A 56,483-nucleotide genomic window follows, 5' to 3' on the forward strand; every position below is an offset into this window, starting at 1 on the left:
CCGCGATCTACACCGCGCTGATCGTGGTCGAGATCAAGCTGATGCTCAAGGCGATCCGCAAGGGGCCGGACGAACTGCTGCCGTCGCTGCAGTCGCCCCAGCCGCATGCTTCCCACATTGCCTCGGCGCCGGCCGCCGGCCAGGCCTGAGGCAGGAGAACCAAGATGGATTTCATTCTTCTGGACTACACCACGCTGCGCGTGATCTGGTGGCTGCTGCTCGGCATCCTGCTGATCGGTTTCGCCGTGATGGATGGTTTCGACCTGGGCGTGGGCACCCTGCTGCCCTTCGTCGCCCGCACTGATGCCGAGCGCCGCCGGGTGATCAACACCATCGGCCCGGTCTGGGAAGGCAACCAGGTGTGGCTGATCCTGGGTGGCGGCGCGATCTTCGCCGCCTGGCCGCCGCTGTATGCGGTCAGCTTCTCCGGGTTCTACCTGGCGATGTTCGTGATCCTGTTCGCCCTGATCCTGCGTCCGGTCGGCTTCAAGTTCCGCAGCAAGATGCCCAGCGAACGCTGGCGCAACACCTGGGACTGGGCGCTGTTCATTGGTGGCTTCATTCCCGCACTGATCATGGGCGTGGCCGTGGGCAACGTGCTTTTGGGCGTTCCGTTCCATTTCGATGACAGCATGCGCATCTTCTACACCGGCTCGTTCTTCGGCCTGCTGATGCCCTTCGCGCTGCTGGCCGGCCTGCTCAGCGTCTCGATGCTGGTCGCCCACGGTGCGGCCATGCTGGTGATCAAGACCGACGGCCCGGTGGCCGAGCGTGCGGCCCGCTTCGGCAGCATCGCGGCAATCATCGCCTTCGTGCTGTTCGCAGTGGGTGGCGCCTGGGTGGCCTTCGGCCTGCCGGGTTACCAGATCACCTCGCAGGTGGTTACCGATGGCGCCACCAATGCGCTGCTGAAGACCGCCGAACTCGGCGCCGCCGGTGGCTGGATGCGCAACTACAGCGCGATGCCGGCCACGATCCTGGCCCCGCTGCTCGGCCTGGCGGGTCTGCTGGCCAGTGCGGTGCTGCTGCGTGCCCGTCGTGGCGGCCTGGCCTTCATCGCCTCCGGTGCGGCCATCGCCGGCATCATCCTGACCGTCGGCTTCGCCATCTTCCCGTTCCTGCTGCCGTCCTCGAGCCAGCCCACCTCCAGCCTGACCGTGTGGGATGCCTCGTCCAGCCACCTGACCCTGTGGATCATGCTGCTGGCCACGGCGGTGTTCCTGCCGATCATCCTCGCCTACACCACCTGGGTGTACCGCGTGCTGAAGGGCAAGACCACCACCGAAGAGATGGGCAACAACCCCAACGCGTATTGATTGCTTGCACGTGTGCCGACCAACGGTCGGCACCTACCCGGAATGAAGGAGACTGATCATGTGGTATTTCGCCTGGATTCTCGGTGCCGGCCTCGCCTCGACGGTGGCCATCCTCAACGGCATGTGGTTCGAAGCCCGCGAGCAGAACCGCATCGAGAAAGAAAATCGTCGCTGAGCCGTAAAAAAACCTTGCCGCCCTGGCCTTCACACGGTATCTTAGGCGGCTCCTTCGGGGTGTAGCTCAGTCTGGTAGAGCGCTACGTTCGGGACGTAGAGGTCGCAGGTTCGAATCCTGTCTCCCCGACCACTCACGTGGTCGCATTGAAGCCTGGTGAAGTCATCCAGGCTTTTTTGTTCCCTGAGGTGGCACTGCTTCGGCAGTGTGAAGAAAACAGCATTCACCCCTTGCCGCCATCGGGGTGAATCGCTAGAATAGGCGGCTCCCTTCGGGGTGTAGCTCAGTCTGGTAGAGCGCTACGTTCGGGACGTAGAGGTCGCAGGTTCGAATCCTGTCTCCCCGACCACTACCGTGGTCGCATTGAAGCCTGGTGAAGTCATCCAGGCTTTTTTGTTCCCTGAGGTGGCACTGCTTCGGCAGTGTGAAGAAAACAGCATTCACCCCTTGCCGCCATCGGGGTGAATCGCTAGAATAGGCGGCTCCCTTCGGGGTGTAGCTCAGTCTGGTAGAGCGCTACGTTCGGGACGTAGAGGTCGCAGGTTCGAATCCTGTCTCCCCGACCACTTCGGTGGTCACCAAGAAGCCTGGAAGACATCACTGTCCTCCGGGTTTTTTTGTACCCGGCGCCAGGCCGCCCGCATGACGGGACCTTGCCGGAGCGCACACGTACAATGGCCGCGCTGCCGGCCCACCTGCAGCCACCACTCCCCCACCTGCCGCTTCGGCGTAGACCGATGCCGGCGCTGCATGCCGTTGCTGCGGCGTGCGACACCTGCAAGGACCATCGATGAGTTCCTCCACTTCCGATTCGCCGTCGCTGCTGCACGGTCGCGTCCTCGCGTTTGCCGCGATCCTGCTGGCAGCCGTCAACCTGCGCACTGCGGTCACCTCGATCACCCCGCTGCTGGACGTGCTCGGCCAGCAGTTCGGCTTCGGCACCACTATGACCGGCGTGCTGGGCATGCTGCCGACCGCCTCGTTCGCGCTGTTCGGCGTGGCCACGCCGGCACTGGCGCGGCGCCTGGGCCTGGAACGCACGACGCTGCTGGCAATGCTGATGGCGATGGCCGGCCTGCTGCTGCGCTCCAGCGCCGGCAACGTCGGCACGCTGCTGCTGGGCTCGGTAATCGCGCTGGCCGGCATGGGCATCGGCAACGTGGTGGTGCCGCCGCTGGTGAAGCGTTACTTCGCCAACAAGGTCGGCACCATGAGCACGCTCTACATCAGCGTGCTGCAGCTGGGCACGATGCTGCCGGCGCTACTGGCAGTACCGGTGGCCAACGCTGCAGGCTGGCGCGTGTCGCTGGGCATGTGGGCGCTGCTTGCACTGGCCGCCGCGCTGCCGTGGCTGGTGCTGGCCAGGCGCGCACCGAAGCCGCTGGCCGACGCCGCCGATCCCACCGCGCAGCCGCACGGAAAGGTCTGGCGCACGTCGCTGGGCTGGAGCATGACGCTGATGTTCGGCATGACCTCACTGATGACCTATTCGATGTTCACCTGGCTGCCGCGCATCGTGGTCGAGGCCGGTGGCACGCCTGCATTCGGTGGCGTGATGGTAGCGGTGTTCTCGGCACTGGGCCTGCTGCCGTCACTGGTCATTCCGTCGATGGCGGTACGCATGCAGAACCCGTTCCCGCTGGTGCTGATCGGCTTCTTCTCGTTCGTGATCGCCTTCACCGGGCTGCTGCTGGCGCCGATGAAGGCTCCCCTGCTGTGGGCCTGCCTGCTCGGCGTCGGCCCGTCCACCTTCCCGCTGGCGCTGACCCTGATCAACCTGCGCACCCGCACCCCGGCCGGCTCGGCCGCGCTGTCGGGCTTCATGCAGGGCGTGGGCTACAGCTTCAGCTGCCTGGGCCCGTTCCTGGTCGGCTGGCTGCATACCGTCAGCAATGGCTGGACGCTCCCGTTCAGCTTCCTGTTCGGCTGCGCCACCCTGATGCTGTGCGCCTCGTGGGTCGCCTGCAAGCCCCGCAAGCTGGAAGATCTCTGGTAGCCCGGCCGGGGCCGCCAGACGGCCCCGCCTACCGCTCGTCAGACACCGGGCAATCTTGACGCCGAACTGACAATTCCGGGCGGATAGTGCCCACGAATGCCCTTCCTTGCCGCGTGCCGGCATCGGGCATGGGGGCGGCAGCGCCGCCCAGGCCACCACTCGGTGTGCGGGGGACTCTCGTTTCAGACAAGACATTGCAGGTCGCTGTCCGGGTTGTATCCGTCTTCAATGGGCGGGAACGCACGAAGGGAGTGACGCGGGCCACGGCCACGCCAAATACTGGCATGTGACTTGCGTCACATTTTCGCAGGTTGTCTGGTTCGGAAGCCAAGGGGGTCCCCAATGGTTGTCCACCGCCGGCTGGCGCTCTGCGTCGGCCTCGCATGCACCGCTCTGGCCTGGGCCAGCGGCGCCGCTCCGACCGACCGCGACGCGGCCCTGGCCGAGATCGGCCGCTACCGCGACCAGGCCCGCTGGCTGGATGCGCTCGGCGCAATCGAGCGCGCCAGCCAGCAGCAGCCCAACGACGATCTGCTGTTCAAGCTGCGCGTGCTGACCCTGGGCGACATCGGCAATGCCTGGCGCGCCTGGGAGCTGTACCAGCAGCGGCCGCAGCTGTTCGACGACGCCCAGAAGCAGCGCCTGGAAGGCGACTACCTGGCCAAACTCGTGGTCTGGAGCCTGGCCTACAGCAGCAGCGAGGACAGCCGCCTGGAAGAAGCCGAGTCGACCCTGGCGCGCATGCAGCGCTACGTCGGCGGCGAAGGCACCCCACCCTCGCAGGCCCCACTGCGCATCCGCATGGACCGGCTGATCCTGATCAACCGGCTGGGCCGCCATGCGCAGGTCCGCGAGGAAGCACGAGCCCTGCAGGCCGAAGGCCACACCCTGCCCGACTACGTGCTGCCTGCCGTGGGCGATTCGTTGATGGGCACCCTGCACCCGGAAGAAGCCATTCCGGTACTGCAGGCAGCCGTCGCTGGCGATCCGGCGCGCGACGCCTCACATTCGGAACTGGCCTACGCCTACCTGGAAAGCGAGCAGCAGGAAAAAGCGATCGACCTGCTGCAGGAATGGCGCGACAAGGAGCCGGCGTGGCGCTGGAGCAACGGCAAATCACCGTACGCGAACTGGTCACGCTACGAGGCCGATCTCAACCTGGCAATGGTGCGCGCTTACAGCGGCGACCTGGTCACCGCGCAGCACGACCTGGAGTCGATGGTGGACATCGCACCCGGCAACGGAGGCCTGCAGAGTGCGCTGGGCAGCGTCTACATGATGCGCGGCTGGCCACGCAGGGCGCTGCAGCGGCAGCAGATGGCACACGCGCTGGACCCGCGTGACATCGAACCGCGACTGGGCATGGAAGAGGCCTACGTCGCCCTGCAGCGCGACGACCTGGCGCGGCCGCTGCACGATGACCTGGTCGCACGCTATCCCACCCAACCGGCTGTCGAACGCATGGACCAGGCCTGGCGTGCGCATCGCGGCTGGCAGCTGAAGGCATGGACCGACATCGGCCGCAGCTCCGGTGGCGGTGGCACCTCGCCACTGGGCAACAACGATCGCCACTATGGTGTGGAAGTGGAGACACCGATCCTTGATGACCGCTGGCGTTTGTTCGCCCTGGCCGACCGGCGCTCGACCGATTTCCAGGACCAGCGCATCGATCCCCTGTGGCTGGGTGCGGGCGTGCGCTACCGCTTCGGGCAGCTGGATGCGGAAGCGGCCGTCCTGCGCGCCAACGACCACATCGGCGATACCGGCCTGCGGGTCGGCGTCGGCTGGCAGTTCAACGATTACTGGCACGCCGGCCTGGTGGCCGCGCGCAATGATCCAGACGCCTCGATGCAGGCACGCGCAGCCGGCATCACCGCCGACAGCGTGAGCGCACAGGTGGACTACCGGCGCAGCGAGCTCACCCATTGGATGCTCGGTGCCAGCCGCTTCCGCTACGACGACGGCAACCACCGCGAACTGTTCAGCACCCGCCTTGAACAGCGCCTGCTGACCCGCCCGCGCTGGCTGATCGATGGCCTCGCCAGTGCCTACACCAGTCGTGGCAGCCGCGACGATGCGCCCTACTTCAACCCGAAGCGCGACCGCATGGTCGAGATCGGGCTGCGCATCGACCAGCAGCTGTGGCGGCACTACGAACGCCACTTCCGCCACCGGCTGACGGTCTCGCTGGGCGACTACTGGCAGGACGGCTTCGGCAGTGCGCTGGTGCCGTCGGTGTCGTACATGCACGAATGGCAGCTGGGCCCGGGCCGCTTGTTCGAGTACGGCGTGCGCTGGTCGCGGCCGGTCTACGACGGCCACCGCGAGCGTCATATCGGCTTCGAAGCCGCACTGCGCTGGGGAGACTGACATGGCCTGCTTCCTGCGACTGATCGTGCTCCTGCTGCTGGCCATCACGCCACCGGCCTTGGCGCAGCAGGCCGCGCATCTCGATGCGATCGACAATGGCCTGCTGATCCTCAGCTACCACGACATCCGCGACCAGGTCGCGGCCAAGGGCGATGCCGATACCTATGCGGTGAGCACGCAGAACTTTGCCGCACACCTGGACTGGCTGGGCGCGCATGGCTATCACCCGGTGTCGCTGTCGCAGGTGATCGATGCCTCGCAGGGGCGGGCCACGCTGCCGCCCAAGCCTGTGCTGCTGACCTTCGATGACGGCCTGCGCAGCGTCTACGACAAGGCCTTCCCATTGCTGCAGGCCTACCGCTACCCGGCACTGGTGGCGGTAATCACCGACTACGTGGACATGGCTCCGGGACGCACCATCGACTACGGGTACCGGCCGTTCGGCCGCGATGACTTCGTCACCTGGGCGCAGCTGAAGCAGATGCACGACAGCGGCCTGATCGAAGTGGCCAGCCACACCGACAACCTGCACCACGGCGTGCTCGCCAATCCACAGGGCAATTCAACGCCCGCCGTGGTCACCCGCATCTACAGCCCGGCCACGCACAGCTACGAGACTGAAGCGCAGTATGGGCAGCGCCTGCGCACCGACCTCGCGCGCAGCGTGCAGCGCATCGAGCAGCACCTGGGCGTGCGCCCGCGCGCCATCGTCTGGCCGTACGCGGCCTACAACCAGTTGAGCAATGACATCGCCGAACAGCTGGGCATGCCGGTGTCCTTCGATCTGGAGGGCCGCAGCACGCCGGTGGCCAGCGACCTGCATGGCCTGGCGCGCTTCCTGGTCAGCGACAACCCGACCGTGGAAGGCCTGGCCTACGAGCTGCGCCGCGATGTCGCGCTCGATGGCATCCGTGCCCTGCAGATCGACCTGGATGATGTCTACGACGCTGACCCGGCGCAGCAGGCACGCAACCTCGATGCGCTGGTCGAACGGGTCAAGCGCATCGCGCCGACGCACGTCTACCTGCAGGCGTTCGCCGATCCGGACGGCAACAACACGGCCGATGCGCTGTACTTCCCCAACCGTCACATGCCGATGCGGGCGGACCTGTTCAGCCGCGTCGCCTGGCAACTGAAATCCCGCGCCGGCGTGAAGGTCTACGCATGGCTGCCGGTGCTTGGCTTCGAGCTGCCCGACCCGGCGCAGCGCAAGGCGCTGGCGATCCGCAACGGCGATGCCGACGGCATGTACCGGCTCGACTTCACCAACCCGAAGGCCCGCCAGATCATGCTCGACATCTACGAGGATCTGGCGGTCAATTCCTACTTTGAAGGCCTGCTGTTCCATGACGACGGCTACCTGCGCGACACCGAGCTGCCGGCACTGGCAGCCGGCGGCGATGGCAGTGCGCGCACGCAGGCGCTGATCAGCTTCACCCTGGCGCTGCGCGACAGCGCGCAACGCTGGCGCCCGAAACTGGCCACCGTGCGCAACCTGTACGCTGAGCCGGTACTCCGCCCGCAGAGCGAGGCCTGGTTCGCGCAGCGCCTGGACCTGTTCAACAAGGCCTATGACCAGACCGCGCTGATGGCGATGCCGTGGATGGAAGGCAGCAAGCACCCCGAGCGCTGGCTGGACCAGCTGCTGGCCGCAGTACGCGCACACGACCCGCAGCTGCAGCACACCCTGTTCGAGCTGCAGACCGTCGATTGGCGCAACGGGCAACCGATTCCCGCCGAGCGCCTGCGCGCACAGATCCGCCAGTTGCAGGCACAGGGCGTGCACCACTTCGCCTGGTACCCGGACGATTTCATCGCCGACCAGCCCTCCACCCGCGATGCCCGCGCGGCGATGTCCGCCGGCACCTTCCCGTACCCGGAGAAGTGACATGGACATGCATCCGCTGCTGCAGGTCCTGTTCCAGTTCGCTTTCTACTACCCGATGGTGATGGCGTTCTTCTGGATGTCCGGCGGCCTCTACTACTACTACCGGCGCGAACGCCACTCGCGCCCGCGCAACGACCCTCCATTGATGGTCGCCCCCCCCTTCGCGAGCCTGCTGGTGCCCTGCCACAACGAGGCAGAGAATCTGGATGACACACTCACTGCGGCGCTGGCCCAGCGTTACCCCGCCGACTACGAAGTGATCGCCATCGATGATGGCAGCAGCGATGACACCGGCGCGCGGCTGGATGTGCTGGCGGCAAGGCACCCGCGGCTGCGCGTATTGCACCTGGATCGTAACCTGGGCAAGGCCAATGCGCTGCGCATGGGCGCACTGGCCGCTCGCTCGGAGTACCTGGTGTGCATCGACGGCGATGCAATGCTGGAGGAACATGCGCTGCACTGGATGATCTGGCACCTGGTCAGCGGCAACCGGGTCGGTGCGGTCACCGGCAACCCGCGCATCCGCAACCGCTCCACCCTGCTCGGACGCCTGCAGGTGGCCGAGTTTTCCTCGATCATCGGCATGATCAAGCGCGCGCAGCGCGTATACGGGCGCATCTTCACCATCTCCGGGGTGATCGCCGGCTTCCGCCGTACCGCCCTGCATCAGGTCGGCTGGTGGTCGGATGACATGGTGACCGAGGACATCGACATCAGCTGGCGCCTGCAGCGCGCGCACTGGGACATCCGCTACGAACCCAATGCGCTGTGCTTCATCCTGATGCCGGAGACCCTCAAGGGCCTGTGGCGGCAGCGCCTGCGCTGGGCCCAGGGCGGCGTGGAGGTGATGCTGCGCCACGCGCGCTCGCTGCTGCACTGGAAAGAGCGGCGCATGTGGGGCGTGCTGCTGGAGTACGTGCTGAGCGTGATCTGGGCCTACACCATGTTGTTCATCGTGCTGCTGTGGGCACTGGGCAAGTTCATCGAGCTGCCGCCGCAGCTGCATATCGCCAGCCTGCTGCCGCAGTGGCATGGCGTGATCCTTGCGCTGGTCTGCCTGCTGCAGTTCGCCAGCAGCCTGATCATCGACCGGCGTTACGAAACACAGATTGGACGCAACTATTTCTGGGTCATCTGGTACCCGATGGCGTACTGGCTGATCAGCCTTTCCACCACCCTGGTGGCGTTGCCGAAGACACTGCTGCGCCGTCGCAGCAAGCGCGCCACCTGGACCAGCCCTGACCGGGGGATCCGATGAACGCGCAACGCCCGTCCAACCGCTTCGACTCACGGATGATCCGCAAGCCACACCGCCAGCCGCGCTTCCAGCGCACCGCCTGGGGATTCGTCACGCTGGCGTTCTGGGGCTTCTACTTCTACCTGTGGGCGCCCCTGGTGACCCTGTTCTCGTGGTTGGTTGGCGGCCAGCTGGCCTGGCAGCAGCTGTACGAACGGCAAAGCCAGTTCGATCCCTACGTGCTGGTGGCATTGCCGCTGATGCTGTTGTGCGCCAGCGTGCTGCTGATCGGTTGGGCCGAGTACAACCGTGCCCGCTTCCGTGGCCGCGAGCGCCGCCTGCCGCGGCCACTGGCCAGCCTCAACGAAGTGGCCGCCGATCTGGGTGCCAGCACGGGGCTGGCCGAACGCCTGATGGGCTGCAAGGCCGCCACGTTGCACATGGATGACCACGCACGCCCGGTCGGCGTCCGCCGCGAGGTGGTGTAGCCCGACAACCCGGTGGGGTGCCGACCCTGGTCGGCGCTTGTGCCTGGTGGGTGCCGATCATGGTCGGCACCGGGGTCTGCCGCGAAGAACACCCACGCATGGCGTGGTTCCACTTATGTGCGCGTCTGCCCTTCGCCACGCACCACGAAACGTTCGACGGTGAGCGCTTCCAGACCCATCGGGCCATAGGCATGCAGGCGCGTGGTGGAAATGCCGATTTCGCTGCCCAGGCCCAGCTGGCCACCATCGGAGAAGCGCGATGAGGCATTGACCATCACCACCGCCGAGCGCAGCGCAGTGACGAAGCGCTCGGCATGGTCGGCGTCTGCGGTCGCGATCACTTCGGTGTGGTCGGAGGTATAGCGGCGGATGTGCGCGATGGCCGCATCGAGGTCGTCCACCACGCGCACGGCCAGCACAAGGTCGAGGAACTCGGCGGCGTAGTCCTCCTCGGTCGCCGCCGTGCTGCCCGGCAGCAGCGGCTGCGCCTGCGCATCGGCGCGCAGCTGCACGCCACGCTGGCCAAGCGCCTGCGCCACGCGCGGCAGGAAGGAATCGGCTACGTCACGGTGTACCAGCAGTGTCTCCAGCGAATTGCAGGCGGCTGGCCGGCTGCACTTGCCATCCACCAGCAGGTCGATGGCCTTGCCCAGGTCGGCGCTGGCATCCACGAACAGGTGACAGACGCCCTTGTAGTGCTTGATCACCGGCACCCGCGCATGCTCGGCAACGAAACGAATCAGGCCTTCGCCACCGCGCGGAATCGCCAGGTCGATCAGCTCATGCAGCTGCAGCAGTTCCAGCATCGCCTCGCGGCGCAGGTCGGTCAGCACGGTCACGGCGGCCGGCGGTACGCCGTTGGCATTCAACGCACCGGCGAGTGCCTGCGCGATCGCGGTGTTGGAGTGAATTGCCTCGGAACCACCGCGCAGGATCACCCCGTTACCCGCCTTCAGGCACAGCGCCGCGGCTTCGGCGGTCACGTTCGGGCGCGCCTCGTAGATCATCGCGATCACGCCCAGCGGCACGCGCACCTTCTGCACGCGGATGCCATTCGGGCGCACGTCATCGCGGGTGACCTCGCCGACAGGATCTGGCAATCCGGCCACTTCGCGCACGGCTTCGGCCATCGCGAACAGGCGCGGCGGGTCCAGTGCCAGACGATCGAGCATGGCGCTGCCCACGCCCTTCTCGCGCGCGGCGGCGAGGTCACGTGCATTGCCGGCCAGGATCAACCCTGCATTCACTTCCAGCGCCTGCGCCATCGCCAGCAGCAGCGTGCGTCGTGCCGCGCCGTCGAGGCCGGCAACGATCTGCGCCGCATCACGGCAGGCACGCGCCTGCGCTTCGATCTGGCTCATCGGTGTGTCCTTCAATCCGGTCATGGCAGCACCAGGTCGTCGCGATGGACGACGCTGCCGCCGTAGTTGTAGCCGAGCACGGCCTGGATGTCGCGCGAATGGTGGCCGGCAATCCGGCGTACGTCGTCGGCAGCATACTGGCTGACGCCACGGGCCACGCAGACTCGGCCCTGCGGCGCGTTCCAGCACACCTGTACCATATCGCCGCGGCGGAACACGCCCTCTGCACCGGTGATGCCACCGGGCAGCAGCGAGGCGCCCTTCTCGCGCATCGCCTGTGCCGCACCGGCATCGATGACGATCACACCCTCGGCCAGCGGTGCATGCCGCAGCCAGTGCTTGCGGGCGGCCTCGCGGCTGCGTGCGGCATGGATGCGGGTGCCGAACAGGCGGTCCTGCGCCAGCGCGCGCACCACGTCGCCACTGCGGCCATTGAACAGATAGGTTTCTATGCCGAGGCGACCGGCCTTCGCCGCCGCCTCCAGCTTGGTGCGCATGCCGCCGGTACCGGCGCGCGAGCCGGCGCCGCCCGCCATCGCCAGCACCTCGTCACCCAGCTCCGGCACGTCGTGCAACGGCCGCGCATCGGCCACGGTGCGCGGGTCGGCGCTGTACAGGCCATCGATATCGGTAGCGATGAACAGCGCATCGGCGTCGACCAGCGCCGCCACGGTGGCAGCCAGGTTGTCGTTGTCGCCGAGCTTGAGCTCATCCACCGACACGGTGTCGTTCTCGTTGACCACCGGCAATGCGCCCAGGCGCAACAGTTCACTCAACGTGGCGCGTGCATTGAGGTAGCGGCGGCGGTTGCGCAGGTCGTCGTGGGTCAGCAGCACCTGCGCCACCGGGCGCTCGAAGAAGCGCTGCCAGAGCCCGATCAGCTGGGCCTGGCCAAGCGCCGCCAGGGCCTGCCGCGCCGCCATCGCTGCGCCCGGTTCATCGGCGCGCGGCAGGATCGCGCGCCCGGCAGCGACCGCGCCGGAAGACACGATCACCACCTCGCGCCCGGCCAGGAGATTGGCCGAGACGAACTGCGCCAGGCCCAGCGCGTGGCGTGGCGACAGGCCGCCGCCATCGGCTGCCAGCAGGCTGCTGCCGACCTTGAGCACCGCACGCCGCCACGGCGGCAGCACCTGTTCGGGGAACGGCGAGGCGACAAGGGCAGCGTGCTGGATCATCGGTCAGGCTCTCAGCGGGTGTTCCATTCGTGCACGGTCAGGTCGGAGGCCTGCATCGTCACCAGTGGATCGGTGGCGACGATGGCCCGCGCCTGCGCCAGGCTGTCCACGTTGCACAGCACGTAGGCGCCACCGCTGCCATCGGCGAAGCCACCGGTCAGCTGCAGCTTGCCCTGCGCCTGCAACGCATCGAGGAAATCGCGGTGCGGCTGCACCGCTGCATCGTTGAAGTCCGGCCGGCGCATCGCCAGGACCAGGTAGACAGTGCCCGCCATCAGGACAGCGCCTGCCAGCGCGCGCGCAGTTCGTCCAGGCGCAGGTCAGCGGCCGCGCCCGGCGATACACGCGCGGCCAGGCTGCCTTCCGGCGTGCGTCCCTGCCCTGCACTGTCGGCACCGGCCGCAGCGGCCTTGTAGGCCTCGCGGAACGGTACGCCAGCCACGGCCGCCTCCACGGCGACGTCGGTGGCATACATGCCCGAATCAATCGCCGCGCGCAGCCTGTCCTCACGCCATTCCAGATTGGCCAGCAGCGCCGGCAGCAGTTCCAGCGCGGCCAGGCCACGGCCGAAGCCGTGGAAGATGGCACCCTTGGACGACTGCAGGTCGCGATGGTAGCCAGACGGCAGCGACAGCAGCTGCTCGATCTCGGTGCGCGCAGCGGCGACGCTGGCGTGGGTGGCGCGCATCAGCTCGATCACATCCGGATTGCGCTTGTTGGGCATGATCGAACTGCCGGTGGTGTACTGCGCCGGCAGCGCGACGAAGCCGAACTCGGCGCTGGTGAACAGTGACAGGTCCCACGCAATGCGGCGCAGGTCCAGCGTGGCGCCACCGAGCGCTTCCAGTGCAGCCAGCTCGAACTTGCCACGCGACAGCTGCGCGTAGATCGGCGAGATCTGCATGCGCGCGAAGCCCAGCGCGGCGGTAGTGTGCTTGCGGTCCAGCGGCAGGTTCACGCCGTAGCCGGCAGCGGTGCCGAGCGGATTGGCATCGACCAGTGCATGGGTGTCACGGGCGCGGATGGCGTTGTCGATGAAGGCCTCGGCCCAGCCCGCCCACCACATTCCGGCCGAGGACACCACGGCACGCTGGATGTGGGTGTAGCCGGGAATCGGCAGATCCTTCTCAGCCTGCGCGCGGTCCAGCGCGACCTTGGCCACGTCGGCGCTGAGCTGGGCCACGCTCAGCAGCTTCTCCTTCAGCCACAGACGCGTGGCGACCAGGATCTGGTCATTGCGGCTGCGGCCGGTGTGGATCTTGCGACCCGCATCACCAAGGCGTTCGGTCAGGCGCGCTTCGATCGCCGAGTGGCCATCCTCGTACTGCGTATCCAGCACGAAGCGGCCTTCGCGGAAGTCCTGCTCCAGGATCTCCAGTTCGCGCAGAAGTCCGGCAAGCTCATCGGCACTGAGGATGCCGATGTGCTGCAGGCCCTGCGCATGCGCGGCGCTGGCAGCGATGTCATGCAGGAAGAACTCGCGGTCGAGGATCACGTCGTCGCCGGCGAGGAAGGTCTGGATCTGGGCGTCGACGGCGACGCCGGGCTTCTGCCAAAGAAGGTCTGCCATGGGGGCTCCGGAATGCGTGTTCAGTGCGGGATCGACGTCAGTTCGTCGATGCCCAGCGCGAGGTTGAGGTTCTGCATGGCCTGGGTGGCCGCGCCCTTCAGCAGGTTGTCCAGCGTCGCCACCACGACCACGCGCTTGCCGCCCGGCGCGAGCGTGAAGCCACCGACCTGGGCACCGTGGCGGCCGGCGATGCGGCTGACCCACGGCGCTTCGTCCAGCACTTCGATCAAGGGTTCACCGGCATAGGCCTGCTGGAAGCGCTCGACGATCTGCTCACGGGTCTGCACGCGGTTCAGCCACAGGTTGGCGGTCAGCGTGATGCCACGGAAGTGCGGCGCGACGTGTGGCATGAACTCGACGGCCACGCCCAGCTGCACGGACACTTCGCGCTCGTGCACATGGTTGGTCAGCGCATACGGCATCAGGTTGTCGGCCAGCAGTTCGACGTTGTTCTTGTCCGACGGCGTAGTGCCGGCACCGGAGTAGCCGGACACACCGAAGCACTGCGGCGGGCCGGCCAGCAGGTCCAGCAGCGGATGCACCGCCAGCTGCATCGCCGTGGCATAGCAGCCCGGGTTGCTGATGTGCTTCTGGCCGTTGTACCGGCCGCGGGTCAGCTCCGGCAGGCCGTAGTACCAGCTGTTGTCGAAGCGGTAGTCGGCCGACAGGTCGACGATGACGGTGTCGGGCTTCGCCGCTTCCAATGCGGCCACGAACGGAGCGGCCAGGCCGTTGGGCAGGGCCAGGATCACCGCGTCCACCCCCTTGGCCGCCACTGCGTCGGCGTCCAGGTTTTCGTACTGCAGCTCGCCCTGGAATTCCGGGTGGTGGTCGGACAGGCGCTGCCCGGCGCGCTCGCGCGAGGAGACGAAGGCCAGTTCCAGCCGCGGGTGGGCGGCCACCAGCTTGATCAGCTCGGCGCCGGTATGGCCGCGGGCACCGACGATGCCCAGGGCGAAGGTCGAATCGTTCATGCGTGACTGTCCAGGCGGTACTGCAGGTGGCGCTTCACGCCCTGCCATTCCGCATCGATGATGGAAAAGATGACGGTGTCGCGCGGCGTGCCGTCGGCGTGCCGCTTGTGGTTGCGCAGCACGCCATCCTGCTTGGCGCCGAGGCGGGCAATGGCGGTGCGCGAGGTGACGTTGAACCAGCTGGTTTCCAGCACCACGCTGATGCAGCCCATGGACTCGAAGGCGTGCTGCAGCAGCAACAGCTTGGCCTCGGTGTTGGCGCCGGTGCGCTGCACGCGCGGCGTGTACCAGGTGTAGCCGAGGCTGAGCTTGGGCACGCTGGCATCCATGTCGTAGAAGCGCGTGCTGCCGATGATGTCACCGGCGGCGTCGCGGATCACGAACGGCAGCACCTTGCCTTCGGCGTGCGCCTGCAGCGCGGCCTGCACATAGTGCTCGACCTGCTGCGGTGACGGCACCTGGGTGTACCAGAGCTGGTCCAGGCCGCTGTCTTCGAGGGCAGCGCGCAGGCCGGGGACATGCTCAAGCTGCAGCGGCTGCAGCGCCACGTGCTGGCCGCGCAGGGTAGGCACCGTGTTCCACACGTCAGGAGGACTCATCGCTCACCCCAGCAGGCTCGGCGCGCGCTGGGCGCAGTGGTCGACATAGGTCTTGATCCGGTCGATGCCATCGGCACCGAACCAGAACACTTTCCAATGGTCCTGCTTGTAGCAGCCATCGGACTCGGCGTAGTAGAAGTGGTTGATCGGGTTGCCGTGGCGCGAGCGCCAGAACAGCTGCGGGGTTTCCTCCAGCATCACGTTCCAGACCGCACGCCCCAGGCCTTCACCCTGCGCGTCGTCGAGCACGGCGAACTTGTCCAGGTACACGCCCTCTGCCTCGTCGGTGAGGATCACCGCAGTGCGGTAGTTCTCGCTGACATAGGCACGCAGCAGCTTGGTCTTTTCGAAGTAGTCCGGCACCAGGGTACGGCCGAAGCTGGATTCGATCAGGCCCTTCAGCCGCGGCAGGTCGAGCTCGCTCCAGGCGGTGGCGCGCAGTACTTTCTCACCCTTGCGCACCAGCGTGCCCGAGCCCTTGTGGGTGAACAGTTCCTTGGCCAGGTCGGCCGGACGCGTGATCGACACCGACGATTCCAGCGGCAGGCGGTCGAGCAGGTCCTTGATCTGTTCGATCTTCACCTTCATGCCACCGTGGATCCACGGCTGCGCGATCAGGTGGTCGTATTCGGTGGACAGGTTGATCGAATCGATCACGTTGCCCGCCTCGTCCAGCAGGCCACCGGTGCCGGTCAGGAAGATGATCTTGTACGGCTGCAGTTCCTGCACCAGCTCGTTGGCGGCAAAGTCGGCGTTGACGTTGAGGATCTGGCCACCGGCGGTTTCACCCAGGCTAGTGATGACCGGGATCGAGCCGGCACGCAGGCTGGCCTCGATCGGCGCCAGGTTGACCTTCTTCACCTCGCCGACCAGGCCGTAGGTGTCCACGTCCAGGTACTCGGCCTCGAACACGCCACCGGTGATCGAGGTGGCACGTGCGCCGTTCTGCTGCAGCGCCTCGACCAGGCGCAGGTTGGACTGCTGGAACACCCGGCGCACGATCGCCAATGCTTCCGGCGAAGTCACGCGCAGGCCGTTGACGGTCTGCTTCTCGATGCCGGCGGCCGACAGCTCGGCATCCAACTGCGGGCCGGCGCCGTGCAGCACGATCGGGGTCAGACCGACCTCCTGCAGGAACGACAGTGAGGAGGTCAGTGCGTCGAGGTCGTCGCGCAGCACCGCGCCGCCGACCTTGACCACGGCGAAGCGCTTGGCATCCAGCTGCGAAAAGCGCTTGAGGTACTGGCTGATCTCCTTCGCGCTGGCCATGCTGGAAAGCAGGCGCACGATGGTCTGGCGGGTCTGGCGGTGGGGCTGGAGGGCAGGAGACATTTCGGTTTCGTCACAGGCGGCGGTCGCCGCGTTGCAGTTCCGCCATGCCCGGGGCATGGCGGCGTTGTGGGGTCGATCAGGCGCCGGCGGTGATGATCCGATGCACGGCGTCGGTGTAGCGCTGCAGCTGGTCCAGCGTCACGAACTCATCGGCGGTGTGGGCCTGGGCGATGTCACCCGGGCCGAACACCAGGGTGGTGTAGCCAGCGGCCGAGAACAGCGACGCCTCGGTCCAGAAATCCACCGCATTGCCGATCGGCAGCTCCAGCGCATCGGCCACGTCGCGCGCCAGCAGGCGGCGGTTCTCAGCTTCGGCAATGTCACCGGCGGGCAGGCTGGGACCACGGAACGTCTCGGTGAAAACGGCGGCTTCCGGCTCGGCGAAACCGGCGAAGGTCGCCAGCAGGCCATCGATGTCCATCGACGGCAGCGGGCGGAACCCGAAGCGCACCTCAGCAGCCGGTGCGATCATGTTGGCCTTGATGCCGCCTTCGACGCGGCCGATATTGAAGCGCAGGCCGGTCAGTCCGCCAAAGCGCGCCGAAGCCAGCGATTCCACATGATCCAGCGCGCGGTTTCCCCAGCGCATGGCCTGGTGCAATGCGCTGGCGGCCGCATCCTGCTTGCCCGAGGCGTGCCCTGCCCGACCTGCGAACTGCATCAGCACCGAACTGATGCCACGGTGCGCCAGCACTGCTTCGCTCATGGTCGGTTCGGCCACGAGTACGGCTTCATACGGCAGGCCACGGGCCAGGAATGCAGCGATGCAGCGCGGGTCGTTGGCTTCCTCGTCGCTGGAGAACAGGAACGCGGCGTCGCCATCGCTGGCGTTGGCGGCCGCCACCAGTGCAGCGGCGGCGCCCTTGATGTCACACACGCCCAGGCCGACCACACGGTCGTCCAGGCGCCGCATCACGTGCGGGTCGGCACTCCAGTGCGGCGAATCCGGCACGGTGTCCAGATGCACGTTGAACAGGTACTTCGGCGTCCCACGCACGGCATACAGGCTCACCGCACCGGCGCCATGGTCGATCACCTCGACGTTGAAGCCGGGCAGGTTGTCGCGCAGGTAATCGAAGATGCCACCGGTGGTGATCGCACGCGGCGGGTTGCGGGTGTCGAACGACACCAGGGCCTGCAGGTGATCGAGCGTCTGTTCAAGCATGAATCAACAATCCTGTGGGATTCCGCCGGGCATGGCCGGCGCTACCGTGATGCGTCTGGTGGAGAGCCCCCTTCTTGTTGAAGGGGGCGCGCCAACGGCGCAGGGTTAAGGCGGAATGCGTGGTCAACCGCTCAGCGGTTGACTTGCGCGTAAAGCGTCGAACTCATGCCGAACAGCTTGATGAAGCCCTCAGCCTCCTCCACGCCCCAGTCGGCCGATTGCGCGTAGGTGGCGCCCTTGGCGTTGAGCAGGTGCGGCGACTTCACCGCCACTGCATCGACGCGGCCGCCGCGGGTTTCCAGCACCACTTCGCCGTTGACCTTGGCCTGCGAGGACTTCAGGAAGGCCTCGATGTCGGTCTTCAGCGGGTCGTGGTAGAAGCCTTCGTACACCAACTCCACCCACTTGCGTGCGACGTCCGGCTTGAAGCGGTTCTGCTGCTTGGTCAGCACGGCATCTTCCAGCGCGCGGTGCGCGGCCAGCAGCGAAACCAGGCCCGGGGCCTCGAAGACGATGCGACCCTTCAGGCCGATCACGGTGTCGCCGGTGTAGACGCCGCGGCCAACGCCGTACGGGGCGAACAGCTTGTTGAGCTGGGCCAGGATCTGGTCGCCCGGCAGCGCCTTGCCGTCCAGTTCCACGGCTTCGCCTTCAACGAACTTCAGGGTCACGGTCAGCGCCTGTTCCGGCCATTCGCTGCGCGGCGAGCACCAGCCACGCGCGCCTTCACCCGGGGCTTCCCAACGGTCGATCTCACCGCCGGACATGGTCACGCCCAGCAGGTTCTCGTTGATGGTGTAGGCCTGCTGCTTGGCGCGCACGCCGAAGCCGCGCTCTTCCAGGTACTTCTGCTCGTAGGCGCGGGTCTGGGTGTGTTCCTTCTGGATCTCGCGGATCGGCGCGATGATCTGGTAGTCGCCCAGTGCCTTCACAGCCAGGTCGAAGCGGACCTGGTCGTTGCCCATGCCGGTGCAGCCGTGGGCGATGATGTGGGTACCCAGCTCGGCAGCACGCTTCAGCGCGGCATCGACGATCAGGTAGCGGTCCGAAACCAGCAGCGGGTACTGGCCCTGGTAGCCTTCGCCGGCCCACACGAACGGCTTGACGAAGCCTTCCCAGATGGCCGGGCCACCATTGACGGTGACGTGGCTGGTCACGCCCAGTTCGGCGGCGCGCTTCTCGATGAAATCGCGCTCTTCATCATCCACGCCGCCGGTGTCGGCGAACACGGTGTGCACGTTGTAGCCACGCTCCTGCAGGTAGGGCACGCAGAAGCTGGTATCCAGGCCGCCGGAGAAGGCGAGAACGACGTCTTTGTTGCTCATGGGGAGGGTATGTCCTGGTAGCGCCGGGCCGTGCCCGGCGGAAATGATTGAATCGGAAAAAATCAGCGCCCGGCAACGGCGGCCATGATCGCCTTCTGCACGTGCAGGCGGTTCTCGGCTTCGTTGATGGCGATGCACTGCGGCGAATCCATCACCGCATCGGTGGCTTTCACGTTGCGGCGCAGCGGCAGGCAGTGGCTGAACACCCCGTTGTTGGTCAGCGCCATCTTCCGCTCGTCCACGATGAAGTGCTTGAACTGGTCGCGGATCGGCTTTTCCGGTTCCCAGTTGCCGAAGAACGGCAGCGCACCCCAGCTCTTGGCGTAGACCACGTCGGCGCCGGCGTAGGCGCTGTCGATGTCATGGCTGATCTTCAGCGAACCGCCGCTCTCGGCCACGTTCTGCTCGGCCCAGCCCATGTAGCGCTCGTCGAGGATGTAGTCGGCGGTCGGGCACAGCAGGGTCACGTCCATGCCCATGCGGGTGGCGATGGTCAGCGCCGAGTTGGCCACGGCGGTGTTCAGCGGCTTGGGGTGGTAGGTCCAGGTCAGCACGTACTTCTTGCCGCGCAGGTCCTGGGTGCCGAAGTGCTCCTGCAGCGCCATGATGTGGGCCAGCTCCTGGCACGGATGGGTGATGGTCTCCATGTTGATGACCGGCACCGGCGAGTACCTGGCGAAGCTGTTGAGGACGATGTCCTGGCGGTCGTAGGCCCAGTCGACGAACTTGGGGAACGCGCGCACGGCGATGATGTCGCAGTAACGGCCCAGCACCTTGGCCACTTCAGCGATGTGCTCTTCGGTATCGCCGTCCATCACCGTGCCGAGGTTGAACTCGATCGGCCACGCATCCTTGCCCGGCTGCAGCACCACCGCGTGGGCGCCGAGCTGGAACGCGCCCAGTTCGAAGCTGGTGCGGGTGCGCATGGACGGGTTGAAGAACACCAGCGCGATCGACTTGCCCTTGAGCTGGTCGCCGAGCTTGTTGCGCTTGAACAGCGCGGCCTGGGTCAGCAGCGCGTCGAGATCGCTGCGGCTCCAGTCCTGGGTGTTCAGGAAGTGCTTGGGGGACATCATCTTTCCTTGCGTGGCGGCGCCGGGTTCGACGCAGTGGAAGGGAAAAGCAGGAACCAAAGGTGGAGCGAAAAGGTTGCAGTTGCAGCTTTCAGAACGCAGAAACGAAAAAACCCAGCCGGCGGGCTGGGTTTTTATCGGACGAACAGCAAAAAGCTCCGGTTACCCAGCGAGAATGTGGGGTTCCGGTCGACGCGCACGCGAGGTCATGCCCGACGCCTGTCGGGCTGCGCTGCTGTCGTGCTGGAAGTCGGTGAGCTTCATGGTCAACCATCTTTGCATGCGGCCGGGGCCGGCGCAAGGGGCCGGGGTCGCAGAATCAGGGATTGCCGGCCGCACCCTGCTCGGGGCCGACCCAGGGGGTGATCGACACCCGGATCTTGAGCCGGTTGCCGGGGTCTTCCGGTAGCCGCGAGCGGTACTTGGTGCCCTTGTAGACGTAATCCACGTCGTAGGCGATGGGCCGGCGGAATTCACGCCCCACCGGCACGATGCGGCAGTCGCGGGTCAGCATCGGACCGGTGTTGGCCGGCGCCGGGGCCGGCGACTCGGTTCCGACCTCCTCAACGGCCTCCTCGTCACTGCGCTTGAACATCGAGCGCACCGAGTCCCAGAAGCGGCTGATCCGGCCCTTGTCCTCGACCGGCTCCTCGCCGGTCACGTTCACCGGGGCCAGGGTCCGGGTCGACACCGGCTCGCAGTGCTCTTCGGTTCGGGTCGCACGCAGGGTCTGGAACACGGGTTCGACGTTCAGCACCTGCGCGTAGTCGAACTTCACGTTCTCCACGATCACCACCCGGTTGCGGGGCTCGGCCTCCTGGGCCAGCACCACGGCGGGCAGCGCCGACAGGCAGGCCAGGGTCAGCAACGCGGTGGATTTCATTGGCGACGGGAGCAAGGACACGGCAATAGTGTAGGCAGTGGCGAGCGCAAGGGGCTGAACATTACCCGTCCACGCTGCTCCTGCCCACCCCACCTGGAGGAACCGGCGTCCACCGGTGGCAGCCCGTGCCCCCAAACGGGGCCGACACGTTCTAAAATCACAGGCTTGTCCCCCAGCCACAGCCCCATGACCCTGCGCCTGCACAACAACCTGACTCGCCAGCTCGAACCGTTCACTCCGCTCGACCCGGCCTGTCCGACCCTGTATGTGTGCGGCCCCACGGTCTACAACTACGTGCACATCGGCAACGCCCGTGGCCCGGTGGTGTTCGGGGTGCTGGCCGATCTGCTGCGGCGCCGTTTCGGCGCGCTGCGCTACGCCCGCAACATCACCGACGTGGACGACAAGATCAACACCGCCGCGCGCGAGCAGGGCGTGCCGATCAGCACCATCACCGGCAAGTTCGCCGCTGCCTACCGTGAAGACATGGCCGCGCTGGGCGTGGTACCGCCGGACATCGAACCGGAGGTGACCGCGCACATTCCGCAGATCATCACCATGATCGAGCAGCTGATCGCCAACGGGCATGCCTATGCCGCCGAGGGCCACGTACTGTTCGCAGTGGCCAGCTTCGACGGCTACGGCAAGCTCTCGCGCCGCGACCCCGACGAAATGCTGGCCGGCGCCCGCGTCGACGTGGCCCCGTACAAGCGCGACCCGGGTGATTTCGTGCTGTGGAAGCCGTCCAGCGACGACCTGCCCGGCTGGGCGTCGCCCTGGGGCCGTGGCCGCCCGGGCTGGCACATCGAGTGCTCGGCGATGGCCGCGGCTCACCTGGGTGAGACCATCGACATCCATGCCGGCGGCGTCGACCTGCAGTTCCCGCACCACGAGAACGAGCTTGCGCAGAGCGAATGCGCGCACGGCGGCAAGATCTTCGCCCGCTTCTGGCTGCACAACGGCATGCTCAACTTCGGCGGCGCCAAGATGAGCAAGTCGCTGGGCAACATCGAGCGCGTGCATGATCTAGTGCGCCAGCATCCGCCGGAAGCGCTGCGCCTGGCCCTGCTGTCGGCCCATTACCGGCAGCCGCTGGACTGGTCCGATGGCCTGATCGAGCAATCGGTGCGCACTCTGGACCGCCTGTACGGCACCCTGCGCGAACTGGCGTCGATCGAGGCCACGGCAGTGATTCCGGCCACGGTCGAGGCGACCCTGGACGACGATCTCAACACCCCACAGGCGCTGGCCGAAGTGGCCCGCATCGCCGCCGATGCGCGTCGTGCCACCGACCCGGCCGAGCAGGCGCGCCTGAAGGGTGAACTGCTCGGCGCCGGCCTGGCACTGGGCCTGCTGCAGGCCGATCCGGCGCAGTGGTTCGGCACCGCGGCCAGCGATGACGGCGACGATGCCCGCATCCAGGGCCTGATCGACGAGCGCGCCGCGGCCAAGAAGGCACGCGACTTCGCCCGTGCCGACGCCATCCGCGACCAGCTGGCCGCCGAAGGCATCGTGCTGGATGACACCCCGCAGGGCGTTCGCTGGTCGCGCAAGCGCAGCTGACCTGCCCTGCCCCGTGGCCGGTCCGCCGGCCACGCCCCCACCGTAGAGACTGTTGTGACCGACTCCCCGTTCCCGCTTGAATCCACCGCCGCCAAGGCCCAGGCCGCCATCGCCGAGGAATTCGGCTTCTTCGGCGACTGGTCCGAGCGCTACCAGTACCTGATCGACCTCGGCCGCAAGCTGCCGGTCTTCCCGGAAGAATGGAAGACCGAAGAGCATCGCCTGCTCGGCTGCCAGTCGATGGTCTGGATCGTGCCGGAAGGCAACGCGCAGTCGCTGCGCTTCCATGCCATCAGCGATTCGGCGATTGTCTCCGGCCTGATCTTCCTGGCGCTGCGCGTGTACTCCGGGCGCTCGGCGCAGGAGATCCTGGCCACCGAACCGAGCTACATCCAGGACATCGGCCTGGCCCGCCACCTCTCGCCCACCCGCAGCAACGGCGTGGCGGCGATGCTGGCGTTCATCCGTGAGACGGCGCAGGCGCAGCTGCAGCGCGACCCGTCGTGAGCGAGCCCGCCACGGCCGAAGACAGTGCACTGGGCCTGCTGTCCCGGCCCGGTTTCGCCAGGCTGCTGGCCTACCGCATCTTTGCGATGCTGTCCTACCAGGTGGTCGCGGTCACTGTCGGCTGGCACATCTACGAAGTCACCCGCAATCCGTTCTCGCTGGGCCTGATCGGCCTGGCCGAGGTCGTGCCGTTCTTCTGCGTGGCTCCGTTCGCCGGTTACCTGGTGGATCACCTGCCGCGCCGTCGGCTGGGCATGGTCGCCTGTTGCGGGCTGATCGCCACTGCACTGGTATTGACCAGCGTGGCCATGGGCTGGTTGCCGATTGACGGCGTGTGGCCGATCTACGCGGCCATCGCGCTGACCGGCATGGTCCGCGCCTTCCTGTCGCCGATCTACAACGCCTTGTTCGCCCGCGTGCTGGCCCGTGACCAGTTTGCCCGTGGCGCCGGCCTGGGCGCGGTGGTGTTCCAGGCCGGCATGATCGCCGGCCCGGCATTGGGCGGCGTGCTGGTCGGCTTCGGTGGCAAGGGCCTGTCCTACGCGGTGGCTACGGCCTTTGCGCTGGTGGCGATGGCCTGCCTGGCCACGCTGAAGGTGGAAGAACCGGTGCATACCGGTCCGGCCGCACCGATCTTCAAGAGCATCGCCGAAGGCGCGCGCTTCGTGGTCGGCAACCGGATCATGGTCGGCGCGATGGCGCTGGACATGTTCTCGGTGCTGCTGGGCGGCGTGGTGGCGATGCTGCCGGCGTTCCTGCACGAGATCCTGCACCACGGCCCGGAAGGCCTGGGCATCCTGCGCGCGATGCCGGCGCTGGGCTCGGTGTGCGTAGGCCTGTGGCTGGCGCGCCACCCGCTGCACCGCAATGCCGGCCGCGTGCTGCTGTTCGCGGTGGCCGGCTTCGGCCTGTGCGTGATCAGCTTCGGGTTGTCGCAGCACTTCTGGCTGTCGGCGCTGATCCTGCTGTTCTACGGCGCGTTCGATGGTGTCTCGGTGGTGATCCGCTCGACCATCCTGCAGTTGGCTACGCCGGAAGAGATGCGCGGTCGCGTATCGTCGATCAACGGCATCTTCATCAGTTCGTCCAACGAGCTGGGCGCGTTCTATGCCGGCACGATGGCGAAGCTGCTCGGCCTGGTGCCGGCGGTGGTGCTGGGCGGATTCGCGGTGCTGAGCGTGGCCGGGATCACCGCGTGGAAGAACCCAACGCTGCGGAAACTGAATCTTCGCGACCTGCAGTGACGCTGCTAACAGCGGATTCGGCGGCGCCGGGTGTTTGGCTGGGGCTGTTGCTCTCCCTCGATGATTGGGCTTGTCACTTTCTTTTCGCGAAAAGAAAGTAACCAAAGAAACGCTCCGCCATCCGCGAGCCGGCGCTGCGCGCCGGTGCCCTGTGCTCCTCGGTGAATCAGGGGACGGCGCCGAACTCGCTGCGCTCAAACAGCGGCGCCTCTTCGCCCCTGATTCCCCTGCGGTGCTCGGCTCGCTACAAGGCGGACTCAACAGCCGCAAGCACGCATGACCGCTCCTGTCGGCCTGAGCAGAGCGTGGACTCGGCTCTACATCGGCCGCGCACGCAGGAAACCGTCGCGAGCCTGCGGGTGGGTACGGGCGGGACCGTCCGCGGCATGGATGCCGCGGCCGAGCTTACAGGGATGTACTTGCAGCGTGTCCTGCCCGGACCCACCCGCAGGCTCCACCCGATACCCGGAAGGCGCTGCTCTACACAGCCAACACGAACCCGACAAAAAACCCGGCCAAGGCCGGGTTTTTCGCATGACCAGACAACGAACTGGAATCAGTCGCCCTGCTGCTTCTGCAGGTGCTCCCAACGCTCTTGGGCGTCGATGGTGCGCTCGGCGGTCAGGCGCGCTTCCAGGCGCTCCAGGCCGATTTCTTCGCCGGTGTCGACGCAGTACCCGTAGTCGCCGGCTTCCAGGCGCTTCAGGGTGCTGTCGATCTTGCCGATCAGCTTGCGGTAGCGGTCGCGGGTACGCAGTTCCAGCGAGTTCTCGGTCTCGCGGGTCGCACGCTCGGCTTCGTCGCCGATGTCACGCACTTCCTCGCGCAGGTTCTCGATGGTCTGCTTGGACTCTTCCACCAGGTCCGCGCGCCAGTTCTGCAGGCGCTGGCGGAAATACTCCTGCTGCAGCGAGCTCATGTATTCCTCTTCCGAGGACGGCTTGTAGCCAGCCGGCAGGATCGGGCGGCCAGTGGCCTCGTCGGTCTTGTACTCGACCACCTTGTACTTGCTGCGCGGGGCCGGTGCTGCCGAGCGGGCGGCGACGGCCACGGCAACCTTGCCGACAGGGCGCGACACGGTCTTCGGGGCGGAATCGGATTTCACGGCGGTTTTGGCAGGCGATTTCGAAACGGGCACGGGATTCTTGGATTGCGGGGCCTTCGAAGCGACAGGAGCGGCGGCCGGGGCCGGCGTTGAGGCCGGCTGGGCTGCCGCCACTGCCACGGTCTTGGCCGGGACAGGCTTGGCCGGAGCCGGCTTGGCAGCAGGCTTCGGTGCGGACTTCACTACTGGGGCCGGGGTCGGCTTTGTGGCCGGCGCGGCAACGTTCTTGGCAACCTTCTTTACAGCGGCGGGCGTGGCGGCCGGTTTAGCCGCAGCGACCTTCTTTGCTACGGGCTTGGCGACCGGCTTGGCTGCAGCCTTCTTCACCACCGCCTTCGGCGCTGGCTTGGCGGCTGCCTTCCTGGCCACCGGCTTGGCGGCGGCCTTCTTCACCGGCGCAGCCTTGCTGACGGTCTTCTTCACCGGCGCCTTCTTGCTGGCAGCGGCTGGCTTGGCCTTGGCGGGCGCAGCGGCCTTCTTCGCCACCGGCTTGGTTGCCTTGACCGGCGTTTTCTTTGCGGTGGCCTTCCTGGCCGCCGGTTGCGAGGACGCTGCCTTGGTCGCCGGCTTGCTGGCCGGCTTCTTGGCAACGGGCTTTGCCGCCAACTTCTTCACAACAGGCTTGGCGGTTTTCTTGGCGGCCGTTGCGGCCTTCTTTGCAGTTTTTTTAGCAGCCACGAAACGCTCTTCCTTGGATTCCCCGGGGCCCGGGAAAGCGGGCCTTTATAGCCTACCCGACCCGCAGCAGCAACCTTGGCACCCTGCTCCATTCAGTCCTGGAGTCAAGGTGCCCAAGTGGCAGTCCGACGAACACGGACCGCCTTGCGCGGTACGGAACCTGGCCAACACCCGCGGGTGCTGGTACCGGTCGCAGGCCATCGGCGACATGCGACCAACGGCCCATCCTGCACAAATGCGGCCTTCATGCCAACTGGCATAAGATGACTGGGTGATCTCGCGCCTGCTCATTGCCCTGCTGCGCTTCTACAAGCGCTTCATCAGCCCCCTGCTGGGGCCGCGCTGCCGTTTCGTGCCGAGCTGTTCTGAATACGCGATGGATGCCATCTCCCGGCACGGGCCGCTGCGCGGCAGCTGGCTGGCTGCGCGCAGGCTGGGCCGCTGCCATCCGTTCCACCCCGGCGGCTTCGATCCGGTGCCCGAATCCACCCACGCCCCCTCTTGCCGTTGCACAGGAAAACACTGACATGTCCTCCACCCTCATCACCAACGCCCGGATGGTCAACGAAGGCCGCACCTTCGACGGCGACCTGCGCATCGAGAACGGCCGCATTGCGCAGATCGGCAACGGGCTGGCGCCGCGCGACGGCGAGCAGGTGGTGGACGCCGCCGGGCGCTGGCTGCTGCCCGGCATGATCGACGACCAGGTGCATTTCCGCGAACCGGGCCTGACCCACAAGGGCGACATCGCCAGCGAATCGGCCGCGGCCGTGGCCGGTGGCCTGACCAGCTTCATGGACATGCCCAACACCAACCCGCCGACGCTGGATTCGACCATCCTGGAAGCCAAGTACGAGCTCGCGCGCGGCCGCGCCTGGGCCAACTACGGCTTCTACCACGGCGCCAGCAATGACAACCTGGAAGCGATCCGTGCGCTGGATCCGAAGAAGGCGCCCGGCGTGAAGGTGTTCATGGGTGCTTCGACCGGCAACATGCTGGTCGACAACCCGGAAACGCTGGACGCGATCTTCCGCGAATGCCCGACCCCGATCATCACGCACTGCGAAGACACGCCGATGATCGATGCCAACCTGAAGGCCTTCCAGGAAAAGTACGGCGACGCGCTGACCCCGGACATGCATCCGGATATCCGTTCGCGCGAGGCCTGCATCAAGTCGACCCGCCTGGCGATGTCGCTGGCGCGCAAGCACGGCACCCGCCTGCATGTACTGCACATCTCCACCGCCGACGAACTGGCGCTGTTCGAGAAGGGCCCGCTGATCCGCGCCGATGGCAGCCGCAAGCAGATCACCGCCGAAACCTGCGTGCACTTCCTGCACTTCGCGCGTCCGGACTACGCGACCAAGGGCAACCTGATCAAGTGCAACCCGGCGATCAAGGAAGTGTCCGACCGCGAGGCAATCACCGCTGCGTTGGCCGATGACGTGCTGGACGTGCTGGCCACCGACCACGCGCCGCACACCTGGGAAGAGAAGCAGAAGCCCTACGCGCAGGCACCGTCGGGCCTGCCGCTGGTGCAGTACGCGCTGGTGGCCGCGCTGGAGCGGGTGCACGAAGGCAAGCTGACCCGCGAGCAGGTGGTGCAGAAATTCGCACATGCGCCGGCGCAGCTGTTCGACGTGGAAGAACGCGGCTTCCTGCGCGAAGGCTACTTTGCCGACCTGGTGCTGGTGGAGGACGTGCCGTTCACCGTCAAGCGCGAGGACGTGCTGTCCAAGTGCGGCTGGTCGCCGTTCGAGGGCACCACTTTCCGCTCGCGCATCGCCTCCACCTGGGTCAACGGCCAGCAGGTGTGGGACGGCAGCAAGCTGGTGGGTGAACCCGCCGGCCAGCGCATGACCTACGACCGCTGATGCGTTCGGCACTGATGCTCGGGGCGCTGCTGCTGGCCGCGCCCCTGTTTTCCACTTCCCGGGCGCAGGCGCAGGATGGCATCGGCAGCCTGATCGACAGCCGCGTGGTGTTCCCGGCCAGTGCGTCGCAGGGCGCGCTGGTGATCGGCAAGGTACCCGCCGGCAGTCGCGTGCAGTATGCCGGCCGCCAGCTGCGGGTAAGCGGCTACGGCAGCGTGGTGTTCGGCATCGGCCGCGACGAGAAGGGTCCGCTGCGCGTACAGGTGCAGCGCCCCGATGGTAGCAGCGAGACAGCCACCATTGCGGTAACGCCGCGCGACTGGCCCACCGAGCGGGTGAACGGCGTGCCGCCGAAGACGGTCAACCCGCCGCCGGCGATTGCCGAGCGGATCAAGCGCGAACAGGCGCAGGTGACCGCCGCACGTGCCCGCGATGACGACCGCACCGACTTCACCCAGACCTTCATCTGGCCGGTACAGGGCCGCATCAGCGGCCGCTTCGGCAATGCGCGCGTCTACAACGGGCAGCCGGGGGCCGGCCACTCCGGCATGGACATCGCGGTGCCGACCGGCACCCCGGTGAAGGCGCCGGCGGCCGGCATCGTGACCTTCGCTGGGCCGGACCTGTACCTGACCGGTGGCACGCTGCTGCTCGACCACGGCTTCGGGGTCAGTTCCAATTTCCTGCACCTTTCGCGCATCGACGTAAAAGTTGGCGACCGTGTGGAGCAGGGCCAGGTGATCGCTGCCGTCGGCGCCACCGGCCGTGCCACCGGCCCGCACCTGCACTGGGGCATGAACTGGTTCGACACCCGCATCGACCCGTTGCTGGTGCTGGAACGCAAATAACGGTAGTGCCGGCCGCTGGCCGGCAACCGCATGAATTCTGCAGTGCCCGAGCTGCCGGCCAGCGGCCGGCACTACCAGACAGTTGGATCAACCGCGCGCGGCCCACCACACGCGCAGCAACGTGCGCACCGGGGTGGCTTCGATTGGCTTGCCTGCGGCCTGGGCGGCAACGCGGGCGCGCGCCAGGCTCGACCACACGCGCCGCGGGCGCGGGCCCGGCACGCGGCTGCCCCATCCTTTCAGCAGGTACTGGGCCCAGCGCTGCGCGGCCGTGCTGGAATCCTCATCCAACAGGCTGCGCGGCACACCGGCCACGCCGGCGTCCTGCAGGCGCTGGGCCAGGGTCTGCAGCTGCACCGCACGACCGGCGCCGGTGCGCGGCTTGTCGGCAAACAAGGCCGCTTCCACTGCGGCCACGGCCTCGGCGTAATTGGCCAGCGCACGCTCGGCAGCGGCTGCATCCAACGCAACGGTACGCGCTTCAACGAGGTCCGGCAGCGCTTCGGCCAGTTGCACCCACGGCGCACGCACCGGCTCCAGCAGACGGCCCAGTGGATGGCGCGAACGATGCCCTGCCCAGCTGCGCAGCTCCTCGCCCCACCACGCCAGCTTGGCATCGGCGGGCAGCGGATCGCCGCTGGTGTTGAGCATGTCGTCGAACTCCTGCAGCAGCGCAAACCACGCCACTGCGAGCTCGCGTTGCGGTTCGGCCACGAACGGGGCGGCCACCGACCATTCCGGCCAACGGCTGCGCCACTTGTCGAGGAAACTGTCCAGCGCGGTACTGCTCACTACGGGATTCCTTACGGCTGGGCCGGGGCTGCCGGCCGGGTCGGCCAGAGACTGGCCAGTTGCAGAAGTTCAGCGTTCTCGACCAGCACGTCGGCCTGCCAGGCCAGCGGATCGTCGCTGTGCAGGCGGTAGCCCCACAGCGCCGCCACCGACGGCATCGCGGCAGCACGTGCAGCGATGATGTCGCGCTCGTCATCACCCACGTACACGCAGTCTTCGGCGGCCATGCCAATGGCCTGCGCAGCGTGCAGCAGTGGAAGCGGGTGCGGCTTGCGCTCGGCCAGGCTGTCACCGCCGACCAGCACCGCGCAGCGCTGCTGCCAACCATGCTGCGGCAGGATCAGGCGCGCCAGGTACTCCGGCTTGTTGGTGACGATGCCCCATAGCGTACCGGCCTCATCCAGCGCGGCGAGCATGCCGGCCACGCCGTCGAACAGCACCGCGTACTGGCCGATCAGCGCTTCGTAGCGCTGCAGGAATTCCGGGATCAATGCATCGCGCGCAGCGGCATCCAGGTCCGGGAAAGCGGCCCCGACCATCGCGCGCGAGCCCTTGGAGACCACCGGCCGCAGCTGCGCCGGATCGACCGCTGCCCGGCCCCGCTCGGCCAGCATCGCATTGCAGGTGGCAACGAAGTCCGGCGCGCTGTCCAGCAACGTGCCATCCAGGTCGAACAGCACCGCACGCGGGAAGCGGGCGGAGGTCATGCCGGCTTGACCGCGTAGGCCAGGTAGTTGATGTCGGTGCGGCTGCTCAGGCGGGCATGGTTGCGCCACGGCTCGTAGGCCATGCCGCTGACATCCACCAGCTGCAGGTCGGCCTCGCGCAGCCAGCGCGCCAGCTCGGCCGGCTTGATGAATTCCTGGTAGTGGTGGGTGCCCCTGGGCAGCAGCCGCGCCACGTACTCGGCGCCGACAATCGCCACCGCGAAGGCGGCCGCGGTGCGGTTGATGGTCGACAGGAACAGGTGGCCGCCCGGCTTCAGCAGGCGCTTGCAGGCGTCGATGATCGCGCCCGGGTCTGGCACGTGCTCGAGCATTTCCATGCAGGTGACCACATCGAAACTGCCCGGCTGCTCGGCGGCCAGATCCTCGGCGGCCTGCACGCGGTAGTCGACCTTGGCGCCGCTTTCCAGCGCATGCAGGCGCGCGACCTTCACCAGTTCCGGGGCCAGGTCGATGGCGGTGACGTCGGCGCCGGCCTGCGCCAGTGCTTCGCTCAGCAGCCCGCCACCGCAGCCGATGTCGAGCACGCGCGCGCCACGCAACGGCACGCGGTCGGCGACGTACTTCAGGCGTACCGGGTTCAGCGCATGCAGCGGCTTCTGCGGGCCGTCAGCATCCCACCAGCGGTTGGCCAGCGCGGCGAACTTGTCCAGCTCGGCCTGATCGAAATTGGAGGAAGCGTGGGGGGCAGTCATGAGGGGTCCTTGCGGCGCCGGGGGTCAGGCGCGGATATGACGGATACGCTCGCGCCACTGGCGCGCGTTGGCGATGATGCCCGGCAGGTCCATGCCGACCAGCTCGCGCTGCAACAGCTTCGGCTTGCCGGCGATCCAGACGTCGCTGACCTGCTGGCGGCCGGTGGCATACACCAGCTGCGACAGCACGTTGTGCAGCGGCTGGGTTTCCAGCGCCGACAGGTCGACGCAGACCAGGTCGGCCTGCTTGCCGACTTCGATCGAACCGATGCGGTCAGCAAAGCCCAGCGCACGGGCACCGCCCAGCGTCGCTGCGCGCAGCGTGGTGGCCGCGTCCAGCGCGGTGGCATCATCGGCCACGGCCTTGGCCAGGATCGCTGCGGTACGGTTCTCGCTGAACATGTCCAGATCGTTGTTGCTGGCGCAGCCATCGGTGCCGATCGCCAGGTTCACACCGGCGCGCTGCAGGGCGCAGGCCGGGCAGAAGCCGGAGGCCAGCTTCAGGTTCGATTCGGGGCAATGCACCACGCTGACGCCGCGTTCGGCGCACAGGTGGATTTCCGCATCGGTCAGCTGGGTCATGTGCACCGCGATCAGGCGGTCGTTGACCAGGCCGAGCCGATCCAGCCGCGCCAGCGGGCGCTGGCCGTGCAGCTTGATCGAATCGTTGATCTCCTGCGCGGTCTCGTGGGTATGCAGGTGCACCTGCATGTCGAGCTGGTCGGACAGCATCCGCACCCGCTCGAAGTTGGCATCGTTGACCGTGTACGGCGCATGCGGCGCGAACGCGGTCCCGATCAGCGGATCGGTGCGCCACTGGTCGTGCAGTTCACCAGCCTTGGCGAAGTATTCGTCATCGGTCCTGGCCCAGGCGGTGGGGAAATCGATGATGACCGCGCCGACCAGCGCGCGGAAACCGTGCTTCTTGTAGACCGCGGCCTGCACGTCGCCGAAGAAGTAGTTCTCGTTGGCGCAGGTAGTGCCGCCGCGCAGCATCTCGGCGATGGCCAGGGTGGTGCCGTCGGCCACGAATTCCGGCCCGATCACGGCCGCTTCCACCGGCCAGATGTGCTGCTGCAGCCAGGTCATCAGCGGCAGGTCGTCGGCGACGCCGCGCAGCAGGGTCATCGGGTTGTGCGTGTGCGCGTTGACCAGGCCCGGCATCAGCGCCGACTCGGGGCGGCTGACCACCTGCGCGGCACGGAAGCGTGCGCGCGCCTCGGCACGCGGCAGGATGGCCACGATCTCGCTGCCACGCACGGCAACGGCATGGTCTTCCAGCACCACCGCATGCGGCTCGATCGGAACGACATGACCAGCTTCGATGAGCAGGTCGCAGGCTTCGGGGAGGTGCGGGCTATCGCTCATGCGGGCTCACTGGCTGGGGGGGCGGCGAGATAGTTCTGGGGACACGCCCCTGGGTCAGGGGCTGCCGCGAAGCGGCGGGGTCTGGAGACCCGTGAAGCGGGGCCCATGATCTGCCGAAGCAGATCATGGGAGCGCCAGCGCGAATGCGCTGGCGCGTGTCCGAGCATGGCTCGGCTCTACAGCAAGGTCGGCCTGCAGCCGGAACCTTATTTGACGCGTGCGGAGTATTCGCCCGAACGGGTGTCAACGCGGATCACTTCGTCCTGGTTGACGAACAGCGGCACGCGGACCACGGCACCGGTTTCCAGGGTGGCCGGCTTGCCGCCGCCGCCCGAGGTGTCGCCACGGACGCCCGGATCGGTTTCGGTGATCTTCAGTTCGACGAAGTTCGGCGGCTGAACGAAGATCGGCTCGCCGTTCCACAGGGTGACCACGCAGGACTCTTCGCCCTTCAGCCACTTCTCGGCGCCGCCCATGCCGGCCTTGGTGGCCTGGACCTGTTCGAAGGACTCCGGGTCCATGAAGTGCCAGTACTCGCCGTCGCTGTACATGAAGTTCATGTCGGTATCGACGACGTCGGCTGCATCCAGCGAGTCGGTCGACTTCATGGTCACTTCCTGGGTACGGCCGTCCTTGATCAGGCGGTACTTCACGCGGGTGAAGGCCTGGCCCTTGCCCGGCTTGACGTATTCGGTGTCGATGATGACGGCCGGTTGGTTGTTGACCAGGATCTTCATCCCGTTCTTGACGTCGTTCATGCCGTAGCTGGCCATGCGTAAACTCCTGAGTGGCAGAAACGCCGCGGGTGCGGCGAGCCGTTAGAATGGAAAGCCCACCGGATGCCGGTGGGCGACTGTTTTTCTGCCCCCATGATAACCGCAGGCCCCCTCTCCATGCAGCTTTCCGCCTTCCCCCGGCCCCAGTCGCCAGGCGCGCCCGCGCGCTGGCAGCAGCTCTGGCGCCAGGCGCTGCGCGACCCGCACGCCCTGCTGGCCCGGCTGCAGCTGGACCCGGCGGCGCTGGGTGTCTCGGAGGCGGCCATGGACCAGTTCGCATTGCGCGTGCCCGAGGGCTTCGTGGCCCGCATGCGCGTGGGCGATCCGGCCGATCCGCTGCTGCGCCAGGTGCTGCCGATCGACGAGGAAATGCGCCCGGCGCCCGGGTTCAGCTTCGATGCGGTGGGTGATGGTGCGGCCAAGAAGGCCACCGGCGTCATCCAGAAGTACCGTGGCCGCGCCCTGCTGGTGGCGACGGGCAGCTGTGCGATCAACTGCCGCTACTGCTTCCGCCGCCACTTCGACTATGGCGCGGAGAACGCCGCCAAGGGTGGCTGGCAGGAGGCCGTAGCCGCCATCGCGGCCGACCCGGACATCGATGAGGTCATCCTGTCCGGCGGTGACCCGTTGTCACTGGCCACGCACAAGCTGGTCGAGCTGACCGACGCCCTGCGCGCGATTCCGCATATCCGCCGCCTGCGCATCCATACCCGGCTGCCGATCGTGCTGCCGGAACGCGTGGACGATGAACTGGTGTGCTGGCTGGGCAGCCTGCCATGGCCGCTGGCGATCGTGGTCCACGCCAATCACGCCAATGAATTCGACGCCAGCGTGGACGCGGCGATGGCCCGCCTTCGCGGCGTCGGCGCCCAGCTGCTGAACCAGGCGGTACTGCTGCGCGGGGTCAACGACAGCGTGCAGGCCCTGCAGGACCTGAGCGAGCGCAGCTTCGCCGCTGGCGTGCTGCCCTATTACCTGCACCAGCTGGACCGGGTCGAAGGCGTGGCCCACTTCGAAGTGGATGATGCCCAGGCCAAGGCGCTGATTGCCGGCCTGACCGCACGCCTGTCCGGCTATCTGATTCCGAAACTGGTGCGCGAACTGCCCGGCGACCCGAGCAAGCGCCCGGTGTAGGAGCACTGCCGGGGTCAGATCCCTTTTCCGACGGAAAAGGGATCTGACCCCGGCACAACGTCAGTCGGTCAGAGGCCCGATTCGATCATCCGCACCACTTCGGTGGCGGTCACCGGGTGGCTCAGCCAGTAGCCCTGGCCAAGATCGCAGCCGCGCTGCACCAGCAGTTCGAACTGCGCCTGCTGCTCGATGCCCTCGGCCACCACGGTGATGCCCAGTGCGTGGGCCATGGCGATGATCGCCGTGGTCAGCGCCAGATCGTCGGGATCGCGCTGCATGTCGGCCACGAAGCTCTTGTCGATCTTCACGCCGTCCACCGGTACCTGGCGAAGATGGCTGAGACCGGAGAAGCCGGTGCCGAAATCGTCCAGCCAGACCTTCACGCCGGTGCGGTGCAGCTTGTCCAGCAGCTGCGCGGCAACCATTTCGTCGCCGATCACCGCGGTTTCGGTCAACTCCAGGTGCAGGCGCGACGCCGGCAGCCCGGACTCGTGCAGGCACTGCGCGACCAATGCCGGCAGTTCACCGCCGCGCAGCTGCCGCGGCGACACATTCACCGACACGAACAGATCATCGCCGCCCGCCCCGCGTGGCCACTGCGAGGCTTCCATGCAGGCCGCACGCAGCACCTTCGGGCCGATGAGCTCGATCAGCCCGCTCTGCTCGGCCACTTCGATGAACACCGACGGCGGAATCGTGCCCAAGGTCGGATGCTGCCAGCGCAGCAGCACTTCCACGCCGACCATGCGGCGATCGCGCATGCGGAAGATCGGCTGGTAGGCCAGGCGCAGCTCGCCGCGCTCCCAGGCCCCGCGCAGCTCCTGCTCCATGTGCACGCGGCGCTCGACCGCGTGGTCCATCGCACGGCTGTAATAGCGGTAGCAGTTCTTGCCGGCCATCTTGGCCTGGTACATGGCGATGTCGCCGTTCTTCAGCAGCGTGGTCGCATCGGCGGCATCATCCGGGAACAGGGTCACGCCGATCGAAGTGCCCAGGAACAGTTCCCGGCCCTGCACCACCAGCGGCTTGCCCAGCTCGCGCACCAGCACTTCGGCCAGCAGCCGTGCGTTGGCCGCCACGTCGCCATCACCGACCAGGATCACGAACTCGTCGCCGCCAAAGCGGGCCAGCAGGGCTTCATCGCCACCGGCCTCGGTAACCGCACTGCCGATGCGCTGCGCGAACTGCAACAGCGCTTCGTCACCGGCCTCATGGCCCAGGGTGTCGTTGACGCGCTTGAAATCGTCGATATCGGCAAACAGCAGGCCCAGCCGATGATTGGATGCGCGCGCGGCCATCAGGCGATGGTCCAGCGCCTCCCTGAATGCCAACCGGTTGGTCAGCCCGGTCAGTGCATCGGTATAGGCCATGCGCCGCACCTCGCGGTCATGGCGGGCGATGGCATCGCGCATGCGGGCGAAGCCGCGCACCAGCTCGCCGACTTCGTCGTCGCGGGTGTTCTCGGCCAGCGGCGCCTGGTAGTCGCCAGCCTCGATGCGGCGCGCCGCAGCGGCCAGGTCCCGGATCGGCGCCACCAGGGTGCGCTGCACGTACAGGATCACCACCACGCCGATCACCACCAGCAGGCCCAGCATCAGCAGCAGCCAGCCCAGGTGGCGGCTGCCGACCTGCTGCAGGCGCTCGCCGAGCGTGGCATTGGCGGCCTGTTCGCGCTGCTGCACCTCGTCCAGCGCCATGCCGACGCGGACGCCGCCGATGCGCTGGTTGCCGACCATGATCGGCATGGTGTTGTCGAGTACCTTGGGCGATTCCTGCACCACCAGCGCCTGCGCCACCGCGGCCTTGGGGGCCAGCGGGTCGGTCATCGGCTGGCCGAAGCCGGACACCTCGATCGAGCCGTCATGCACCAGCCGGCCACGTTCGTCGAACACCAGCACATAGCGCACGACCGGCTGCCGTGCGGTGCTGCGCACCAGCGCACCGACCTGGTCCAGGTCGCGGTAGTACAGCGGGTTGGCCAGCGCGTCGGACAGCTCGCGCGCCATCGCTTCGCCGCGGCTGCGCACGCTGCGGTCGAACAGTTCATGGATGACGCCACCACTGAGGTTGCGCACCTCGCCCTGCATCGCCGCCTGCCGCCCCAGCAACACCGCCAGGATCGCCACCACCACGACCATCGCCCCGCCCATCGCGAGCAGGAACCGGGCCTGCATTCCCGAGCCGAGCCACTTCATTCCACTTCCATCCGCACGCGCGTCAATCCTTGTTTCAATTCATCCAGCCGCTGCTGCGCATGCGCATCGACGCGGTGGAAACCGGAAGTGCCGAAAAACCGATGCAGCGCCCCCTGTGCCTGCGGGTCGCTGGCCGCCTGCAGCAGGACGTCCTGCAGCCTGTCACGTACCCGCGGGTCAAGGTCGGCGCGAACCATTTCCACCGCCCGTGGGTAGGGTTCGGTGCGCAGCAGTTCGCGGAAGTCGCGCCGGAATGCCGTCGGCATCCGTCGCTCGTCATTCCAGTCCACGCTGCTCACCGCCCCCACTTCGACCATGCCCTTGTGCACGAACGTGGCGATGTTCAACTCGCTACGTGCGAACACGTACCCCACGCTATCCCGGCCCGGCACGTCCCACACACCGGCCAGGATCTGCGGCGCCAGCCCCTCCTGCAGCAGCGTCATCACCGGCACCAGGTAGGCACTGGTGGACGCCGTGTTCTGCAGCGCCAGGCGATGCCCGCGCAGGTCCTGGATCCGCTGGATCGGACTGTCGCGACGCGCGAAGAACACGGTCTGGTACTCACGCACGCCATTGCGCTCGGTCAGCAGCAGCGGCCGCGCGCCACTGCGCTGGCCCAGTGCCACCGCCGTACCCGACGTTTCCGTGACCCAGTCGACCCGCCCCCGCCGCAGATAGCTGGCCATCTGCTGCGGGTCGCGTGCCATCAGGATCCGCCCTTCGGTGATGCCGACGTCGTGCATGCGTGCCACCACATAGTCCAGCAACGGTTGCAGCTGCTCGTAATGGGCCTTGGGATCATCGCTGATCCGGCCCAGCACCAGCACCCGGTCCGCTGCTGCATGTACCGTCCCGGCCAGCAGGATCATGACCAGGCTCAGCAGTCCCCTCTGCACTGCCCTTCGCAGACCCGACACAGGCTTCATCCCCCCCTGGGTATCCGGACAGACTACCCGAAAAAATGAGAACGTCGTCAGCCGTCCTTGTTGCCCGCCTTTGCCAGCCGCGCCATCCGCTGGGTGTCGGCAAGGATGCCGCGCAACAGGCGCACTTCCTGCTCGCTCGGCTCGCTGCGCAGGAACAGCCGGCGCAGCTTGCGCATCGCCGATTCCGGCGCGCGGCCCTTGTGGAAATCGATCTCGTCCAGGGTGTCGCCAAGCTGGGCGAAGAAGCTCTCCATCTGCTCATGGCTTGCTGCCTGTTCGCGGAAACCGGGCTCGGCGTCCACGGCCGGCTGCGCGCCCAGCAGCTGCATGCGTGTCTCATAGGCCAGCACCTGCACGGCGGCAGCCAGGTTGAGCGAGCTGAACGCCGGATCGGACGGGATGTGCACCGCCGCGTGGCAGAGCTGCAGTTCTTCGTTGGTCAGGCCAGTGCGCTCACGGCCGAACACCAGCGCCACCTCGGCGCCCTCGCCCGCCTTGGCCACCGCACGAGCGGCGGCATCGGCCGGCAGGTACTCCTCCAGCGGCACGCGGCGGGCACGCGCGGTGCAGCCCAGCACCAGGCGGCAATCGGCCACGGCCTCGGCCAGGGTGGCGACCACCGGGGCGTCCCCCAGCACATCTTCGGCACCGGCAGAGCGGCGGAAGGCCTCCTCGTCCAGCGGTTTCTCGGGGGCGACCAGTACCAGGCGGGCCAGGCCCATGGTCTTCAGGGCACGGGCGGCGGCGCCCATGTTGCCGGGGTGCTGGGTACCGACCAGGACGAATCGGAGGCGGGTGGCGGCGGGAAACTGGGACATGAACAGGGAAAAGGTCGAGCTGGACGATGACCAATGGTAAACTGTGCGGCCGGCCACTGCGCCGGACCCGCTCTTTTCCCCCGCCAGTCCATCTCTTCTGCCTTTCCGGGAGCCCACGCCATGCAGAAACCCGCCGTCACCGTCATGGTCAAGGCCGCCCGCCTCGCCGGCAACGTCCTGTTGCGCAACATCAACAAGCTCGAGGCACTGAACGTGGTGCAGAAGGGCCGGATGGACTACGCCAGCGAAGTGGATGCGGACGCGGAAAAGGTCATCGTCAAGGAACTCAAGCGCGCTTATCCGGACTACGGCATCTTCGGTGAAGAAGGTGGCGTGCAGGGCGAGCGCCGCCAGATGTGGGTCATCGACCCGCTGGACGGCACCAGCAACTACCTGCGTGGCGTGCCGCACTACTGCGTGTCGATCGCGCTGGTCGAGAACGGCGAGCCGACCGACGCGGTCATCTTCGACCCGCTGCGCAATGAACTGTTCACTGCCAGCCGGGGTGCCGGTGCCGTGCTGAACGACCGCCGCATCCGCGTGGCCGACCGCAAGGATCTGGAAGGCACGCTGATCCACACCGGTTTCGCCCCGCGCGAGCGCAGCCGCGCCAGCGCCCAGCTGAAGGCGGTCGACGCCCTGCTGGTGCACGGCGAGGACATCCGCCGCACCGGTTCGGCGGCACTGGACCTGGCCTACGTGGCCTGCGGCCGTGCCGACGCCTACTTCGAAGCCGGCGTGAAGGCGTGGGACATCGCTGCCGGCCTGCTGCTGGTCCGCGAGGCGGGTGGCAAGGTCTGTGACTTCAAGGGCGCGACCCTGGGCCGCATGGACAACCGTGGCCCGGAGACCCACCAGATCGTGGCCGGCAACCTGAAGGTGGCCGAGTCGCTGCAGAAGGTACTGGTGAACACCGGTTACGCGGCGGAGTTTGACGCGAAGTTCTGAGGTTTCGCGTAAAGCGGTTCATGGAGACGGCGCCTGCGAGGGTGCCGTTTTCGTTTGTGCGCACGGAGAGTCGTTTCCGCGACTGCGGAGGGGTGTCACTTTCTTTGCGCGCAAAGAAAGTAACCAAAGAAACGCTCCGCCAGCCGCGAGCCGTCGCTGCGCGCCGGTGCCCTGCGCTTCTCGGCGAATCAGGGGACGGCGCCGAACTCGCTGCGCTCAGACACCGGCGCCTCTTCGCCCCTGATTCCCCTGCGATGCTCGGCTCGCTCAAGGCGGACCCAAGGTCAAACGCCACAGCTGCACCCAGTAGATCCACGCCACGCGTGGACGCTGTCGCCAGCCATTTTCATCACGAAGGCTCAGCGTTTAAGGCGTTGCTCGATGAACGACCTGATGTCGGACCCTTCTTTGCTTACTCGAAGACAAGCCAGCGCAGCAAATGGATTGAACGGCACCTTCGATTCCATCTCATGACCAACCAACATGGGCTCGGGCACGCCATTCTCGTTCAGTTCGACACACGACCATTCGCCACCGAAGCGGTGCCTGACAACCTCACCTAGATATCGAGCGCTCGAGTACTGCATCAGCTCTTCTTCCTCGCCAGCTTCATCCAGAAGTGCGATGAGCCTGTAGAGCGTGAGATCGAGCCCCTCCCAGCCATGCTCGGGATCAGGAAGTGCGGCATGCCCCCGCATTTCGAGCGCATCGCTGAACATCTCCAGCTCGGTCACCGTATGCTCATTGAATTCCTCAAGGAACTCAGCCTTGAGGTCATCGAACGCCTCATTGTCTCCTCGATTCACGTCGGGCATTCCCATTCGCTCTGCGAAACAACTCCCGACTAAGCCAGGTCCTCGCATGCGGTTCAATGCACACGGACAGGCACCTCACCCGATCCCTTGCAGTGCAAGGGGAGAATGGATCCAAGTACGGCATTCCAGCCGGGCAAGAAGTGCCATTTGCGACAAAAACCAAGAGCACATCTACGCGGCGGCGGATTCAAACAAAAACGCCCGGCACATGGCCGGGCGTTCCTGAATTGCTCTGGAGGCGGGGAATTACGCCACCGTCGACGCCCGCAGCGCGGCGATGCGCTCTTCCAGCGGCGGGTGGCTCATGAACAGCTTCTTCGCCGTCGAACCGGAAATGCCGAAGGCGGCAATCTGGGTCGGCAACGTGCTCTGGCCGTGGTTGAGCTGCAGGCGCTCCAGCGCAGCGATCATCTTCTGGCGACCGGCCAGCGAGGCACCGCCGGCGTCGGCGCGGAACTCGCGGTGGCGTGAGAACCACATCGAGATCATCGTGGCGAACAGGCCGAACACCATCTCCAGCACGAACACGATGATGTAGTAAGCGAAGCCACGGCCGCCGCCTTCGCGGTTGCCCGACAGCGCGCTGTCGATGATGCCGCCGACCACGCGGGCCAGCACGATCACGAAAGTGTTCAGCACGCCCTGCAGCAGCGCCATGGTGATCATGTCACCGTTGGCGACGTGGGCGATCTCGTGGCCCAGCACCGCTTCAGCCTCGTCCTCGCTCATGTTGTGCAGCAGGCCGGTGGACACGGCCACCAGCGCGTTGTTGCGGTTGGCACCGGTGGCGAAGGCATTGATCTCCGGGCCGTCATAGACCGCCACTTCCGGCATGCCGATGCCGGCGGCCTTGGCCTGGCGCTCGACCGTGGCCAGCAGCCAGCGCTCGGTCTGGTTGCGCGGCTCGGTGATCACCACCGCACCGGTGGAGCGCTTGGCCATCCACTTGGACAGCAGCAGCGAGATGAAGGAGCCACCGAAACCAAAGATGCCGGCCATCACCAGCAGGCCGCTCATCGAACGCGCGTCCACGCCCAGGATCGACATGACGATGCCGGCCAGGATCAGGACCGCGAGGTTGGTCGCCAGGAACAGGGCAATACGGGTGAACATGGGAAAATCCGGCTCGGAAGGGGTTGATATCCGTCAATTTGCGGTGCGCTCAGCTTGAATTCAAGCGCCAACCTGACCGACGATTCAGCCTGCATGACCGCCATTGTTCCCTGCGGCCGCTTCGCGCCCTCGCCGACCGGCCTGCTCCACCCCGGATCCCTGCTTGCCGCCTTCGGCAGCTGGCTGCTGGCCCGCCACCACGGCGGCCTGTGGCGGCTGCGCATCGAAGACGTTGACCCGCCGCGTACCGTACCCGGCGCCGCGCAGTCACAGCTGCAGGCACTGGCTGCGTTCGGCCTGGTCCACGACGGCCCGGTCCTGTGGCAGAGCGCTCGAGGCGAGGCCTACCAGGCCGCGCTGGACGTGTTGCTGGCCAGCGACCAGGCTTTCATCTGCCACTGCAGCCGCAGCGAACTGGCTGCCAGCGGCGGCATCCACCACCGCTGCGTTGCGCGGCAGCCGCGACCGGACCCTGCCGTCCGCTTCCGCGTGCCACCGGGCAGCGTCGTGCACTTCGACGATGGCCTGCGTGGCCCGCAGCAGCAGGACGTGCATGCCGAAGTCGGCGACTTCGTGCTGCGCCGTGCCGACGGCTGCTGGGCCTACCAGCTGGCGGTGGTGGTCGATGACGCCGCGCAGGGGGTGACCGAAGTGGTGCGCGGCGCCGATCTGCTCGATTCCACCGCGCGGCAGATCCTGCTGCAGCAGGCGCTGGGCCTGGCCGTGCCGCGCTACTGGCACCTGCCGCTGCTGCTAGACGCCCCCGGCCACAAACTGTCCAAGTCGCTGGCGTCGCTGCCGGTGGACAGTACACGGCCGGAGCCGGTACTGCGCGCACTCTGGCAGCTGCTGGGCCAAGCCCCTGCCGCACTGGACGGCGCCGATGACCGGGATGCGCTGCTGCACACTGCGCAACGGGCATTCGACCCGGCTCGACTGCCGCGGACCGACATCCTGTTGCCGGCCGGCGCACTTTCCGCGCCGATGTTGCAGAATCCCCCTTCCCCCACCTGATTCCCGGACAGCATTCCATGACATCTCGCGTCGCACTGGTCACCGGCGGAACCGGCGGCATCGGTACCGCCATCTGCCAACGCCTGGCCGACCAGGGCCACCGGGTCGCCACCAACTACCGCGACGAGGGCAAGGCCCGCGCATGGCAGCAGGCGATGACCGAGCGCGGCTACAACGTGTCGATCTTCCCGGGCGATGTCTCCGATCCAGGCAGCGCCGAGGCGCTGGTGCGTGCGGTCGAGGCCGAGCTGGGCCCGGTCGAGATCCTGGTCAACAACGCCGGCATCACCCGCGACACGACGTTCCACCGCATGCGCGCGGACCAGTGGCACGATGTGATCAACACCAACCTCAATTCGGTGTTCAACGTCACCCGTCCGGTCATCGAAGGCATGCGGCGCCGCGGCTGGGGCCGGGTCATCCAGATCAGCTCGATCAACGGCCTGAAGGGCCAGTACGGCCAGGCCAACTACGCCGCGGCCAAGGCCGGCATGCATGGCTTCACCATTTCGCTGGCCCGCGAGAACGCCGGCTTCGGCATCACCGTGAACACCATTTCGCCCGGCTACGTCGCCACTGACATGGTGATGGCGGTTCCGGAGGACGTGCGCGCCAAGATCATCGCCGACATCCCCACCGGGCGCCTCGGCAAGCCGGAGGAAATCGCCTATGGCGTGTCCTTCCTGGTGGCCGAGGAAGCCTCGTGGATCACCGGCAGCAACCTGGACATCAACGGCGGCCACCACATGGGCTGGTAAGCCGCGCAGGGGCCGCTGCGGCATGCGCTGACGGCCCCTGCCGATGGTCATGCTGCGCAGCACGCAAACCCTTGCTGCGCAACATGATCGCCCCTGAAAGCCAAGCCTGGCGGGGGCTGGGGCGGTTGCAACCGCTGCTGCACTGCGCCATGCTGCGCGTCTACTGTGACGAGTACCGCTTCATGGCTGCGACCCGCATCATCAAGAAGTATCCGAACCGCCGTCTCTACGACACCGAGATCTCCAGCTACATCACCATCGAGGACGTGCGCCAGCTGATCCTGGACGGTGAAGACTTCGAAGTCCGCGACGCCAAGAGCGGCGACGACCTCACCCGTTCGGTCCTGCTGCAGATCATCGCCGACCAGGAACAGGACGGCGAACCGATGCTGTCGACCCAGCTGCTGAGCCAGCTGATCCGCTTCTACGGCGATTCTCTGCAGGGCTTCATGGGCAACTACCTGGAGCGCAGCATGCAGGTCTTCCTCGACCAGCAGCAGCAGTTCCGCCAGCAGATGGGCAACCTGCTGGGCCAGACCCCGTGGGCGATGATGAACCAGCTGACCGAGCGCAACCTGGAGCTGTGGCAGGAATTCCAGCGCAGCATGGGCAGCGGCTTCGGTGGCCCGCGCCCGGGCGGCACCGGAACGGGAACCGGCAACAAGCCCGGCGAACCCGGCACCGGTACCGGCACCGGCGGCAAGACCCGCCGCTGAGCTGCAGCAACGGCTGATATGAAAACGGCGCGCCCCTGGCGCGCCGTCTTGTTTGGCATCGCTCCAGCGGTGCGTCAGCGCTTGGCCTTGCACCCCGTGCACACGCGCTCGACCTTGTAGCCCTTCGCCCTCAGCTTCTCGACCACGCCATCACTGCCCAGCAGGTGCAGCGTGCCGACCACCACCAGCGTACCGCCCTGCCCGGCCTGCAGGTACGGCTGCAGCTTCGGCACCCAGGCATCGTTGCGACCGGTGTTGATGCGCTGGTACAGCTGCGGATACTGCTGGCGCATCTCTGCCGCCATCTTGGTCCACAGCAGGCGCTCGTCGCCGCGACGCCATGCGTCATGCAGCAGCCGCGCCTGCTCATCTGCCTTGCCGGCCTGGTCCAGTGCTTCGGCCAGCATCTGCCGCTGCTCCTGCACCGTCATCCCGTCCAGCATGCCGATCTGGGTATCGATATCTTCCAGTCCCGCGGTCTTCCGGCCGGTCTTCTGCGCGCGTTCCATGAAGTGGCGGTCCAGGCCCAGCGCCGGATCCAGGCCCAGCTTCTGCATCTGCCCGATCGAAATGCTCAGGCCGACGAACCAGGGCTTCATGCCCTGCATCTGCGCCAGCGGCAACTGGTTCTGGGCAGCAAAAGCCTGCAGCTTCTGCCAGGTGGCCGCATCCAGATCACGCTTCAGCTCGCTGCCATCGGTGCGGGTCGCAGCCTGTACCATGCGGCTGGCCAGCTGGGGCGATTGCATGTCTTCCGGCGACAGTTCGAACACCACCCGCTGCGAGGCTTCGAACGCCTGCTCGACATCGGGCGACAGCGGGTAGTCCTGTGGCTTCAGCAGATGGAACGATCCCAGCAGGTACACGCGCGCATCGCCCGGGCCGGTGACTTTCCACAACAGGGGTACCGGCGGCTTGGCCGCGGTTGCGGCCGCGGCCGCGGCAGGGCTGGCCTGGCCATCGCGGGCCGTGGCCAGTGGTGCCACTGCGCAGGCCGCCAGCAACAGCGCGGTACGGAACAGGTGTTTGATCGGCATGGTCAGCCTTCTCCTTCAGGCAGGTGGTAGGCCTTCTCGCCCGCTTCCACGCGCAGGTCCAACCGGTTTTCCGGCGGCGCCAGCGGACAGGTCGCGTAGGCGGTGAACGCGCACGGTGGGTTGTAGGCATGGTTGAAATCGATGCGCACCGTGCCGTCTGCAGCGGGGGCATCGGTATCCAGATAGCGCCCGGCCGGATAGCTGCCGCGGCCGCTGGTGCGGTCGGCAAAGATCAGGAACAGTGGCTGCCCGGGCGCACCGATGGCCTCCAGGCGCCAGCTGCGGCCATCACGTTCGAACTCCACCGCACCGGCATTGGGCATCTCGGTGGTCAAGCCAGTGATGTCGACGATCGGCAAGGTCTTGCCCGGCGGATGCGCGATGAAGCGCGCCTGCACCTGCCAGTCCGCGCCGCCCGGCCAGTACTGCAGGCCGGCGAAATCACGCCGCGCAGGTGCCTCGGCATGCTTGACCCGCAGCGCGTCCCGTGGCCCCCGGCGGATGATGCTGAGCTGGCCCTTGCCGCCATCGAAGGCCAGCAGCGTCGGCTGCGCGTCCTTGTCGGTGTCGACGCGGATGCGGCCACGCACCGGCTGGCCGTCGTGGCTGACATCGACACCGGCTTCAGGCGTGAACCACCACTGCGTCCCTTCGCGACGCAGCAGGCCCAGCCTGTCCGGGCCAACCGTCAGGCGGATGCCGTTGGTGGCGCCGCTGCCAACGAAATGGAATTTGTTCTGCAGCCAGTGCAGGCCGACCAGGGCCGTCCAGCCATCGGGCCGGGTCAGGTCCTGGTAGCGCGCTACACGCCATTGCTGCTGCGCGGCCGCGTAGGCCGGATCTTCAGCGGCCGTCGGCGCCGGCGGTGTTGCCGGGCTGCAGGCGGCCAACACCACGGCGGCCAGCAGGCCCGCCATTCCCCGATAACGCATCGATGCTCCCCTCAACGTCCGCGCAGGAACCAGCGGTCGATCTCCGCCAGCGAAAAACGGGCCCAGGTCGGTCGGCCGTGGTTGCACTGGCCGGACCGTTCGGTGATTTCCATGTCGCGCAGCAGCGCGTTCATTTCCGGCACGGTCAGGCGCCGGTTGGCACGCACCGCGCCGTGGCAGGCCATGGTCGACAGCAGTTCGTCGCGTGCACTGGCCACGCGGCGGCTCTGGCCATGCTCGCGCAGGTCGGTCAGCACGTCGCGCAGCAGTCCTTCCGGTTCTGCATGCGCCAGCAGTGCCGGAATGCTGCGCACGTGCAGCGAACCGGGGCCGGCCCGGGTCACCTCGAAGCCGAGCGCCGCCAGTGTCTCGGCTTCGCTTTCTGCAGTGTCGGCCTCGCGCTCGCCCACCGCCAGCGTGATCGGCACCAGCAACGGCTGCGACTGCAGGCCGATGCCATCGTGCGCATTCTTCAGGCGCTCGTAGCCGATGCGTTCGTGGGCCGCATGCATGTCGACCACGATCAGGCCTTCAGCGTTCTCGGCCAGGATGTAGATGCCATGCAGCTGCGCGATCGCGTAGCCCAGTGGCGGTACACCCGCGTCGGCACTGGTCACCGGCAACCCGTTCTCGCTCGGCATCGGCGGCAACGCCGCTGCGCGTTCGACGCCGGCGGGCGCGGCGTACAGCGCGGCGTAGGCGGCCGGTGCATCGGCCACCTGCAGGCCCAGCGGTTGCTGCGGACGCCAGCCTGAAAACCCGCCACCACCACCTCCCGAGCCGGGCGCAGCCCCGCGCACCAGCCCGAACCCCGACGCGCCGGCGCTCGATGCCGTCGGGACGGCGGCGGCGTCCACCGGATGTGCGGGGCCGGCACCGATCTCCTGCGCCGACATGCCGGCACGGGTATCGGCCAGCGCATCCTTCAACGTGCGATAGACGAAATCGTGGACCAGCCGCGAATCGCGGAAGCGCACCTCGTGCTTGGCCGGATGCACGTTGACGTCGACGCGGGTCGGATCCAGTTCGAGGAACAGCACATAGGCCGGCTGGCGGCCGTGATACAGCACGTCGCCGTAGGCCATCTTCACTGCGTGGGCGACGCTGCGGTCACGCACTGAGCGACCGTTGACGTACAGGTACTGCTGGTCGGCGCTCGCGCGCGAATAATGCGGCTGCGCAATCCAGCCATGCAGGCGCAGGCCGGCGCCGCTGTGGTCCACGCGCACGGCCTGGTTGGCGAAATCCTCGCCCAGCGTTTCGGCAAGGCGCGCATCGGAATACAGATCGCCCGGCTTGTAGCGCCGCGAGGCCTTGCCGTTGTGCGACACGCGCAGCTCGACATCCGGCCGTGCCAGCGCCAGCGAACGCAGCCACTCTTCGATATGGCCCAGTTCGGTACGCTCGGCGCGCAGGAACTTGCGCCGCGCCGGCACGTTGTAGAACAACTCGCGCACTTCCACCGTGGTGCCCGGCGCATGCGCGCGCGGGGTCACCTCGCCGATCTTGCCGCCTTCGATCTGCAGTGCCGAACCGTGCTCGTCGTGCGCGCGCCGCGAGCACAGGGTGAAGCGGCTGACCGATGCGATCGACGGCAGCGCTTCTCCACGGAAACCGAGCGTGGCCACCGATTCGAGATCGTCAAGATCGGCGATCTTGCTGGTGGCATGGCGCGACACCGCCAGGGGCAACTGCTCGGGCGCGATGCCACTGCCGTTGTCGCGGATGCGGATCAGGCGCACGCCGCCCTCTTCAAGATCGATATCAACGCGGCTGGCGCCGGCGTCGATCGCGTTCTCGACCAGCTCCTTGACCACCGACGCGGGTCGTTCGACCACTTCGCCCGCGGCAATCTGGTTGATCAGGATCTCCGGCAACGGCCGGATCGGGCGCGGATGGGTAGCAGACGTCATGCGGGGATGATAACGGAGGCTGCGCATGTAGAGTCGACTGTCAGTCGACTGCTCTTCGCCGGCCACCGAAACCCCCATACTGCGCGCGCAGTCGACTGACAGTCGACTCTACGGAAAGTAGTAATCCGCCTTCGGCGGCTTACTTGCTGCCGCCTGCCATGGTGGCTGCGGCGTCGATCTCGGCCTGCGCGCGGGCGGCATACAACGTGCCCGGCGGCGGTTGGCGGCTGAAGAAGGTGTGCACGCCATCCAGCACGGCGCCCGCCACCTTGCGCTGGTATGCCGGGTCCGTCAGGCGGCGCTCTTCATCCGGATTGGAAATGAATGCCGTTTCCACCAGCATCGCCGGCATGTCCGACGTGCGCAGCACCGCGAAGTTGGCGCGCTCGATGTTCGGCTTGTGGTTGTTGCCGATCCGCTTCAGACCGCCCAGCACGTGGCCGGCCGCATCTTCGGACGCCTTCATGTAGCCGCTCTGGGCCAGGTCCAGCAGCACGTTGGCCAGGGTGCCTTCGGTCTGCTGCAGGCGCACCCCACCGACCAGGTCGGCCGCGTTTTCCTTGTCCGCCAGCCAGCGGGCGCGCTGCGAAGAGGCACCCTTGGTCGACAGAACGTACACCGACGAACCCGTGGCCGAACGGTTCTCGGCCGCGTCGGCATGGATCGAAATGAAGATGTCCGCCTTGTTCGCACGCGCCTTCTGCGCGCGCATCGGCAACGGAATGAACACGTCGCTGTCGCGCGTCAGGTAGGCCTTCAGGCCCGGCGTGGCATTGACCTGGCGGGCCAGCTCACGCGCCACCGCCAGGGTGACATCCTTCTCGCGCTTGCCGGTCGGGCCGATCGCACCCGGGTCCTGGCCACCGTGACCGGGATCGATCGCCACCACCAGGTGGCGCATGCCGGGCTGCATGCGGATGCGCGATGCATCGCTGGGCATCGCCGGACGCGGCGGCTCGGCCGGCGTCGGCGCGGGTGTGGGGGCCGTTGCCGGCGGCGTGGTCACCACCGCAGCAGTGCGCTGGCCGGCAAGGATTGCAGCCGGCGAGGATGAAGGCGTGCTGCTGGCCGCGACGCCTGCCGCAGCAACCTGGGCTGGCGCGCTGGTCGGTGCGGGGGTCGGCGTGGCGGGTGCGGCGGCGCTGGCGCTGGCCTGCTGCTGCACCTGTGCGGTCAGCAGGGCGGTGGCCCGCGCAGCATCGGTGCGCGACTGCGCGTTCTCGGCCGGCGCGGGCGCGACTGAGCCCCCCACAGCGGCCGCCTGCGACTGTACCGCCGGTGGCGTCGCCGGGCGGCTGGTGGCCACGGCAGGGCCATCACCCGGCCATTCGATCACCAGCTTGGATTCATTGCCCTCGCGCTGCATCTGCGGACGGAACGGCGCCACCGATTCGGCAAGGTCGAAGACGACACGGAAAGTGCCCGGGACCGGCTGTCCGGTACGCACCGCCGTGACCACGCCCTGCGCGGCCGGCATCTTCAGGTTGCGTACGGCGCTGGAGTCGGGGAAATCGACCACCAGGCGGTTCGGGCCGGCCAGCGACAGGGTCTTGTAGCCGCCACTGCCGACCAGCGAGATCTCGGCACGGGTGCCGGTCGCGCCGGTGTTCAGCAGGACCTGGCGGACTTCACCCGCCCACGCACTGACGCTCGCCAGACCCAGTCCGACGGCGGCACAGATGGCGATGAGACGGTTCCCCGGGCGCATGGCTCAGGATTCAATCACCGCGCTGAACGGAATGCAACACCTTTTTCCTTAATAATCCGTAACCTGCCGGTGTTTGTTCTCGTCAGCCGACAGAAATGGCCTGCAAGTCGCCCCCTTGAGGCAGCCGTTTCAGCCATTCATGCCCAACGTCGCTGCTCGCGGTGAGACTGGCGCGTCGCCCCTGTCCTTCGATCTCCAGTGCTACCACCAGGTCGGTCGGCGGCAGCGCGCCGGCGCCCCGTTCCGGCCATTCGACCAGCCACAAGACCGCGCTGCCCTCGTCCAGGCCGAGGAAATCCAGCTCACCGGCCTGGCCGATGCGATACAGGTCCAGGTGCCACGCCTCACCGCCACTGGCCAGCGGATAGCGCTCGACCAGGGTGTAGGTGGGGCTGCGGATCGCGCCCTGCACGCCCAGCGCCCGCAGCAGCGCGCGGGCCGTGGTGGACTTGCCGGCGCCCAGGTCGCCGCGCAGTTCGATCAGCGCCTGCGGCGGCCGGGTGGTCGCCAGCCACTGTCCGAGCAGTTCGGTGGCGTCGCTGTCGGCAAGGAAGAAATCGGTCATGGGAAGCGTTCCGGGTTGGCCAGTCGCCGCAACGGCGCCAGCAGATCAGTAGGAAGCAGGCCGCGTGCGCCGTCAGCGGCAGCCGCGTCGCCGGCCAGCGCATGCAGCAACGCGCCCGCCGCGCCGGCATCGAAGGCGGCCAGGCCCTGCGCGCGCAGGCCGGCGATGATGCCGGTGAGCAGGTCGCCCATGCCCCCCACGGCCATGCCGGGATTGCCGGCGGCGATCAACCGGGGCGTTTGCCCGGGCGCCGCCACGATGCTGCCGGCGCCCTTCAACACCACCACCGCGTGGAAACGCTCGGCGAGCGTCTGCGCACAGGCGTAGCGATCGGCCTGGATGTCGCTGGTGCTGCAGCCGAGCAGGCGTGCGGCCTCGCCCGGGTGCGGTGTGAGGACGGCGCCAGGCAAGGCACGCGGATCCTGCGCCAGCAGGTTCAGCGCGTCGGCATCGACCACCAGTGGTTTGGCGCTGGCCAGCACCCGCGCAAACAGTGCGCGCGCCCATTCGTCCTGGCCCAGACCGGGCCCGATCGCCACCACCTTTGCCCTGTCAAGCAATGCCGGCAGCGCCTCGCCGTCTTCCAGCGCGTGGGTCATCGCCTCGGGCAGGCGAGCCAGCAGTGGAGCGACGTGGTCGCGGCGGGTACCCAGGCTCAACAGCCCCGCCCCTGCGCGCAAGGCGGCCTCGGCTGCCATGGCGATGGCACCGCCGCTGCCATGGTTGCCGCCGACGCACAGCACGTGGCCGGATTCACCCTTGTGGGTATTTGCGCGGCGCGGCGGCAACAGGGCCGGCAACCGTGCCTGCGCCCAGTACTCCACGGCAGGCGACACGCTTTGCCATGCGGCAGCGGGCAACTGCAGGGGTGCCAGGGCCTTGTGCCCGCAATGATCCAGCGCGTCGCCGGTGTACAGCCCGCGATGGGCCACGATGAACTGCAGGGTCAGCGCCGCGCGCACTGCCGCGCCAGGTATCGCACCGCGGTCGGCATCGACGCCACTGGGCACATCCAGGGCCAGCACAGGTGCCGCCTGCGCATTGATCGCAACGATCAGCGCCTGCGCCGCACCCTCCGGCGCGCGATCGAAGCCCAGCCCGAACAGGGCATCGACCCAGAGGTCGGCCTCGGGCAGCGCGCCGTCGAACTCGGTGATGGCGCCGCCGTCGGACCTGAACTCCGATGTTGCACGCTGCGCCAGCGCGGTCGATGGCGCCCTGCCCGGCAGGGCGATCACCCTCACCTCGCGTCCGGCCTGCAACGCGTGGCGAGCCAGCACAAGGCCGTCGCCGCCATTGTTGCCCGCACCGACCACCACGCCGATGCGCTGCGCCTGCGGCCAATGCTGCAGCAGGCACTGCCAGGCGGCCTGGCCGGCCTGCGCCATCAGTCCCCAGCCAGCATCCCCCGCCAGGGTGGACGCCTGGGCATCAAGCGCACGCGCGGCAGCGGAATCGAACAGATCGGCGAGGTTGGCCATGCAGGGATTTTATACTGGTGCGCATGTCCCTCGCCCCCACCCCCGTCGATCCGGCCCAGGCCGTGCAGCGCATCCGCGAACTGGCCCGCGCGCATGGCTTCCAGCGCTGCGGCATCGCCGGTATCGAGCTGGGCGAGGATGAGGCGCACCTGGCCGACTGGCTGGGTCAGGGCCTGTACGGCACGATGGACTGGATGGCGCGCCACGGCACCCTGCGCGCACGACCGGCCGAGCTGTTGCCCGGCACTGTGCGCGTGATCTCGGTGGGCATGGACTACAGCCACAAGGATGACACCGAAGCCTGGGCGACGCTGGCCGACCCGGGCCGCGCCTATGTGGCGCGCTATGCGCTGGGCCGCGACTACCACAAGCTGATGCGCAACCGCCTGCAGAAGCTGGCCACGCAGATCAACGACGAAGTCGCGCCACTGGGCTACCGCGTGTTCGTCGATTCCGCCCCCGTCCTGGAGCGCGCACTGGCCCGCAACGCCGGGCTCGGCTGGATCGGCAAGCACACCTGCCTGATCGACCGCCATGGCGGTTCCTGGTTCTTCATCGGCGAGATCTACATCGACATCCCGCTGCCGATCGATACGCCGGCCACGGCGCACTGCGGCACCTGCACGCGCTGCATCGATGTCTGCCCGACCCAGGCCATCACCGGGCCGCAGCGGCTGGACGCGCGGCGCTGCATTTCCTACCTGACCATCGAACACGACGGCGCCATTCCCGAACAGATGCGCCCGCTGATCGGCAACCGCATCTATGGCTGCGACGACTGCCAGCTGGTCTGCCCCTGGAACAAGTTCGCCAAGCGCACCGACGAAGCCGATTTCCGCGCGCGCAACAACCTCGATACCGCGCGCCTGGACCAGCTGTTCGCCTGGGACGAAGCCGAGTTCCTGCGCCGCACCGAAGGCAGCCCGATCAGGCGCAGCGGCCATGAGCGCTGGCTACGCAACATCGCCGTGGCGCTGGGCAATGCGCCGTCCTCGGCCGAAGCGCTGGCTGCCCTGCAGACCCGCATCGACGATCCTTCGCCGCTGGTGCGTGAACACGTGCAGTGGGCACTGGGCCAGCATACGGCGCGCTGACGTGCGATCCTGAGCCCCCGTTCCGCCCGCAGCGCGCCGTTTCCATGCAGCCACGCAACAACGACATCCTCACCCCCAGCCAGCTCAACACCCTGGCCCGCGACCTGCTGGAAGGCAGCTTCCCGGCGATCTGGGTCGAGGCCGAACTGGGCAGCGTGGCGCGTCCTGCCTCCGGACACCTCTACTTCACCCTGAAGGACGCGCGCGCGCAGCTGCGTGCGGCGATGTTCCGGATGAAGGCGCAGTACCTGAAGTTCGTGCCGCGCGAAGGCATGCGCGTGCTGGTGCGCGGCAAGGTGACCCTGTACGACGCCCGTGGCGAGTACCAGATGGTGCTGGACCACATGGAGGAAGCCGGCGAAGGCGCGCTGCGCCGCGCCTTCGAGGAGCTGAAGGCACGGCTGGAGGCCGAAGGCCTGTTCAACCCGGCACGCAAGCGGCCGCTGCCGGCGCACGTGCGACGCCTGGCCGTGATCACCTCGCCCACCGGCGCTGCCGTGCGCGATGTGCTGAGCGTGCTCGGCCGGCGCTTCCCGCTGCTGGAAGTTGACCTGCTGCCGACCCTGGTACAGGGCAGCAGTGCCGCCGCGCAGATCACCCGGCTGCTGCAGGCCGCCGATGCCAGCGGCCGCTACGACGTGATCCTGCTGACCCGCGGTGGTGGTTCGCTGGAAGACCTGTGGGCCTTCAATGATGAAGCCCTGGCCCGTGCGATCGCCGCCAGCCGCACCCCGGTGGTGTCTGCGGTTGGCCACGAAACCGACTTCAGCCTGAGCGACTTCGCCGCCGACCTGCGTGCACCGACGCCATCGGTGGCGGCTGAGCTGCTGGTACCGGACCAGCGCGAACTGGCCCTGCGCGTGCGCCGCACGGCCGTTCGCATGCTGCAGCTGCACCGGCATGCGATGCAACAGGCGATGCAGCGCGCCGACCGCGCCCTGTTGCGCCTGAACGCGCAGAGCCCGCAGGCACGACTGGATCTGCTGCGTCGACGCCAGCTCGATCTGGGACGACGCCTGCATGCCGCGTTCAACCAGCAGCAGGAGCGCCGTGCTGCGCGGCTTCGCCATGCAGCGGCGGTCCTGCGCGGGCACCATCCACAGCGCCAGCTCGACACGATGCAGCGCCGCTTGGCCGCCCTGCGCGGACGACCGCAGGCAGCGATGCAGCGTCTGCTGGAGCGCGATGCACTGCGGCTGCGCGGGCTGGCGCGTTCACTGGAAGCAGTCAGCCCGCTGGCCACCGTAGCCCGCGGCTACAGCATCCTGACCCGCAGCGACGATGGTGCGCTGGTGCGGCGCATCGACCAGGTGCAACCTGGTGACGCCCTGCAGGCCCGCGTTGGTGACGGCGTGATCGACGTACAAGTCAAGTAGAGGGGTGTTCGGCAGGGCTGCGCCCTGCACCCGCGGTAGTGCCGGCCGCTGGCCGGCAGCCTCAACAGCAACAGCAAAAGCTGGCATTCCGCGGGTTGGCGGGGCGATGTCGGAGTGCGGGGACGCCGCAAGTACGTCCCTGTAAGCTTGGCAGCCGCATCCATGCGGCTGACACCCCGCACTCCGACACCGCCCCACCTCTGACAGTTTTCCGCGATGGGGTAGATCCACGCCATGCGTGGATGAATCTCTTTCAGATATCGAATCAATTCGGGGTCAGATCCGTTTTCCTGCGGAAAACGGATCTGACCCCAAGCGCCATTCCGGCAGGTCGCAGAAATCTGTCGAAGGCGGGGTGGGTCCGGTTGCGGGAGTGTCCGCGGCATGGATGCCGCGGCCAAGCCCCCATGGACGGGTTTACGGCGTCTCCCGCAACCGGACCCACCCCGCCATCCCACGGATAGCCAGCTTTTGCTTCGGCTGTTGCTGTTGCTGTTGCTCTGGCTTCGGCAGGTGCAGGGCTGCAAGCCCTGCCGAACACCCTCTACTTTGCCTGCTCGCAGAACTTCTGCCGGTACTCGAGCGCCTTCGGCATCAGTGCCTGCAGGTTCTGGATGCGGGTGCCCGGATTCGGGTGGGTGGAAGCGAACTCCGGCGGCGCCTGGCCGCCACTGGCCTGGCCCATGCGCTGCCACAGCGGCACCGCCTCGCGGGGATCGAAGCACGCCGCCGCAGCCAGCATCAGCCCCACTTCATCGGCCTGCGTCTCGTGGCTGCGCGCATAGGGCAGCAGATAGCCGTAGCCCATCGCCGACATCATCATCTGTTGCTGCTGCGCATCCATGCCGCTGGCGGCACCGGCCATCTGCCCGATCTGGGTCAGCTTCTGCTGCGCCATCCGCTGCGCACCATGGCGCAACAGCGCGTGGGCGATCTCATGGCCCATCACCACCGCCATCGCATCACGCGTACGCGCCACCGGCACCAGGCCGGTGTAGACCGCCATCTTGCCGCCCGGCAGGCAGAACGCATTGGCCTGCCCGGACGGGATCACGTTCACTTCCCACTGGAAATCCCGCGCGAAATGCGCGGGCTGCACGCCGTGCTCCTGTGCCAGCGCGGTCTCCACCACGTCCACCTTGGCGATCAGGCGCTGCGCGATGTCGCGCACATCGCGCGCGATCGGCGCATTCGGATCCATCGGCCGTTCCTGCGAGAGGATCTGCTGGTAGGCCTGCAGACCGAGCGCGGTCTCCTGGCGCGCATCCAGGCTGCTGTCGATCATCACCTTCTCGCCGGTGTAGGGATCGACGGTGCGATTGGAGAACCAGTAGAACACCGCATAGCCCGCCGCCAGCAGCAGCACCCACCAGCGGATATTGCCGAACAGGCCGCGTCGCTGCGGACCTTGGGGCGAGCGGGAAAAGGGATCGTTGCGCATCGGTGGTCTTCCAGCAGACCCCGCCGGCTGGCGGGCACGGCGCAATCTTAGTGCGCGGAAGCCAGCAGCGGGTGAAGCCCGATGCCGCTCAGATGCCGCGCACCAGGCGGAAGCCGATGCGCGCATTGGTGGTGTCCGAATCCTGCGATTGACGCCAGGCCGCACGGGTCTGCTCGGGCGCATTGGCCCAGTTGCCGCCCCGGATCACCCGCGACCGGCAGCCCGGGTTGAACCAGGCGACACCATCGGACGGCGCACGCCGGTAGCTGGCGTGCCAGCAGTCGGCCACCCATTCGCTCAGATTCCCGGCCATGTCGTGCAGGCCGAAAGCATTGGCCTGGAAACTGGCCACCGGCGCCGGTCCCCACCAGCCATCGCCATAGCCGATGAATGCGTTGTGCCAGTGCCGACCCGAAGGCGAGACGTCCTTGCTGCCGGTGAAATTGCCGCTGCCCGGCGGCGGCGTACCAGCGTCTCCCCAGGGGTAGCGGCCACTGCTCCCGGCGCGCAGCGCATATTCGAATTCGGCCTCGCTCGGCAGCCGGTAGCTGCGTCCTGTCTGCTCGGACAGCCATGCCGCGTAGTTCTCGGCATCCCGCACGCTGACATGCATCACCGGCGAGTTACCCAGTGCACGCGCGCCATCGTAATCCGAACGCCAGTCGACGCCGCTGCGGCGGATGAAATTGCCGCTGCGCTCGTCATAGACCACCGAGTGGCCGCGCCGGGTCGCACGTGGTCGTGCATTGGTCGACTTCACATAGCGCTCGAAATCGCCGACGGTAACCTCGGTGATCGCCATCGCGAAGCCGCGGTCAAAGCGCACGTAGTGGGAGGGGCGCTCGGCGTCGGTGGAGCCGGGCTCGGCATCACCCGCGCCCATCTGGAAGCCGCCATGCGGCACCACCACCATCTGCGGACCGCGCCCACCATCACGCATCGCGTCGCTGAACACCTGGCCCGGACGGAAGCTGCCGTAGTGGGTGGCCAGATCGATGCGTTCGCGCAGCTGGGCCACCACCGCATCCCCCGGCAAGGCGATGCGCAGGGCCTCGGCCAGCTTTTCGCGCGCCGGCTTCAGCCCCTGCGGCGTGGCCAGCTCGCGCAGGCCCTCATCACGCAGCTGCAGCAGCGCGGCGGCGCGGATCTGCTCGATGCGCTCGAAGGCATCGGCAATGGTCGGTGACGAGTCACGGACCTTGCTGGCTTCGGCCAGCCAGGTGCCCGCACTGGCAAAGTCGCGTACGCGCGCGGCGTCCTCGGCCCGGCGGATCAGGCCACTTTCGGCCGCCGCCAGGCCCTGCCGCGCCCGGCTGTTGTGTTCGTCCAGAGCCAGCGCTTCACGGAAGTTGCCAATCGCACCGTCACCGTCCTCGCCGATCCGCCCCGAT

The 56,483-nt window shown here is 67.4% G+C and carries 50 protein-coding genes and 3 tRNA genes (1 of these 53 running past the window's edge); 23 read left to right on the forward strand and 30 right to left on the reverse strand.

Annotated features, from left to right (window positions below; genetic code table 11):
• Nucleotides 1-164 precede the first annotated feature (164 nt).
• The 10 genes from cydB (at nt 165) to pgaD (ending at nt 9,470) form a co-directional block, all read left to right on the forward strand.
• A complete protein-coding gene (cydB, locus tag PEM_RS15945) occupies nt 165-1,316 on the forward strand; it encodes a cytochrome d ubiquinol oxidase subunit II (RefSeq protein WP_111127478.1) in 1,152 nt (383 codons plus the stop codon).
• Between the two features lie 58 nt (nt 1,317-1,374).
• Nucleotides 1,375-1,491: a cytochrome bd-I oxidase subunit CydX gene (cydX, locus tag PEM_RS15950; protein WP_005410354.1), complete on the forward strand. Its 117-nt coding sequence runs from the start codon at nt 1,375-1,377 to the stop codon at nt 1,489-1,491.
• A 55-nt stretch (nt 1,492-1,546) separates the two neighbouring features.
• Nucleotides 1,547-1,623 (forward strand) — tRNA-Pro (locus PEM_RS15955).
• A 140-nt stretch (nt 1,624-1,763) separates the two neighbouring features.
• A tRNA-Pro gene (locus PEM_RS15960) sits at nt 1,764-1,840 on the forward strand.
• Nucleotides 1,841-1,980: 140 nt separating this feature from the next.
• Nucleotides 1,981-2,057: transfer RNA gene (locus PEM_RS15965), tRNA-Pro, on the forward strand.
• 224 nt (nt 2,058-2,281) lie between these two features.
• Nucleotides 2,282-3,487: an MFS transporter gene (locus PEM_RS15970; protein ID WP_111127481.1), complete on the forward strand. Its 1,206-nt coding sequence runs from the start codon at nt 2,282-2,284 to the stop codon at nt 3,485-3,487.
• Nucleotides 3,488-3,829: 342 nt separating this feature from the next.
• A complete protein-coding gene (gene pgaA, locus PEM_RS15975) occupies nt 3,830-5,857 on the forward strand; it encodes a poly-beta-1,6 N-acetyl-D-glucosamine export porin PgaA (RefSeq protein ID WP_111127484.1) in 2,028 nt (675 codons plus the stop codon).
• A gap of 1 nt (nt 5,858) precedes the next feature.
• Nucleotides 5,859-7,745, forward strand: coding sequence for a poly-beta-1,6-N-acetyl-D-glucosamine N-deacetylase PgaB (pgaB, locus tag PEM_RS15980; RefSeq protein WP_111127487.1), 1,887 nt, complete (start codon nt 5,859-5,861; stop codon nt 7,743-7,745).
• A gap of 1 nt (nt 7,746) precedes the next feature.
• Nucleotides 7,747-9,003 carry a poly-beta-1,6-N-acetyl-D-glucosamine synthase gene (gene pgaC / locus PEM_RS15985; protein ID WP_005417684.1) on the forward strand — a complete coding sequence of 419 codons (1,257 nt, stop codon included), beginning with the start codon at nt 7,747-7,749 and terminating at the stop codon, nt 9,001-9,003.
• The gene (pgaD, locus tag PEM_RS15990; RefSeq protein ID WP_111127489.1) at nt 9,000-9,470 is read left to right on the forward strand and encodes a poly-beta-1,6-N-acetyl-D-glucosamine biosynthesis protein PgaD; all 471 of its coding nucleotides are present in this window, start codon (nt 9,000-9,002) and stop codon (nt 9,468-9,470) included. The genes pgaC and pgaD overlap by 4 nt, the downstream gene beginning before the upstream one ends.
• A gap of 113 nt (nt 9,471-9,583) precedes the next feature.
• Here the strand turns inward: pgaD and PEM_RS15995 are convergent, their stop codons facing one another.
• The 11 genes from PEM_RS15995 to PEM_RS16045 all read right to left on the reverse strand — a co-directional run bounded on the left by PEM_RS15995 (nt 9,584) and on the right by PEM_RS16045 (nt 20,930).
• Nucleotides 9,584-10,855: a glutamate-5-semialdehyde dehydrogenase gene (locus PEM_RS15995; RefSeq protein ID WP_111127491.1), complete on the reverse strand. Its 1,272-nt coding sequence runs from the start codon at nt 10,853-10,855 to the stop codon at nt 9,584-9,586.
• Entirely contained in the window at nt 10,852-12,009 is a 1,158-nt protein-coding gene (gene proB, locus PEM_RS16000) for a glutamate 5-kinase (protein ID WP_065196622.1), read from the reverse strand. Before proB ends, PEM_RS15995 begins: the two co-directional genes overlap by 4 nt.
• An 11-nt stretch (nt 12,010-12,020) precedes the next feature.
• Nucleotides 12,021-12,284 (reverse strand): YciI family protein, encoded by a 264-nt coding sequence (locus tag PEM_RS16005; RefSeq protein WP_005417692.1) that lies wholly within the window; start codon nt 12,282-12,284, stop codon nt 12,021-12,023.
• A complete protein-coding gene (gene argH / locus PEM_RS16010) occupies nt 12,284-13,579 on the reverse strand; it encodes an argininosuccinate lyase (protein WP_111127493.1) in 1,296 nt (431 codons plus the stop codon). The genes PEM_RS16005 and argH overlap by 1 nt, the downstream gene beginning before the upstream one ends.
• A gap of 20 nt (nt 13,580-13,599) precedes the next feature.
• Nucleotides 13,600-14,553, reverse strand: coding sequence for an N-acetyl-gamma-glutamyl-phosphate reductase (argC, locus tag PEM_RS16015; protein WP_111127495.1), 954 nt, complete (start codon nt 14,551-14,553; stop codon nt 13,600-13,602).
• Nucleotides 14,550-15,152, reverse strand: a complete 603-nt coding sequence (locus PEM_RS16020) for a GNAT family protein (protein ID WP_111127497.1) — start codon at nt 15,150-15,152, stop codon at nt 14,550-14,552. Before PEM_RS16020 ends, argC begins: the two co-directional genes overlap by 4 nt.
• A gap of 3 nt (nt 15,153-15,155) precedes the next feature.
• Nucleotides 15,156-16,484 carry an acetylglutamate kinase gene (locus PEM_RS16025; RefSeq protein ID WP_012480828.1) on the reverse strand — a complete coding sequence of 443 codons (1,329 nt, stop codon included), beginning with the start codon at nt 16,482-16,484 and terminating at the stop codon, nt 15,156-15,158.
• 76 nt (nt 16,485-16,560) lie between these two features.
• The gene (locus tag PEM_RS16030; RefSeq protein WP_111127499.1) at nt 16,561-17,649 is read right to left on the reverse strand and encodes an acetylornithine deacetylase; all 1,089 of its coding nucleotides are present in this window, start codon (nt 17,647-17,649) and stop codon (nt 16,561-16,563) included.
• A 131-nt stretch (nt 17,650-17,780) separates the two neighbouring features.
• Nucleotides 17,781-18,974: an argininosuccinate synthase gene (locus tag PEM_RS16035; RefSeq protein WP_065186039.1), complete on the reverse strand. Its 1,194-nt coding sequence runs from the start codon at nt 18,972-18,974 to the stop codon at nt 17,781-17,783.
• Nucleotides 18,975-19,036: 62 nt separating this feature from the next.
• Nucleotides 19,037-20,047 (reverse strand): N-acetylornithine carbamoyltransferase, encoded by a 1,011-nt coding sequence (locus PEM_RS16040; RefSeq protein ID WP_111127501.1) that lies wholly within the window; start codon nt 20,045-20,047, stop codon nt 19,037-19,039.
• A gap of 319 nt (nt 20,048-20,366) precedes the next feature.
• Entirely contained in the window at nt 20,367-20,930 is a 564-nt protein-coding gene (locus PEM_RS16045) for a hypothetical protein (protein ID WP_111127503.1), read from the reverse strand.
• A 186-nt stretch (nt 20,931-21,116) separates the two neighbouring features.
• On the opposite strand from PEM_RS16045, the gene cysS reads away from it, so the two are divergent.
• Genes cysS through PEM_RS16060 form a run of 3 tightly spaced genes read left to right on the forward strand, consistent with a single transcriptional unit; the run spans nt 21,117 to nt 24,244 of the window.
• Nucleotides 21,117-22,493, forward strand: coding sequence for a cysteine--tRNA ligase (gene cysS, locus PEM_RS16050; RefSeq protein WP_111127505.1), 1,377 nt, complete (start codon nt 21,117-21,119; stop codon nt 22,491-22,493).
• 54 nt (nt 22,494-22,547) lie between these two features.
• Nucleotides 22,548-23,000, forward strand: a complete 453-nt coding sequence (locus PEM_RS16055) for a SufE family protein (protein ID WP_119706125.1) — start codon at nt 22,548-22,550, stop codon at nt 22,998-23,000.
• Nucleotides 22,997-24,244, forward strand: a complete 1,248-nt coding sequence (locus PEM_RS16060; RefSeq protein WP_005417718.1) for an MFS transporter — start codon at nt 22,997-22,999, stop codon at nt 24,242-24,244. Before PEM_RS16055 ends, PEM_RS16060 begins: the two co-directional genes overlap by 4 nt.
• A gap of 556 nt (nt 24,245-24,800) precedes the next feature.
• Here the strand turns inward: PEM_RS16060 and dksA are convergent.
• Nucleotides 24,801-26,027 (reverse strand): RNA polymerase-binding protein DksA, encoded by a 1,227-nt coding sequence (dksA, locus tag PEM_RS16065; RefSeq protein ID WP_065186037.1) that lies wholly within the window; start codon nt 26,025-26,027, stop codon nt 24,801-24,803.
• 271 nt (nt 26,028-26,298) lie between these two features.
• Between dksA and yidD the strand changes: the two genes are divergently transcribed.
• Genes yidD through PEM_RS16080 form a run of 3 tightly spaced genes read left to right on the forward strand, consistent with a single transcriptional unit; the run spans nt 26,299 to nt 28,749 of the window.
• Entirely contained in the window at nt 26,299-26,553 is a 255-nt protein-coding gene (gene yidD / locus PEM_RS16070) for a membrane protein insertion efficiency factor YidD (RefSeq protein ID WP_005417723.1), read from the forward strand.
• A gap of 1 nt (nt 26,554) precedes the next feature.
• A complete protein-coding gene (locus PEM_RS16075) occupies nt 26,555-27,901 on the forward strand; it encodes a dihydroorotase (RefSeq protein WP_053500532.1) in 1,347 nt (448 codons plus the stop codon).
• On the forward strand, nt 27,901-28,749 hold the full coding sequence (locus PEM_RS16080; RefSeq protein ID WP_111127509.1) for a M23 family metallopeptidase: 849 nt from the start codon (nt 27,901-27,903) through the stop codon (nt 28,747-28,749). Before PEM_RS16075 ends, PEM_RS16080 begins: the two co-directional genes overlap by 1 nt.
• Before the next feature lie 87 nt (nt 28,750-28,836).
• Here the strand turns inward: PEM_RS16080 and PEM_RS16085 are convergent, their stop codons facing one another.
• From PEM_RS16085 to efp, 5 genes are all read right to left on the reverse strand, one after another.
• Nucleotides 28,837-29,541, reverse strand: a complete 705-nt coding sequence (locus tag PEM_RS16085; RefSeq protein ID WP_111127511.1) for a squalene/phytoene synthase family protein — start codon at nt 29,539-29,541, stop codon at nt 28,837-28,839.
• 11 nt (nt 29,542-29,552) lie between these two features.
• Complete coding sequence (locus PEM_RS16090; RefSeq protein WP_111127513.1) at nt 29,553-30,248, reverse strand: phosphoglycolate phosphatase; 696 nt, start codon at nt 30,246-30,248, stop codon at nt 29,553-29,555.
• Nucleotides 30,245-30,961, reverse strand: a complete 717-nt coding sequence (gene ubiG, locus PEM_RS16095; RefSeq protein ID WP_049412667.1) for a bifunctional 2-polyprenyl-6-hydroxyphenol methylase/3-demethylubiquinol 3-O-methyltransferase UbiG — start codon at nt 30,959-30,961, stop codon at nt 30,245-30,247. The genes PEM_RS16090 and ubiG overlap by 4 nt, the downstream gene beginning before the upstream one ends.
• 24 nt (nt 30,962-30,985) lie before the next feature.
• Nucleotides 30,986-32,329: a TRZ/ATZ family hydrolase gene (locus PEM_RS16100; protein WP_065196618.1), complete on the reverse strand. Its 1,344-nt coding sequence runs from the start codon at nt 32,327-32,329 to the stop codon at nt 30,986-30,988.
• A gap of 206 nt (nt 32,330-32,535) precedes the next feature.
• Entirely contained in the window at nt 32,536-33,102 is a 567-nt protein-coding gene (gene efp, locus PEM_RS16105) for an elongation factor P (protein ID WP_005410381.1), read from the reverse strand.
• Between the two features lie 120 nt (nt 33,103-33,222).
• Between efp and epmB the strand changes: the two genes are divergently transcribed.
• The gene (epmB, locus tag PEM_RS16110; RefSeq protein ID WP_162911599.1) at nt 33,223-34,239 is read left to right on the forward strand and encodes an EF-P beta-lysylation protein EpmB; all 1,017 of its coding nucleotides are present in this window, start codon (nt 33,223-33,225) and stop codon (nt 34,237-34,239) included.
• 68 nt (nt 34,240-34,307) lie between these two features.
• Here the strand turns inward: epmB and PEM_RS16115 are convergent, their stop codons facing one another.
• From PEM_RS16115 to PEM_RS16125, 3 genes are all read right to left on the reverse strand, one after another.
• Nucleotides 34,308-36,434, reverse strand: coding sequence for an EAL domain-containing protein (locus tag PEM_RS16115; RefSeq protein ID WP_005417742.1), 2,127 nt, complete (start codon nt 36,432-36,434; stop codon nt 34,308-34,310).
• Nucleotides 36,431-37,306 (reverse strand): phosphate/phosphite/phosphonate ABC transporter substrate-binding protein, encoded by an 876-nt coding sequence (locus PEM_RS16120; protein ID WP_240431556.1) that lies wholly within the window; start codon nt 37,304-37,306, stop codon nt 36,431-36,433. The genes PEM_RS16115 and PEM_RS16120 overlap by 4 nt, the downstream gene beginning before the upstream one ends.
• A gap of 104 nt (nt 37,307-37,410) precedes the next feature.
• Nucleotides 37,411-38,181, reverse strand: a complete 771-nt coding sequence (locus tag PEM_RS16125; protein WP_111127517.1) for an RNA methyltransferase — start codon at nt 38,179-38,181, stop codon at nt 37,411-37,413.
• Nucleotides 38,182-38,301: 120 nt separating this feature from the next.
• Here PEM_RS16125 and PEM_RS16130 point away from each other — a divergent pair, with 120 nt between their 5' ends.
• On the forward strand, nt 38,302-39,129 hold the full coding sequence (locus tag PEM_RS16130) for an inositol monophosphatase family protein (protein WP_065178240.1): 828 nt from the start codon (nt 38,302-38,304) through the stop codon (nt 39,127-39,129).
• Nucleotides 39,130-39,488: 359 nt separating this feature from the next.
• On the opposite strand, the gene PEM_RS16135 is transcribed toward PEM_RS16130, so the two are convergent.
• Nucleotides 39,489-39,944: a hypothetical protein gene (locus PEM_RS16135; RefSeq protein WP_119706126.1), complete on the reverse strand. Its 456-nt coding sequence runs from the start codon at nt 39,942-39,944 to the stop codon at nt 39,489-39,491.
• Nucleotides 39,945-40,190: 246 nt separating this feature from the next.
• A complete protein-coding gene (gene htpX, locus PEM_RS16140; protein WP_049415827.1) occupies nt 40,191-41,057 on the reverse strand; it encodes a protease HtpX in 867 nt (288 codons plus the stop codon).
• 93 nt (nt 41,058-41,150) lie between these two features.
• On the opposite strand from htpX, the gene gluQRS reads away from it, so the two are divergent.
• From gluQRS to phaR, 3 genes are all read left to right on the forward strand, one after another.
• On the forward strand, nt 41,151-42,071 hold the full coding sequence (gene gluQRS, locus PEM_RS16145; RefSeq protein ID WP_111127521.1) for a tRNA glutamyl-Q(34) synthetase GluQRS: 921 nt from the start codon (nt 41,151-41,153) through the stop codon (nt 42,069-42,071).
• A 17-nt stretch (nt 42,072-42,088) separates the two neighbouring features.
• Nucleotides 42,089-42,829, forward strand: a complete 741-nt coding sequence (gene phbB, locus PEM_RS16150) for an acetoacetyl-CoA reductase (RefSeq protein WP_111127523.1) — start codon at nt 42,089-42,091, stop codon at nt 42,827-42,829.
• Between the two features lie 83 nt (nt 42,830-42,912).
• A complete protein-coding gene (gene phaR, locus PEM_RS16155) occupies nt 42,913-43,545 on the forward strand; it encodes a polyhydroxyalkanoate synthesis repressor PhaR (protein WP_231109081.1) in 633 nt (210 codons plus the stop codon).
• Nucleotides 43,546-43,619: 74 nt separating this feature from the next.
• Here phaR and PEM_RS16160 read toward each other — a convergent pair whose 3' ends face one another.
• The 6 genes from PEM_RS16160 to PEM_RS16185 all read right to left on the reverse strand — a co-directional run bounded on the left by PEM_RS16160 (nt 43,620) and on the right by PEM_RS16185 (nt 51,181).
• Nucleotides 43,620-44,582 (reverse strand): TraB/GumN family protein, encoded by a 963-nt coding sequence (locus tag PEM_RS16160; protein ID WP_005417757.1) that lies wholly within the window; start codon nt 44,580-44,582, stop codon nt 43,620-43,622.
• Nucleotides 44,583-44,584: 2 nt separating this feature from the next.
• Complete coding sequence (locus tag PEM_RS16165; protein ID WP_032954346.1) at nt 44,585-45,514, reverse strand: DUF1684 domain-containing protein; 930 nt, start codon at nt 45,512-45,514, stop codon at nt 44,585-44,587.
• A gap of 11 nt (nt 45,515-45,525) precedes the next feature.
• The gene (gene mutL, locus PEM_RS16170) at nt 45,526-47,427 is read right to left on the reverse strand and encodes a DNA mismatch repair endonuclease MutL (RefSeq protein WP_032954348.1); all 1,902 of its coding nucleotides are present in this window, start codon (nt 47,425-47,427) and stop codon (nt 45,526-45,528) included.
• A 139-nt stretch (nt 47,428-47,566) separates the two neighbouring features.
• On the reverse strand, nt 47,567-49,135 hold the full coding sequence (locus PEM_RS16175) for an N-acetylmuramoyl-L-alanine amidase (protein ID WP_053500617.1): 1,569 nt from the start codon (nt 49,133-49,135) through the stop codon (nt 47,567-47,569).
• A gap of 82 nt (nt 49,136-49,217) precedes the next feature.
• Nucleotides 49,218-49,700, reverse strand: a complete 483-nt coding sequence (tsaE, locus tag PEM_RS16180; RefSeq protein ID WP_053500618.1) for a tRNA (adenosine(37)-N6)-threonylcarbamoyltransferase complex ATPase subunit type 1 TsaE — start codon at nt 49,698-49,700, stop codon at nt 49,218-49,220.
• Nucleotides 49,697-51,181, reverse strand: coding sequence for an NAD(P)H-hydrate dehydratase (locus PEM_RS16185; RefSeq protein ID WP_095378141.1), 1,485 nt, complete (start codon nt 51,179-51,181; stop codon nt 49,697-49,699). The genes tsaE and PEM_RS16185 overlap by 4 nt, the downstream gene beginning before the upstream one ends.
• Before the next feature lie 23 nt (nt 51,182-51,204).
• On the opposite strand from PEM_RS16185, the gene queG reads away from it, so the two are divergent.
• Together queG and xseA are read left to right on the forward strand one after the other, a co-directional pair.
• Nucleotides 51,205-52,275, forward strand: coding sequence for a tRNA epoxyqueuosine(34) reductase QueG (queG, locus tag PEM_RS16190; RefSeq protein ID WP_111127525.1), 1,071 nt, complete (start codon nt 51,205-51,207; stop codon nt 52,273-52,275).
• 44 nt (nt 52,276-52,319) lie between these two features.
• Nucleotides 52,320-53,651: an exodeoxyribonuclease VII large subunit gene (gene xseA, locus PEM_RS16195; protein ID WP_065186029.1), complete on the forward strand. Its 1,332-nt coding sequence runs from the start codon at nt 52,320-52,322 to the stop codon at nt 53,649-53,651.
• Between the two features lie 544 nt (nt 53,652-54,195).
• Here the strand turns inward: xseA and PEM_RS16205 are convergent.
• Both PEM_RS16205 and PEM_RS16210 read right to left on the reverse strand, forming a co-directional pair.
• Nucleotides 54,196-55,092 (reverse strand): M48 family metallopeptidase, encoded by an 897-nt coding sequence (locus PEM_RS16205; RefSeq protein WP_053500725.1) that lies wholly within the window; start codon nt 55,090-55,092, stop codon nt 54,196-54,198.
• 88 nt (nt 55,093-55,180) lie between these two features.
• On the reverse strand, nt 55,181-56,483 hold the 3' portion of the coding sequence (locus tag PEM_RS16210) for a formylglycine-generating enzyme family protein (protein ID WP_005417788.1). It continues 590 nt past the right edge of the window; only the last 1,303 of its 1,893 coding nucleotides appear in the window; the start codon falls outside the window, past its right edge; it ends in the stop codon at nt 55,181-55,183.

It is taken from the genome of Stenotrophomonas sp. Pemsol (genome assembly GCF_003586545.1).
In the GTDB taxonomy this organism is placed as follows: domain Bacteria; phylum Pseudomonadota; class Gammaproteobacteria; order Xanthomonadales; family Xanthomonadaceae; genus Stenotrophomonas; species Stenotrophomonas sepilia.

Excerpts from the sequence above, each read along its gene's own strand:
- PEM_RS16040 (WP_111127501.1), bottom strand. The coding sequence starts at position 20,047 with ATGTCCCCCAAGCACTTCCTGAACACCCAGGACTGGAGCCGCAGCGAT.
- PEM_RS16080 (WP_111127509.1), top strand. The coding sequence starts at position 27,901 with ATGCGTTCGGCACTGATGCTCGGGGCGCTGCTGCTGGCCGCGCCCCTG.
- proB (WP_065196622.1), bottom strand. The coding sequence starts at position 12,009 with ATGATCCAGCACGCTGCCCTTGTCGCCTCGCCGTTCCCCGAACAGGTG.
- PEM_RS16090 (WP_111127513.1), bottom strand. The coding sequence starts at position 30,248 with ATGACCTCCGCCCGCTTCCCGCGTGCGGTGCTGTTCGACCTGGATGGC.
- ubiG (WP_049412667.1), bottom strand. The coding sequence starts at position 30,961 with ATGACTGCCCCCCACGCTTCCTCCAATTTCGATCAGGCCGAGCTGGAC.
- pgaC (WP_005417684.1), top strand. The coding sequence starts at position 7,747 with ATGGACATGCATCCGCTGCTGCAGGTCCTGTTCCAGTTCGCTTTCTAC.
- PEM_RS16175 (WP_053500617.1), bottom strand. The coding sequence starts at position 49,135 with ATGCGCCCGGGGAACCGTCTCATCGCCATCTGTGCCGCCGTCGGACTG.
- argH (WP_111127493.1), bottom strand. The coding sequence starts at position 13,579 with ATGGCAGACCTTCTTTGGCAGAAGCCCGGCGTCGCCGTCGACGCCCAG.
- PEM_RS15995 (WP_111127491.1), bottom strand. The coding sequence starts at position 10,855 with ATGACCGGATTGAAGGACACACCGATGAGCCAGATCGAAGCGCAGGCG.
- PEM_RS16205 (WP_053500725.1), bottom strand. The coding sequence starts at position 55,092 with ATGCGCAACGATCCCTTTTCCCGCTCGCCCCAAGGTCCGCAGCGACGC.
- PEM_RS16100 (WP_065196618.1), bottom strand. The coding sequence starts at position 32,329 with ATGAGCGATAGCCCGCACCTCCCCGAAGCCTGCGACCTGCTCATCGAA.
- PEM_RS16130 (WP_065178240.1), top strand. The coding sequence starts at position 38,302 with ATGCAGAAACCCGCCGTCACCGTCATGGTCAAGGCCGCCCGCCTCGCC.
- PEM_RS16075 (WP_053500532.1), top strand. The coding sequence starts at position 26,555 with ATGTCCTCCACCCTCATCACCAACGCCCGGATGGTCAACGAAGGCCGC.
- mutL (WP_032954348.1), bottom strand. The coding sequence starts at position 47,427 with ATGACGTCTGCTACCCATCCGCGCCCGATCCGGCCGTTGCCGGAGATC.
- PEM_RS16045 (WP_111127503.1), bottom strand. The coding sequence starts at position 20,930 with ATGAAATCCACCGCGTTGCTGACCCTGGCCTGCCTGTCGGCGCTGCCC.
- tsaE (WP_053500618.1), bottom strand. The coding sequence starts at position 49,700 with ATGACCGATTTCTTCCTTGCCGACAGCGACGCCACCGAACTGCTCGGA.
- cysS (WP_111127505.1), top strand. The coding sequence starts at position 21,117 with ATGACCCTGCGCCTGCACAACAACCTGACTCGCCAGCTCGAACCGTTC.
- epmB (WP_162911599.1), top strand. The coding sequence starts at position 33,223 with ATGCAGCTTTCCGCCTTCCCCCGGCCCCAGTCGCCAGGCGCGCCCGCG.
- PEM_RS16115 (WP_005417742.1), bottom strand. The coding sequence starts at position 36,434 with ATGAAGTGGCTCGGCTCGGGAATGCAGGCCCGGTTCCTGCTCGCGATG.
- PEM_RS16185 (WP_095378141.1), bottom strand. The coding sequence starts at position 51,181 with ATGGCCAACCTCGCCGATCTGTTCGATTCCGCTGCCGCGCGTGCGCTT.
- htpX (WP_049415827.1), bottom strand. The coding sequence starts at position 41,057 with ATGTTCACCCGTATTGCCCTGTTCCTGGCGACCAACCTCGCGGTCCTG.
- xseA (WP_065186029.1), top strand. The coding sequence starts at position 52,320 with ATGCAGCCACGCAACAACGACATCCTCACCCCCAGCCAGCTCAACACC.
- PEM_RS16165 (WP_032954346.1), bottom strand. The coding sequence starts at position 45,514 with ATGCGTTATCGGGGAATGGCGGGCCTGCTGGCCGCCGTGGTGTTGGCC.
- PEM_RS16160 (WP_005417757.1), bottom strand. The coding sequence starts at position 44,582 with ATGCCGATCAAACACCTGTTCCGTACCGCGCTGTTGCTGGCGGCCTGC.
- pgaB (WP_111127487.1), top strand. The coding sequence starts at position 5,859 with ATGGCCTGCTTCCTGCGACTGATCGTGCTCCTGCTGCTGGCCATCACG.
- pgaA (WP_111127484.1), top strand. The coding sequence starts at position 3,830 with ATGGTTGTCCACCGCCGGCTGGCGCTCTGCGTCGGCCTCGCATGCACC.
- efp (WP_005410381.1), bottom strand. The coding sequence starts at position 33,102 with ATGGCCAGCTACGGCATGAACGACGTCAAGAACGGGATGAAGATCCTG.
- queG (WP_111127525.1), top strand. The coding sequence starts at position 51,205 with ATGTCCCTCGCCCCCACCCCCGTCGATCCGGCCCAGGCCGTGCAGCGC.
- PEM_RS16020 (WP_111127497.1), bottom strand. The coding sequence starts at position 15,152 with ATGAGTCCTCCTGACGTGTGGAACACGGTGCCTACCCTGCGCGGCCAG.
- pgaD (WP_111127489.1), top strand. The coding sequence starts at position 9,000 with ATGAACGCGCAACGCCCGTCCAACCGCTTCGACTCACGGATGATCCGC.
- gluQRS (WP_111127521.1), top strand. The coding sequence starts at position 41,151 with ATGACCGCCATTGTTCCCTGCGGCCGCTTCGCGCCCTCGCCGACCGGC.
- PEM_RS16035 (WP_065186039.1), bottom strand. The coding sequence starts at position 18,974 with ATGAGCAACAAAGACGTCGTTCTCGCCTTCTCCGGCGGCCTGGATACC.
- cydX (WP_005410354.1), top strand. The coding sequence starts at position 1,375 with ATGTGGTATTTCGCCTGGATTCTCGGTGCCGGCCTCGCCTCGACGGTG.
- PEM_RS16005 (WP_005417692.1), bottom strand. The coding sequence starts at position 12,284 with ATGGCGGGCACTGTCTACCTGGTCCTGGCGATGCGCCGGCCGGACTTC.
- PEM_RS16135 (WP_119706126.1), bottom strand. The coding sequence starts at position 39,944 with ATGCCCGACGTGAATCGAGGAGACAATGAGGCGTTCGATGACCTCAAG.
- PEM_RS16125 (WP_111127517.1), bottom strand. The coding sequence starts at position 38,181 with ATGTCCCAGTTTCCCGCCGCCACCCGCCTCCGATTCGTCCTGGTCGGT.
- argC (WP_111127495.1), bottom strand. The coding sequence starts at position 14,553 with ATGAACGATTCGACCTTCGCCCTGGGCATCGTCGGTGCCCGCGGCCAT.
- cydB (WP_111127478.1), top strand. The coding sequence starts at position 165 with ATGGATTTCATTCTTCTGGACTACACCACGCTGCGCGTGATCTGGTGG.
- phaR (WP_231109081.1), top strand. The coding sequence starts at position 42,913 with ATGATCGCCCCTGAAAGCCAAGCCTGGCGGGGGCTGGGGCGGTTGCAA.
- PEM_RS16030 (WP_111127499.1), bottom strand. The coding sequence starts at position 17,649 with ATGCTTGAACAGACGCTCGATCACCTGCAGGCCCTGGTGTCGTTCGAC.
- PEM_RS16120 (WP_240431556.1), bottom strand. The coding sequence starts at position 37,306 with ATGATCCTGCTGGCCGGGACGGTACATGCAGCAGCGGACCGGGTGCTG.
- PEM_RS15970 (WP_111127481.1), top strand. The coding sequence starts at position 2,282 with ATGAGTTCCTCCACTTCCGATTCGCCGTCGCTGCTGCACGGTCGCGTC.
- PEM_RS16025 (WP_012480828.1), bottom strand. The coding sequence starts at position 16,484 with ATGTCTCCTGCCCTCCAGCCCCACCGCCAGACCCGCCAGACCATCGTG.
- phbB (WP_111127523.1), top strand. The coding sequence starts at position 42,089 with ATGACATCTCGCGTCGCACTGGTCACCGGCGGAACCGGCGGCATCGGT.